Source organism: Pandoraea horticolens (assembly GCF_902459555.1).
Taxonomy (GTDB): domain Bacteria; phylum Pseudomonadota; class Gammaproteobacteria; order Burkholderiales; family Burkholderiaceae; genus Pandoraea; species Pandoraea horticolens.
Genome location: NZ_CABPSM010000005.1, coordinates 286,102 through 341,577, shown reverse-complemented (window position 1 = coordinate 341,577; position 55,476 = coordinate 286,102). Strand labels below are relative to the sequence as shown.

Below are 55,476 nucleotides of genomic sequence, written 5' to 3'. Positions count from 1 at the left end.
ATACCCCGTCCGAAATCGAGTGGCTGAGCGACAACGGCTCGGGCTACACGGCCGACGACACGCGCCGGTTCGCAGTGGCCATCGGCCTGAAGCCATTGACCACGCCGGTGTGCAGCCCGCAAAGTAACGGGATGGCCGAGAGCTTCGTGAAGACGATGAAACGCGACTACGTCGCCTTCATGCCGAAGCCGGACGCAGCGACTGCTGCACGCAACTTGGCCATCGCGTTCGAGCATTACAACGAGAAGCATCCCCATAGCGCGCTGAAATACCGCTCGCCTCGCGAGTTCCGGCGCTCGATGGATTCAGCAACCTTAGTGTGACGCTGTGTCCGGTATTACAGGGGCAACTCCACCTCCAACCAGTTCAACACTTGGCTCGGAGGGCGTGTGCAATGGGGATTTAGTTCCGTGTTCGGGCGTTTGGGATACGCGGAGCCGGATGGGACGGAAATTCACGTGACTAGTCACCAATTTCGTCACTATCTCAATACCCTTGCGCAAGCGGGAGGGCTAAGTCAATTGGAGATCGCCAAGTGGTCAGGCAGGAGGGACGTGTCGCAGAACGCCGCTTATGATCACACCTCAGCAGAAGACATGCTGCAGAGATTCCGAGCTACGGTGGGCGATCCTCAGAAAATGTTTGGCCCACTCGCCACAGCGCCAATGCGGGCACTGATTGCGCGGGACGAATTTGCGATCTTGTCAGTGCCGACAGCACATACAACGGACGTCGGATATTGCATTCACGATTACACCATGTCGCCATGTACATTGCATCGTGACTGCTTCCATTGCTCTGAGTTGGTTTGTGTAAAAGGAGACGCTGTTCGGACCGAACTCCTGCGGCAGCGTCTGCATGAAGCGAGAACACTTCGCGACAAGGCGCTTGTTGATAGCTCGGGCGGTAGTCTCGGCGCCGACAGATGGCTCGTGCATCACATGTCGACGGTTGAGCGCATGGAGCAACTATGCGCAATTCTCTCGGACCCGAACACGCCGAATGGGGCGTTGGTGCAACTGTCTCCTCCAAAGGAGCCGGTGAACGAAGATGAATCGCGCCAGATATCCGCGCAGAAGATGAAGTTGGCCAGCAGTCGTCGAGTTGGTGGCAAATGAGCGAACGTGCTGCGCGACGTGGAAAAAATCTCGATGACGCTGATATTGCGACTATCGTGGGGATTCTCGACGGGTGGCATGGCCCCCTGAGCTGGGACAGCTTGATAAGCGAGGTGAAGAAGCGGCTATTTAGTCGATATACCCGTCAAGCGTTGCATCGGCATGCACGGATCCGTGCCGCGTTCTCGGCGGGAAAGGCCAGGGCTGAGCGTCCGAAAGCCTCGTCAGCGAAAACCGCTTCACCTGCAATTGTTGCACTTTCTCAGAAGCTCGAGCGAATAGAGGAGGAAAACCGGCGCCTTGTTCGCGAGAACGACGCACTGCTCGAGCAGTTTGCCCGTTGGGCTTACAACAGCTATGCGTCAGGACTCAGCCGGGAGGTGCTGGATCGCCCCTTACCTTTGATCAGTAGAGGGCAAACTCGGAAGCCGAAATCGAAGTAAGCGCGTCGAGGTGTTTCAGCGCTTCACTCATGAGCGGGAATCCTGCGATGTGGGCAGCTTAAAGCCCGCTGGCAATCAATATATCGGATGGCTTGCAATCGATCGCTTGCGCTATCCGAATCAAATTCAAGAGCGTGAGGTTTCGTTCGCCGCGCTCAATTCTACCCATGTGGCTTCGATCAATTCCGGTCGCGAGGGCTAGGGCCTCTTGAGAGTAACCGCGCGAAGTCCTGAGAGCGCGTATTGCACTCCCCAAGGCCGATAGATGGCCTTCGACATCGATTTTCGCGGACACTCTTTGCATCCGCAGATGGTCAAGGTATCATCGATAATTGACCACGGCATTTACGACCCAATCTGTCGCTGGGGAAGCATTCGTTCAAACGATTTGGGGTTGATGTTCCGAGGTAAGACAGTTGTTCATTACTTATGACGTAGCGGAAAAATCGCTGCAACGGCTGGTTCCTCCATTCACTAGCCGAGGGTGGGCGTCTGTGACGCTTGCGAAGATTGAGCCGATGTTGCTCGTAAATTTCCTAGCAGAAATCTGCGGGGAAAAGGTGCAGCGCTGCACGCTCTCCCAAGCGACTGACCCCGTTTGGGGATCCATGCGCAACATCGTGAGCTTGACACTACTAACGCCCGGACATGGCGAGGCGTCAGAGGCTTGGCAAGCCGCATCGGTGAGTCAGGTTTTTGTAAGTGGTACGTCAGACCACATCAAATACGTCACGTGTGCAGGGAAGGGATATGTTGTCCCGAGTCGCAGTGATCTGGATGTTGCCGAAGGTGATTGGGCACCAAACTACGAGCGTGGTGACGTCTATGTGGTGCCGAGTGAGACTCAGCCATGCTGTCAAGATGCTGACTGGCTAAAGGTCTATGGGGTATAGGCAGTAAAGTTATCGCGGCATCGACCGAATCTACGCGATGCCTCATTTTCGGTGATTTGACGCCGCCCGGTCTTCATCCGGAGAGCTTACCGCCACAGTCACCGGCGGAGCTTACGACGATCGTGCTGATCGCTTTCCTCCGAAGGAATTGCCGTCCTTGCAGACGAGCATGTCGCTCATACGCCATGTCGGCTGCCGGAGCCACTGGGCCGGTGTCTGGTTGTGTCGAGAACGCCCGGTGGATAACGCAGCGTAGGAGGTTCAGGAGCAGCTAAGCGGTTCCATCGGCCCTGATGCCCAGATGTACGATATGTCACCGCACCAGACCCGATTGGGAGGGACACATCTTCCAATGATACTCAGGTCGTAGAGCATTCGAGGAGGTGAGGTATGCCACAAGAACACGAAATTGACCTATCCATGGCACTTAACAAGTTTCATGAGCTTGGGCTCGCAGAAGGTGACTTGGGCTACGCGCACTGGCATCAAGTGGCTCGGTTACTTGAGCGAGCAGTGACCATGCAAACAGAGATCGACGCGCTGTCGAAGCAGTTCGAGATATGCCGCACCAAGCTCGCTAGGATCAAAGTAAGCGGATGATTGCCTGGTAACGATACCGTGACGGGCTAGGATTGCGTCCGGCAGTTGGAATCCCGTTGTGAGTATTTGAGGCTGACGTGCTGAACGTCTTCAATGCCATCCTGACATGATCTGTCCGAAAAACTACGTCAAATTTCGGACAAACCTGTCTGGAGTTCTGTTTCGAACCCATTGCAATCGCTGCTGGACTACTGCTGGAATCAAGACACTTTCCAGCCTCTCGCCAAGGCGCGTTCGAGGGCCTCGGGATGGGTATGACGACGGGTTCGATTGTAAAAGACTTCGATGTAATCGAAGATGTCGGCGCGCGCCAGATCGCGGGTCTTGTAGACACGTTTTCGCACGCGCTCCTTTTTCAAACTGCTGGATAATCCGGACCGAGGTACTCAAACTGTAGCTTGTCGTTTTCTCCAGTTGCAATCGCGCGACTTATGCCGACGGCTTCAGGATTCGGGGTCCATCCTAGCGTGCCGACCTCGCTGAAATCTGCCTTATACACCGCCCGCTCCTTTCCTGGTCCCCCGCCAAGCCGGAGTGGGGTGCCCGGGGGCAATGGCACGCTATGCCAAGCAACAGGCCCTTCATATGTTATCGCTGACCAAGGCTTGGATGCCTGAATGGCGTTTGGCTCGATGAACGTAAGCCAGAGCTCATGGGAGTCCGTCGTGGGCCAGGCTGGATTCGCCGATTGAGCTTGGACTTCGCTGGAATTCAGCCAAGACATCATTCCGGAAAAGGAGTCGAATAATGCGCCGGTTACCTCAACCGCACGAATCGCAGCGAGCCGCGACGCAAATCCGGCTTGTATGAGTGTAGTGGCTGCGACCAACAGAGTGCCTGTCTCTACTGCGGCCACGGCATGCGCGCGCGGATAGTCGGACAGCTTGGGTTCGTCCGAGAAAATGTTTTCGTGCGCCGTCGCACGTACGCGAACTGCCTCCATAGCCCAAGGTAAGTTATAGACGAAAGCGTGCTCAATTAGTGAGACAGCTGCTTCGCAATCGCCACCAATTTCTGTAACGGGGCGACCAAGTAGCCACAGGCGGAGGACCTGCTCCCAGTTGACGAGAAGCTTATTTGGTCCGAATGGGGCAATCGTAAATGCCACCCTTGCAAAGGCAACGATTGCCTCGATTGCAGTCTCACCATCGCCAGTACCAATTGCAAAGTTAGCTGAAAGAAGCAATGCTTCCAGTTCCTGAGATCGCTTATCCAGTTCCTTGCCAGCAGCAAGACCCACTCCAGACAAAAAGTAGCCGCGACGCTGCTGCGCGGTAGAATTTGCCCAGACGAACTTTGCTCTTGCAGTCAAGCTTGCAGACAGAATTTTTCGCGATCCCTCCTGCAGGCGAGCCAATCTACGATTAAATAGAGACGACGCTAGAACCTCGTCAAGCTTCGCCTCGACTTGTTCGTCGCTAACTTGAGCGTCGCCTAGCAGGCTAAAGATGGCGGTATCGAGACTGGCAAGGTGACTTTCCCACTGGGCGACAGCTTGGGCATTTGCCTCTGGGGACTCGTCGCTAACTTCGGGGAATTCCCACGCCCCTTGGCCCGCCACATAATTCAACAGCAGAGTGATGTCCTTGGAGCCAAGCTTCTTAATCATCCGCAGGAGCAGTGAAACTATAAGTCGGACCAGTCCACTCTCCATCTCGCGACCTTTGTCGCTGTCGATAAGGCTACGCCATGCTGCTCGCCGCTTGAGGTGGTCGTCGAACATTGGATAGAGTACTAGCCCCTCGATGTCGACATACGCACGCCCAGCTCGTCCAACAACGTTACGAAACTCTGAAATGTCCAAGATTTTTCGGTCCCGGGTAGTTCCATGAAAGACTAGGCTTGTCGCAGCGAGATTAAGTCCTTGGGCAAGAGTGGGTGACGAAACAGTTAGCCTAAGTGTGCCGTCGCGCAGGAGTCGCTCAATCTCCTTCCGGTACGGGGTAGGTAGCTCGCCATGATGTACCGCGACGCCAAGACGCAGGCACTGAAGAATCTCGTGGTCAGCGCCAAACCACTCCGCGCCGACCGAGAGTGCTGCTGACAGTGCGGTAACGGGGTGCTCCAAGACGGAATCGATATGCCCACGCTTGTGCATCTCGATGATCCGTTTGGCGAATGGGATAACGGACACGCGAAGAGGGCAGAACACAAGGACTGTCTGACCATCGTCCATGAGACGCCAAGCAGTAGCGATACACAATTCGGTCTGGTCTGACGGGAACACCTTTGTACCCTTGCCTTTTGTCGGCTTTTTTCCAACGATGAATTTGGGTACAAATGGGGTCTCGTCACCCACAGTGATGCTGAGTTGCGCGTACTGGCCCTGAGGCTTCCAATCAACCTCCCCGAACCGCAGTCGTGTCGGCCTCCAACTGTCTTTGATGAGCCCGTCCACCTTGTCTCCGGTCAACCAAGCTGCGAAGTCATCAAGTTGCTCGCCATCTGGCAAGATGGCCGACAAGCAAATGATTCGCCGTGAGGCCGCGTCTGCCCGGCGAAGCAATCGCTGTATCTGCGCTTCGTAGCGAACCTCCCGTTCACCAAGGCCAATCATGTGACCCTCATCAAGAACCACGAGGCCGACGTCGTCGAGTAAATCTGGATCACTTCTCAAGGCGAAATCGAGCTTCTCCGGCGTTGCGACAACGACGTCCCTTGCGCGTAAAGCATCTACGTCGGTACCGCTAGCACCGATGCTGCCGTAGAGACTTGAAACCGTTTTACCGAGGGGAGAGAACGTTCGCCGAAGGCCTACCTCAGTCTGCGCAGAAAGGGCGCGAAGTGGGGTCACAAAGACCACGCGCTTACGGCGGGCTAAGCAGGCCAAGATGCATAGCTCGGCTATTCGCGTTTTGCCAGCGCTCGTTGGCAGTGAGAGAACCAAGTTGGCGTCGAAATCCAGCACGCGATTTGCCGCTGGCAATTGGGACGGCCATAGTTCTATCTCAGCGCGTCGCCGTCGATGCAACGAAGCAATGAAGAGTTTTCTCAACGTCTGCCAGTCATTCACCTCTGCTCCGGCCGGGCCGATAAGGGGCAGAACTGCATGAAAGCTGGTACTCCAAAGTCCGGCCACGAGATGGATGGCTAAGCGGTGGACCCACCATTGCGCAACTAAGTTGAGCTGCCCCGCAACCTCAAGCCCCTCTCGAAACCTTTCGAGTGCGCTTTGGGCCAAGGCTTGCTCTCCCCTTTCTAATGCCAGCAAAGCCTGCGACATGGCCGCCATAAAGTTGCCCTCGAGCGCAAGCGTCATTGCCTCCAAGACCTGGTCTTCTCTCTGCTCGTCGCCGTCGCCCGCATCATGCTGCTTGTCGGGCAAGGTAATGAACTGAATGATCGCCTCATCGGTGCCAACGCCCGACGCAAACCAAGCAGAGACATCAGTCGCAAGGCCATCAAGGTCGCGGAGCATCAATTTGGCCAAGGCGCGCTCCACAACGGAGAGATTTGACTCCGCGAGCCCCTCGTGCAGCAATGAGTAGGCGCGGGCCGAGAACCGCCCGAGGTGATAGGAGGCAGCGGCTATTAAGCGGTGAAAGTCGCGTTCTGGGCTGCTGATGCCCCTTGCAACAACAGCTTCGAGCGATTCCGCAGCGACCTCGAAGGCCTTCCCGGCTATACCACGTTCGCCGTCGAGGTCTATGAATCGCAGTCCATGCAAAAGCAGTGAGTATCCGAACGAAAGCAAATTATCGGACAGGTCTGGGCTGAATTTGGGGGCGTTCTCAGGCAGGACGCCCTTTCGCCAAATCATCCCGCGGGACTGCCCCCTTGCCAGCAATCGCTGCCTATATCCTGGCGCAATCGCCGCTTCAATGTTTGCCTGCAGTGCCTCTAGCGTGGACGCCATTTAGACCCCCGCAGCGGCTTGAAAGACTGCCTTGATGAATGCTTGGTGGGACTTGACCCGCAGCGCGACGTAGTGCTGCGGCACGACGCCAGCGTACGTTTCCAGGTTCGCGCGAAGCAAATTGGTTGGGTCATTTCCGGAAAAGGTGAATAGCATGTGAGTTACTTGACGCAACTTAAATCCATCCTTTAATAGGACGTCGTCCAGAGCGTTCATCAGTTCCATGTCTCCAGCTTCTCCAAGTCGGTCAGCGACGAACGCGACCGCGTGAGCTGACGGTAACTCTCCATCACCAGATAGAGCCTTCCGGGCTTCCTGAATGACTGCGGTGGGGAGAGCGGCGCGGCTTTTGACTTCAGCCTTTAGCACCTTGAGGCCCTTTCCATTTGTCCCAAGGCTGAATGCGAGCACGTCGTCCCCGCGCATTGCCATGTTACGGTGGTCCTTCCAGCGCAGTCGCTTGATACCAAGCTTAAAGGGCGTGGCTTCACGGAGGTAGGCCGTGCACAAGATCTCCCCTAGGTCACCAGATTTGATTGCAATCTTGGTGGGCAGCTTTTGCTCGATATGGCGTGCAACCTCGATGCGCCCGAGTCGCGCGAGTAGACTGGCTACCCGATCTGGGGAGGTATAGTGGTCGGGGACGGACTTTGCTACCACCTTGACCGCATGTGCCTCTTTGGCCGGGTCAACCGTTAGCAATCGCAGCCTGTGGTCCGTCGCCGGAGTCTCCTTCTCGATGCACCATTCATTGAACTTAGTCATCCGTTGCCTTGTATATGAGTATCAATCGCTTTCTAAAGCATGGGCCGAGCGCATCACGAACTCCGGTTCGCGTCGACGTAGGTTTGATGTGCGCCGCTCGCTCGACGCACCCAAGGTTAGGCGGCAACAATGCCTCATGAATGCAAGAAAAAAGCACTTCGCTGGGAAGCTCGCCGCCAACGACTAATCAGAGATCAAGACACCCTATTGCGATGCTTTACACGGGTAAATCAAACCAATCCGGCGGTACTAAATAGTCGTCGCCGCGCCACTCTTCTGCAAGCTTGACGCCCTCAAGCTTGTCCCAGACGTCTGGGCCGGCGTGGTCCAGTACAATGATTTGAAGTTTCCCATTACAGTGGGTTGCAAGTTTTCCCATGGCCGCGAAAAAGCCCCGGATTGACTGAACGTCCTCATCCAGCAGTTCGTTTTCGTCGAATTCCTGTCGAGCGAGTCGACGAGGAAAATACACTTGGCTGGGCTGGTCGAAAATGACCAATGCCGGTACGGGAGAGTTGGCCTGCCTCAGGAAAAATGCCTGAAGGGCCAATATTGCAGCTACGTGATACGAGAGCCAGTTGGCCCCACTTCCGAGCTGCCATAGGAAGTCCTCGCGCCCGGCATAATTTGATACGCCGACGGTGAGCTCCTTGATATCAAGGCGCGCAGGCGCATCTTTGCGCTCGACGTCCAATTGAGCTGCTATTTTTGTGAGGTTATTCGATACCCGACCTACCGAAGTTTGTAGTTGTCGCGCATATTCCGCCTCGGAGAGCGCATCGTATATTTCGCTGATACGTGTATTCAGTTTATCGATTTCGTCGTCTAATCCATTCGGCTCCGAGCGTGCAGAGAAAAGCTTGAGCGCCTCCTCGACTCGGCCCAAAAATCGCGCTACACGTGCCGTAGCCAGTTCGCGGTCTCGGATGTTTTTTGAGCGTTCTTCAATGGCGCGTTTCCGGACGCGAACGGCTTTCAACTGGTCATCCAGTAATTGAAGTTTTTTCGTAACTTCCACGAGGTCTCGGTCTAGTACAGGAGGGGCTTTGGAGACCGAGTAAGTTTCGTCTTCGATAACCGACAGCGCGTCGCATAACTGGTCGAGTTCATTGTGCGATGAATCCATAGATCCATCACAAATCGGACAACGTGTTCCGTCGTTCGGAAGAGACCTGAGCCACCGTGAAATACCGAGTCGGGTTGACTGGTCCGAAAGACTACCCTTGTAGTCGGTGACAGTATTTCGAACTGCAGTTATCTGAGTAAGTCGATGGCGCGCAACGCTGAGTTCGCGCGTGACAGTGGACTCCTCATACTGTAATGCGGCGTACTCTGATGCGGACGCGTGGGCACCGGCAAGCGAGAAACCATAACCGCCTTCACTCAGCGATACGATGGATTCAAGCGTGCCAATTAGCGTTTGCTCCGTAGCATCAGGAAGTTCACCGGTAAACAAGCCGAGCTCGCGAGCTTCGGTGACCCACACTTGCAAGTTGGCGAGCCACGTTTGGGAAACTTGGACGTACGCTGCCTGTTCGCGCTGCTTTCGGCGCAATTCTCGCAATAGGTTTTCCAACTCCCACTTGAGCGCCAGGCGTTCGCCGGTTGCGGCACCCAACACATAGGGGAAAATGGTTCTGACCTTTTCGCGATGCTCTACCGTGTCTGCTCTGAAGAACAGGACATCGGGGTTGGCAACGATGTTCTGGGGCTGAAAACAAAAGGCCAGTGTGTCCCGGAAGCTCGGACGTCCTTGGAAGCCGTTCGCGGTATCTTCTGAGTCGAAGCCGAGATTGGACAGTCCGGCCACCCTGTCGAGCATTCGTTTGACGGCCTGACGGGTTGTGTTCTTCTTCGGCTGTTCAAAAGGTATTTCTACCGTTGTGTCCTCAAGCAGCATCATTTCATCGGTACTCTGCTGATTGCCTGGCTCCCTGCGCGCCAGAAGTTTCTCACCTTCAGTAGTCCGAACGAGAATGCCAAACCAGGAACACGACTCACGGATTGTGCCTGCGGGAATGCTGCAGAGACGTGACCCGAGGCAGTAGTCGACAATGGGAATAACGGAGGACTTGCCGCGCTTCGACGCACCGCTAATGACATTGACTACACCTGGTGCAAATGGGACACGTCGCGGGGTGAGCCCAGAATTCTTCGGCCAGAGAATGACTTCAAGTATCTGCAGTTGCACGGTTACAGCTCCAGTCGAAGCGAATAGCAAAGTTCACGGATAGATGTCTGCTGAGCCCAAACTCCGAGTTTCTCCGCTGCAGAAGCGAGCGTGAGTACTTCAGATGGCAATGCACGTGTGAAAGTCATGCTGCGCGGCCATAGAAGCGCTGACTCCGTCGACAAAGTCAGAAGGCCAGTGGACAGACTTAATGCGAGTGAGCGTCGCGAAAGGTCAAGCATCGCCTGCGCACGCTCTTGAATGGAGAAGAGAAGGTCAATCTGTTTATCAAATTTGCTTTCAAATTTTCGAATTCCAGACGACTTGTACGTGCTCGTAACGACCTCGCGCAGGTCCTCATTGAGAATGACAGGGAGTACAACGAACGAAAGAATCGTGGGGCATCCGTCGGCATTGCCACTTGATCTGTAGTACCCGCAAACAGACCGCCAGATGAGAGTTGCGCCCAATCCGGAGTTCTGGATGGCATCGATTTCGTCAAGCAGCATCCGCAATACCTCCCGGCCGCTCAAGAAGGGTCGCAAAGTCCGGGTGCCACCCTATAGTCAACGCATTTGCCAGCTTATGGAAACTACCGGGAGTGAAGTGTGTCGAGACGGTCTTTCCTTGGAGCGGGACGGACGCTTCCAAGCAGGACGCTAGAAGGACCGCTCCAAAGTCCTCTGGGGGCTTCCCTCGCATCTGGACCTTCACCGCCATCTTCTTTGCGGTCCATGCGCGTTTTAGCGCAGCTTCATACTCCACTAGGCTGTCTCGATGGATGTATCCACGCTTAGCCCATTCTGTCCGGTCTGTGGCCGCCATCAGAAACGTGTTGATTGCATCGTAAAGCACGTCCTGCTCGGCGCCGATTATGTGCAATTGTCGAAGATACATCTGCTCAAGGAGAAACTCGGCTTGGACCGCTTCCGGTGTCGGAGGTGTTGCGCGGGAGGGGAGTGTTGTGTCGCTGCGGTCAACTTTTCTAACCACCGCGAGATATTCCTCATGAAACTCGTCGCGACTGACTACTGCCGGATTACGCTTCTCAATTCGGTCAAAAACAGTGGTTCGAATCCACCCAGTTAGTTGATGCAGAATCTGTTCGACGTTCTCTGCCCCAACGGGAGCACAGGCGATTTCTTGCCTAATCTCATCGTATGGGGCACCGATACCTTGCTCAAGAGTGAACGCTTGGATGATGTCTACAAGGGCGTTTTCACGAGCAGAGAGGACAATGTCTACGTGTTTGGCAAGCGTTTCGGGAACTGAAGCGCGTTTATCAAAATTAGGAGCATCCCCCCAGAATTCCTTTCGAATTGCCGCGATTGCCGCATGTGCGTCCTGTCTTGTGACGGAGTCACTAAGCTGTTGAGCAATTTTCCCCTGATACGGCTGCGCTACGTAGAGGACGAATTGAGTCCCGGCCGGGATCTTTCCGGATCGGCGTCCGTTGAGCCAATTTGCGAGGGTCTTCCACAAGTCGACCGAGCGGTCACTAATTGGGTTATGTGCGAGTCCGCTTTTGACCTGCTCTGCAAATTTGCTACCGTTCTGCCCCCCGGAAACGTCATCAAGACACTCAAGGGCGACGGTGTCGCCTGGTCGTGAGCGGAGCAGGTGGTGAAGGAATCGAGCTTCCTGTATGCCATATCCGTAGAATTGGCCTAAGGCGCCATTTGCGCCATCTTGTGATTTTCGCGCCACGATGTCCCCGGATTGTCTGCGCTAGCTCCAGGCCCAAAATAAGCAGACTGGATCGGAGTTCTTATTGTAAATTGCAGAAAATTTTCCTGATTTTAGGCGAATATTAAGTAGGAAGGAAGTCTGCGGCGTTAGTCTAAGCTGGGTTCTCCTTAATTTTTCGTCTAACGACTTGGCGTTTTCTCAAGGAAATTGTTGATGTTTTGTCGCAGAGGGAGCGCCGTTGCAATATTCTTGCGCACGAAGTCTAAAACTCATGGAATGAGCTGACTGAACAAAATTTCTAATGGCATCTCGAAAATTCCGAGACGTTAGAGAATGGTCTATACGAAATCTCTCAAAGAGAAGGCTAGTCGGGTTGGCCATGTAATGGTGTCCGCAAGTTATTTGAAGCGGCTCCGGAGATTCCCCGATTGCATGAACTGTCTTGCTGAGGCGTGAGGCCCATGGGTGATTGCTGGACAACAAAAGGTAACTTGGTATGACGAAAAGGAAAAAATCTGGTGACTCTGGCCCGAGTTTTAAGGTCATGTTTGGACTGTCTGGGTCTGCAGAATTTCCGATTCCCGAATTTTCTGCGCTGGTAGTCCCAAATCATGACGGTTGGATTGATTCCGGTTTCCGCACGAGAGTACGAATTCTTGTTCGTCTGACCGACGAGCGGTTTGAGTTTAGCGGGCACCTCGGATTTGTCGAGTCGTCAAGGGGGCAGCTGAGCGATGTTCGTAGGCTCGAAAATATTTTAGATGACTCAAGCTCCCTAACACTCGCTGCGAGTGACTCGCAGCATTTCTTCACGATGCTACCGAGTCTTGACTCATACAGAAAAATCGTCATCTTAATCGGCGTCGAGCAAGCGGGGAGATTGCTCGTCGCTCTCAGGGATGTTGTGGCGTTATCCGAGTTGCAACCGACGTCGAATATCCCCGATGCTGCAGCTGATACTGCGGTATTCCAGAAGTCGTTTGTTCGAACTGCTGAAGCTTTCTTCGCGTACAAGAATGCGGGGAGCATCTTGCATGGACTGGACCGCGAGAAGTTTCATCGGATGTCGAAGGATATTTGCGTAAATTTTCAACTGGCAGGGTGCAGGAATCGGCACGAACTAAAATTTGAATTTGACCATGCAGCGAATCTTCCGAAGCGCATTGCGGTCGTCATCGGAAAAAATGGTGTCGGGAAGAGTCAGGCGCTAAGTACGATAGTTCGCGCAGCACTAAATGGTAGCGTGAGCGCTTTGAACGACGGTGGTAAGAATAGACGCGTCTTGATGAACCGATTGCTTGCATTCGCGCCAACGAATGAGTCTGCATCGGTGTTCCCTGGAGAAAGACGTAAGAATGCGAAGGTCTGGTACAAGCGATTTTCTCTCAATCGCGGTGGCCGGCCGCGTAGACGAGACGGTGTTGCCGATACAGTGATACAGATAGCTCGGTCTCCCGAGTACATCGGAGATAGCCCTCGGTGGAGGCTTTTTCTCAACGCGATTGAGGTCATCTCGAATTGGCGGGAGATTGCTCTATTGAGACGAGACGCGCAGGAAGCCCCTGTTTATATTCATTTGCTTCGCAGCGGTTTGAATCAGGATGCGCTTCTAGATGCATTTTGGTCAATTGACCTGCGTGCAGACCCGGTGCGATTTACTGAGGGGCGTGCGTATCCGTTGAGCAGCGGCGAAATTTCATTCTTGAAGTTTGCTGCACATGCCAGCCTTCATATAGAAAACGGGTCACTCCTGCTGTTAGACGAGCCCGAGACCCATTTGCACCCGAATTTCATTAGTAGTTTTGTGGCAATACTTGATGGCTTGCTCGCCCTGACAGGTTCTGCTGCCGTGATAGCTACACACTCGGCATACTTCGTTCGTGAGGTGTTTAGTGAGCAAGTGACGGTGTTGCGGACCAATGGCGGTATTGTCTCGACCGCACCGCTACGTCTGCAAACGTTTGGGGCGGATGTTGGGGCAATTTCGTATTTCGTGTTTGAAGAAGACGAACCGTCGAAGCTAGTGACCGAGGTCGAACAGCGATTGCTTAAGCGCTTCAACTCGTGGTCGGAACTGTATGAGGTGTACGGCGATGAACTCTCACCGAAACTGCTAGGTTCGTTGAGACTGGCTTTGGAGTCGGGACAGCGATGAACAGGCTGCCTCATCCTGCAGTTGACGACGCATGGGCGCTGGAGAGCCTTGCGAATAACGATGCTCTTGGAAGCTACCCGCACTTGCTGATGTGGGTCGATGCCATAGCCGAGGGATATGAGCAATACCGTGCATCCGGTGGCGACGCACTCCATGTCGTCAAGGTGCCAATCTCCCAGGAGGTTGGCGATTTTCTGAAGGGACACTACGGCAGCCCACCACAAGACCTAGCGCACATTCCCCTGATTCGAGAGCAATCCCGTCATCGGCTCTGTCCGATGTGTGGCTCCATGCGCTGCGGTACGTTAGACCATATTCTGCCCAAAGCGGATTTCAGTGAGTTTTCGATTTTTTCGCTGAACTTGGTCCCCGCATGCGATTGTAATAACAAGCGCGGCCGGAGCACTACCGGGGCTACCCCAGGCGCGCGTATTCTTCATCCGTATTTCGATGACTGCCTGAGCGAGCGCCTTATCTCCGCGTCCTTTGAAGACTTAGGTGTTGTCCCAAGAATTGGACTCACGATTCTTATTGATACTACCCATCCACTATTTCGCGCCGTCGAATTTCACGTCAAGGAGATTGTTGGTAAGAGCGGTATCTTGGACTACTTGTTAGTCCGCTGGTCAAGCTTTTTTGAAATGCCCGAACAGGTTGTTCGGGCTCTTGGCGAGATACCGTTTTCGATAATAGCGCTTCGGGAAACGTTGCGTCGAGAGCTCGAAATGCTGGATAGGCATCACAAGGGACGAAACAACTGGGACTCAGTCTTTATCCACGGTCTCATGCAAGATGATGTACTTGATTGGCTGTTTGCGTGTCTGACCCGTCCTGGTCGTGCGCAGAATGACCCTCTTCTATGAGGTCGGTATGCGGCGGGGAGACGTCGAATGCTTGGCGATGGAATAGTTTCGCAACTGCATCGAGGCAAAGCTCGTGATCGAGGACCGGCGGGCGCGCTACTACGTAGTGCGCCCGCATTCAAGTTTGCCGTACCTAAGCCGGACTCAAACAGTCAGTACTACCGCCTTCGCCATAACACTTATACAGATCGAGTATTATGGAGTTCTAAGTAGAAAACCGTAAATCCGGGGGTATTGATGTGGCATGACAATGAGACCACGGTCGATTACGTCAACTTCAAGCTAGTAGCGAAAGTCTGTGCGGATCTGGTCAGGGATTCCGGCGGGGAGCCAATCTCGATTGGTGTCTCCGGGGGGTGGGGAACCGGAAAGTCCTCACTCGTACGAATGATTGAAACTGAACTGGTTTCTGGAGGTTTCTCAGCCACGTCATGCAAAAACAACCGAGAGCCTTATGTGGTAGTGACCTTCAATCCTTGGTTGTACCAGGGATTTGAAGACGCCCGCACTGCATTATTGCAGACAGTCGGTGACGCAGTTCTCAAACAGGCAGAGGGCTCGCAGACGCTGACCGATAAGGCAAAGGCATTCGTGAAGCGAATCAACCTACTGCGGTTAGCTCAGCTTGGTGGCGAGGTGGCTGCGACGGTGGTCACGGGTGTGCCCGTTGGCTTGCTAAGCAAAACCTTTGACCTCGGCCTCGGTGCATTTCAAAAGGGTTCTGCGTCGGACGTTATCGACGCAGTAAAAGGCGTGCCTGAGGCGACGAAGGGCCTGATTGATGACGCAAAGCCACGGTCGCTTCCCAAGGAAATTCAAGGGTTCCGGGACGACCTTGAAGAACTGCTGCGTGGGTTGGGAGTGACCCTTGTCGTGTTCGTAGATGATTTGGACCGATGTTTGCCGCAAACTGCAATCGCGACCTTGGAAGCAATCCGTTTGCTTCTGTTTCTTAAGGGTAGTGCGTTCGTGGTGGCCGCAGACGACGTCTTTATTCGAGGTGCGGTGCGAGTACATTTCACCGGTACAGGCCTTGCGGACGAAGTGGTCACCAACTATTTCGATAAGCTTATCCAGGTCCCGTTGCGGGTGCCGCGCTTGGGTCCAAACGAAACTAAAGCATACACCGCACTACTATTCCTCGAGCGTGCCCATCGGGGGAAGAATATTGACGACAATCAGTTCGCGCTGGCCAAGGAACGCGTAGAGGAGCGCCTTCGCGAAACCTGGAAGGGAAAGCGGGTAGACCTCAGCTTCCTGGAAAGCCTCGCACCTCAAGGGGATGCTGAACTGCAGTCGCTCATGGGGCTAGCCGAACGTCTTTCGCCCCTGCTATTTGCCTCAAGGGCGGTTCAGTCGAATCCCCGCCTGGTCAAGCGATTTTTGAACACCGTCTTTCTCCGTCAAGCGATGGCCAAACCTCAGGGCATCGAAGTCAATCTCCCAGTGCTGGCAAAGTGGCACCTGCTCGAGCGTTGTGATGAGGGACTCGCAAATGCGCTAGCTGAACTCGTCTCCGCCGATAGCGATGGGAAGGTCGCAGTAATTGGTCAGGGGGAAGAAGCGGCAAAGGATGCCGAGGGGGGGCTTCCCGACGTGTTCGGCGATAAACCCTTCGCTCGCGAATGGCTGCTCCTGCCGCCATCGTTTGCGCATATGGACCTGCGACCGGTGTTGCATCTGAGTCGAGACAGCACCGTACGTGACTTTGGCCACGACGCGCTCACCAGTGAAGGGAAAATACTGCAGGAGGCCCTGGTTGCCGCTCGCGTCAAGAGCAAGCAACTCTCCGACGACATCCGTGCGGCCGGGGAAATACAGGCCATTCTCGCCATGACCCGCTCATGGGAAGCCCGCCGTGCCTCGCGTGACTGGAGCAAGTCCGAGGAAGTGTTGATGCTGACGGAAATCTGCGAAGTCTTCCCTGCGGCAGGTCCGCGCGCCGCAGCGCTACTGGTAGAGGCACCCGCCGCTCAGATTAGCCCTGGCCTGGTCCAGCGGATTGTGTCGGCGCCCTGGGCCCTCGAGGTGGTCAATGGTTGGGAATCCGATAGCCAGACTAGCGAAGTGGTCAAACGCGCGATACGCGCTGCAAGGAAGACGTAATGGGGACTTCAACTTCAAGTGCTGGGGCACCAGGTGGTAGCCCGTTTGACCCGCCTTGGCTGACAGATGTCGAACAAGGCATCGACACTTCGCAAACAGATGCACCGCTGGCGCCCGTTCGGCCTGCCCCACAGCCCGACGGTGGGACCGACGATACCGAAACTGATGACGCAGGTGCGGATGCAGTGCAAACCGTTGGGCTCAATATCGCACCTCCTGGGCGATACGGTGAGGCACGGCGAGCGCTGTCATCGTTTGTAAAAAGTGGGGGTAGCGCTGATTTGCGAAAGGGCATCAGCCGCTTGGTGAACAAGGGTATGGGTGGTTCGAGGCGGGCGGCCTCGCGCATGCAGTCAACGGTGACAGCAGCGTCTGCACTGGGGGGGCTACTTTCGGCTGCGCGAGCGGGTGGAGACCCTGACATTGACGCCTGGGTGCTTTCGGTCAAACAACGTAGTCTTGCCGCGGCAGACATCGCCCTTGAGGTCGCAGAGCGCCTTCTGCCACATGGCGGCAGCATAGACGAGGAATCGGCAAAGCACGCTATGGACCAAGCCATCATCAAGCTTTACGACACGGACCCAAACGCGGACATATTCAATCTGACAGACGACCAGATTGCTGATGTGATGACCTACACAATTGCCTATGACGTGTACAACCGGGTTCAGCTTGAACTGGGGCGGGTATTTGAAAAGCTCAAGTACTCCGCAAAGGTGGTCCATGAACGTCTGGGACAAGTTCTCGACTATGTTACCGGTGTGGTCGCAGCTGCGATGAAGGGTTCCCGGGAGGGTAAGAAGCCACGGTCGATGCGCGAGGTATCGGCCAAGGCAATGGAGGACGCAATGTTCGTATTTGGGACCGCAGAATGAAGGTCATTTGCACAAGCTTCGACGCAAGACCTCGAGCCATCCCAGCTGGGGCTCGCGCTTTCACATTCTTCCAGAGTTCAGACGTTGCAGGCAGCGAGCGAATCGCGAACGGCTGGCCGCAAGAGCTGGAGCGTGCCGGCTATGCGCCTTCGATTCCGATTTGGGATTTCGTGTTATTTGGATTCGCCGTATGCGCTGCAGACCTTGCGGTTCCGCGCAGCAAGAGTGCCGATGGATGGACCCGGAAGCTCGAGCTATCGGTCACCGTCGTCGACCCGGCTCCGTGGAACGCCCAGCGGCCAATGGTCGAGAGGATGCTTCGCATACTGACAGGTGATTTCTGGTCGGTGACCTTTTTGCCCGACGGGCCGCCGCCGCCGAAAGGACAACGGAGAATTTGCGACCGCGATTGCGTCGCCTTGCTCTCCGGCGGCCTGGACAGTCTGATTGGCGGCATAGATGCGATTGCGAAAAAACGACGACCCATCTTCGTATCGCAGCTTGCTTACGAGGACTCCGAGCGTCAACGGCAGTATGCGATGGCGCTCGGTGGCGGCGAATGGCACCAGCAATGGAGCCACCGAATTGACCCGTCCGCGCCGAGGGAGCCTTCGACGAGAGCGCGGTCCATGGGATTCTATGCGTTGGCTGTGTTGGCAACTTCTTTTTTGCCGACCATTGGTCCCGTGGAGATTCTGGTTCCCGAAAATGGATTCATTAGTGTGAATCCACCGCTACTTCCTGGGCGAATGGCAAGCCTCAGTACACGGACGACGCATCCGCTCTTCATGGACCAGCTGCAAGGCCTTTTCAATGCAGTGGGGATTCCAGCTGTACTAACTATGCCCTATCGGTTCAAGACGAAGGGCGAGATGATGATGGAGTGTCTTGACCAGAAGCTGCTAGCGCGCTTCGCATCGGACTCCACAAGCTGTGGTCGATACCGGACCTATAATCGGACTCACTGTGGTCGGTGTGTGCCCTGCATGGTCCGGCGAGCCGCATTCCTACGCTGGGGGCAGGCCGACGGAACGCGGTACAAGTTCCCCAACCTTCAGTTTTCTGAAAAATCAGCGGCCGATGACCCGATGGCGGTAGCGTGCGCAGTTCTCGCGACGGAAGCCAACGGTATTGATGCATTCCTTGGCGCGACCCTTTCGTTTGCGAGGCAAAATGACAGGGCTGACTATCGAGACGTCGCAGAGCGCGCACTGTTTGAACTTTCGACGTTGCTAAAGCAGGACGGCGTTCTATGATGGATTTTCACTGCCACCTCGACCTGTATCCATCAGCTCGCACCGTCTACACCGAGTCCGCCCGTCGCTGTGAATTCGTGTGGTTAGTCACCACCAGCCCGAAAGCCTTCATTGCCACATCGCGCGTACTCCAACCTGTGCCGACCATTGTTATCTCGCCTGGCCTACATCCCGAGATTGCACACCAGCGGCACAATGAATTACCTCTACTGCTTGAGGAGATTGGGCGCGCGTCGGCGGTTGGCGAAATTGGCTTAGACGGCTCAGCTCGCTATCGCGAGCACTTTCCGGTTCAGAAAGCAATTTTCGAGGCAACTGTAGCGCGATGCAGCGAGTTAGGCGGCAGAGTCCTAAGTATTCATTCTCGTTCTGCCGCCAAAGAGGTTCTCGACACGCTCGAGCGACACAGTGCACATGGCACGGCCGTCTTGCACTGGTTTAGCGACTCGTCGATACAACTGAAACGTGCCATTGAGCTTGGCTGCTGGTTTAGCATCGGCCCTGCTATGTTGCGCAGTGCCAATGGGCTTCGTCTGGCAGCGTTGCTGCCTTCGGAGCGCGTCGTACCAGAGAGCGATGGACCCTTCGCCAAGCTGGCCGGCCAACCCATCATGCCGTGGGAAGCTATGGGAGTGGTGGGGTCTTTGGCCAGCCTCTGGAATCTGACCGAAGAAGAGGTGCTGGCACAGTTGACCGAAAATGGGCGCGAGCTACGCCATTTAATGACGGCAATTTCCCGGCAAATTGCTCACTGACGCCGAAAACAGCGCCCCGTTCGATTTCGAGCGCCATGCCTTGGCAGAGTGACTGCCTTGGTCCGAGTGATGCAGTAGTTCTTTCGATCGTCCCCGTCGCCAGACTGCCATCATCAATGCGTCGGCAACCAATTGCGAAGTCATGCTGCTCTGTATCGACCAACTGACGATACGCCGAGAGTACCGTGCTGACCACCCTGGCGAGAGGTTGAGGCGGAGTACGCAATGTTCGAGTGCAAGTCCGAGGTAAATAAAGGCTACATCGCGTATGCCGAAAAAAAGGTCGCGTCGGTTCGTGGCATGACTCGAACCTCAGTGGCAATTTCCCATGTCGGGGGTACGTTCCAACCTAAGCCACACTTCCGCATCCTTGCGGGGTTGCTCGCACCGCGCTCGAGTTGGGGCAATGGTCTCGACGACGCGTTTCTTGGTAACCTTAGCAGCGACGATACCCTAGCCCTTGGCTGTGTATGCGCGCTCGACCATGTGTGCTACGACAGGTATGACGGTGATCCCCTCCGTGTGTCTGAACAGGGAGCGATGATGTTCTTCCTGTTTCGCCTAATCGCGGGGCTAAAAAGCTGGGAACGGTGCCGGCAATTGATTGGGCTGCGTACAGCCGCATTATCAAAGCATGAAAACGATCCGGTGCGATGCGAATGTCGCAGCGCAGTCGTATGCACCAACTGTTCGTCGGGAGCCGTATAGCCGCTCGTCATCTCCACCCCTCTTAATAGCAGGCATTCTCGTCTAGACGGATGCGCCGCCGGGATCAGATCGCTACCGCTTGAGGCGGACCACCGCGGCCAATCTGCCTAACGAGATTGGCCGCTTCGCGCTTTCCAAACTCTGTCTCTTGTTTGTTTCGAGTAAGGCTTCGCTGCATGCCGTGTCGTCGCTCACGAATCCGCTCAACGTAAAACGTTGCATTTCATGCTGTATTGAATTCGGGCGCGATGCTCAGTCGATCAACCTTTTGCCGAGCCGACGGGTTTGTGCGCCGATGTTTGCGAGCCGAGTCATGGCGAGCGTGGCAATCAGCAGAATTCCCGTCAGAATTCCTGCGGCCCATCGTTGGAATTTTAGTGGTCCCTCCAGCTTGCTCTTCATGGAGCCGTCGAGAAGCGCACTGCAGATAGCGTCAACCTCCACGGGGTTAAGGCCTGTCTGAGCTTTGATCTTCTCTTGGGACTGCAGGCAGTTGGCGGGAGTGATGGTCCAGTTAGCGGAGTGGTCTCTGACGTTTGACTGGAAGTAGCTGAGAAATACCGATCGGGCCTGCTCCGGGGTGGCAATAAAATTGATTTTTGTCGCCTTTGTCACCAGTAGTGTCTCGCGCGAGACGGTTGCCTGAAGCGAGAATCCAAGCAATGCAAAGGAGACGACGAAGAAAACGAAGTAGCCGACTATGTTGCGTTTGGTTGGAATCTTCAGAAATGTTGGCTGCGTCACGTCGATGTACGGTGACACTCGAGCGAATGCTGAAATGGGTACCCCCTTGTCCTTGGCGAACGATAGGAGCCGCTGCGCGTCGGCAAGTCGCTCGAGCTTTACCCCAGAACGAAAGCGAAATGCATCAAGATCGTGCATATCCTGAAGATAGCTCCCGATCGTTGGGTCTTTAACATCTTGTTCACCAATGACTGTGCGCCATACCTTCGCGCGAACGACGTTCAACGACCGAATTCGCCAACTTACGTAGAGTAGGGCAACCACGAACAAAGCGGGGGTTATCGCCATCGTCATCAGGGGCGACTTAAAGAACGGAATAATGCTATCGATCATGACCGGTCTCGTTTCCTATGCGAAGTTTTCTGGATGAAGGCTGGTGTTCAAATCAAACGTCCATCGCAGGCGCTATAAATTTTCTTGCTTTACGACGGGTTTCAATTGACGGCACGTCTCAAGTGGACACTTATTGAACGTCGCAAGCGTAATTTTGGATGACTGCGAGTGACGCTATTGGATGACTTTCGCAGCTGTTACGTAGCTGTAACGTAGCTGTTCGAGATCGAGTTGAGCAATGGGGGCAGACATGTTAGATCCATAGAGACTCTCATGATCACGTGTCCGTTCCCAGCACAACTGACATTAATCGAAATTTACTGATTTTAGGAGCGCAGACCCAGATAGAAAATCACATTTTCGACGGCGTACTTCTCAGAGCGATGAGTTCTCGACACTTCCGAAAAATTTCACGTTATAACGACCAATGCGAAAGCTAATTTCCTCAATGGTACGAGCGCTAACGGGCACGCATCGCGTGTCGACAGGTATCGACGAACGTCAGGAACGCCCACAAGTCAGTAATACGAGGGATCCTTCCGGTACGGCACCCGCATCTGCTGATGCTCTTCCGCCACTTCATGCCCCGTTGCTTGCTGCATTATCGAAGTTCGAGCGTACGTCATTGGAGCGAGGAGAAATCTTGTTCCATGGATGCCGAGACAGCGCTCCCCACATAGACCTTCAGTCAATGCGTCTACTCGGCACAAGAAAATGGCTATCTGCGGATGCCTCCTACGCGTGCGACTACGGTCGCGCGTATGGCGGAGACTCGGGAAAAGGTTTCATTTGGATCTGTCGTCTACGCGAGTCGGTTCCTGCGCTCGCAGGAAGCCAGTATGGCTTGATAGAGTCGGCTCCTTGGCAGCTACATGAATTTCCATGGAAGTTACCGAACGAGTTCGCGCGCTATGCACAACACATTCTGAAAACCGACTCGACAGTTGCACTGCTCGATCACCCTCATGAAAATGGATATCATGAAGTGCTGCTCACGTTGCCAGAAAGCTCTGTTGAGGTCATTCGAATATTCGAATTGCCAAGCGATACTGCGGAGGCTAGGGAGTTTGGCGCCAGGCTTAATGATGAGTACCGCGTAGCTCCTGAATGATCAGTCGCTGGAGGGGGGCTAGGGAGGTGGTTGCACCTTTGCGGCAATTGAAATGCGACGTCTCTGCGGACATCGGCCTTCCATCGGAGCTTAACCTCGTAAGCTCTGATGCGTCTTACCATTTATCCCATCTCTTTATGAACGAAGCAGGCAATCAGTCGGCGATTTCGGTGGAATCAGTTCAATCAAGTCCTACGGTTGGTCGTGTGGTCGATTTTCGCCAAACCGTCCTCGATCTCAGGCGAAGGGCTAAATCGGCCAGACGTGTGCGAACGCTTATTGCGTCTGTCGTCGTAGCTTTGATCGTAGCGGCGGCCACGACAGTATTCTTTCGATATACAAGTGAAAGGCGCAGCTCATTCTCATTCGGGAAGCTAGCGAACGCAATGGTGCAAGGTGTAGCGTACACACCGGAGACAGTATTACTTAGACGTGTCGATTACGTACTCTCTCCTGCGTATCCCGATCCGATGCAATTGATAGCTATGCAACTGGACGCTGGAAAGAAGATCGAGTTTCCCAAGGTCGACACCGCTGAAACGACGCAACGCATGGATGCTGCAAGCAAGTTGCTAACCCTTTACGAACGTGCGCAGAAATCGGGCGGAACCTCGAAGGCTGAAACGAACCGGGTAGACTACTCGGACATTGCTGCCACGCTCGCGTTCTCGGCGGGTGCAGTTGCGTTGCTTCTGCTAGCGATTCAGATCGCCATAGTGTTCGTTCGCTACTACGTACAGCTTTCGGAGCTATATGAGGATCGCGCTAGCGCGTTAGACGCCGCTAATGGTGATATCGACGTCGCCGTGCGCCTGATGGACGCATTTTCCAAGAATGCGATTACTCTGGGGAAATCCCCCGTTACCCTCTATGAACGCTCCCTAGACGCTGCGACAGAAGTCGTGAAGGCACGAATCAAATAGGCATCCTTCAACAGGATTTTGGAGCATTGTGGAGGTATCGCGTCTGCCGATGCCTACCTAATCTGTGCTACATTGCGGTTGTCGTCCTTGCGGCAACCATTCTCAAAGCCCACACGTTCATGTGGCGCGTCAATAAGTCGATTTTTGCATCAGTCTCGATCGAAATTTCACCGAGTTCAGTGTTTTTTCAGTCCCCGGGCGAAACGTAAACAAGCTAGCGTTCTCCGTTGACTTGTTGCTACTTTGTATCTGCTGATCTTGCGGGATAGCCGCTAGTGTGGCGTTCTCACGAGTTGTTTACGTCAATTAGTGAACACAACCGTTCTAAGGTGGGACGATAGATGATCTGCCGCTTTTTTTGCGGCGGCTTATCTCTGTAATTTATTGATTTGTAATTGTTTTATGCGCGAGAGCGAAACGAAAGTTTCCTCTCGCGTTTTTGTTGGTCGGCCCGAGAAAAGCGCACCGCTGAGAAACGAAAGATTGGGTGGCCGGCGGAGACTCTGGCCTAACCGGCGGCGGCATTGGGATGCACCTGGTCCCGCATCCTCGCATGCCCACGCTCCAGAAGAGAATTGGCTGGTGCGTCAATGGAAGGCAGTTCGCTACGCACAAGCGCCTGAGCTTCCGACCGGCTGACTCCCAGGCCTCGAAGAATGGCCGCAACCACCTGTTCTGGTGGCGCACAGGTTTCCCGTTCGGTGGCAAAACGTTGCACCGTCGTCAGCGCTGTTCCAGCGATGACATCGAGCGCCAATTCCACCGTGACGTCGCGAAAACGCCCGCTCGCCAATCCCTCTTCGATGTGAACAGGCAGGTACACGTAGATCAGGCTGCTTGGTCCCGCAGCATGCAAGCCAGCAGCGGAAATGAAGCGTGCAAGCAGCGGATAAGTGTGCGCTGCATGCAAGAACATTCGAACGCCACAAGCGATTCGCCGTGCCGGATCGCTATACGAACCCACTTCCAGCTCGATGAGGCGAAGCAACTCATCGTTCAACTCCTGCGTCACCGCAGAGAGTAATTCTTCGTTCGTACGAAAGTAGTTGTAGAAGGTACCTTGGGAGACGCCGGCAGCCGCGATGACTTCTTGAATCACGCTGGCCCCAGCGCCTTTCTCTGCAAAAACCAGCATCGCGCTCTCAATCAATCTCGCGCGCATCCGCTCGCGGCGTTCTGCCGCGACGCGGGTCCGATGATCAATGGTCATGGTTTCACTCATGTCGCAATTATATGGCGTGAGGTGCTCCTCGCGGCCGGCTTCATAGGTAAAAACGAGAGTATTGTCATAATGACACATATCTCATTACAATGAGTCCATACCTCGCACAACTCGGAGCAACCGACGCCATGGATGTCCCATCTATCACTCACTTGATGAGTCAACGCACCGTCCAAGTCGGTGCGCGGCAGATTTTTCTGAAGGAAGCCGGTGATGGCCCTGTGGTGCTGATGCTCCACGGTGGTGGTCCAGGCGCATCGGGCGTTTCCAACTACTCGAGAAACATCGAAGCGTTGGCGCGTCACTTTCGAGTTCTCGTGCCGGACATGCCGGGCTATGGGAACTCCACCAAGGGGGTGGATCGTGGCGATCCGTTCGGTGACTTGGCCAGCGGCATGCTGGGAATGCTCAATGCATTGGACATCGAGTGCGCCCACGTGATCGGCAACTCCCTTGGAGGTGCGTGCGCGCTGAGGATGGCGCTGGATCGCCCCAAGGCGGTTGGCCGTTTGGTATTGATGGGGCCCGGTGGTGTGAACACGACGCGCCAATTGCCTACCCCTGGCCTCAAGCGGCTGCTGAACTACTACAAGGGCGAGGGCCCAACTCTGCAGAAACTCGCCACGTTCATCCGTGGCGACCTGACCTATGACGGCAGTCTGGTACCTGAAGAGGTGATCCAAGAGCGCTTTCTGTCCAGTATCGATCCAGAGGTCGTTGCCAGTCCGCCTCTGCTCGGACCCAAAGGCATTCCGCAGTTCCGCAAGATCGACTTCACGCGCGATCCGCGTCTGACGTCGCTGCGCAACCCCACGCTGGTGCTGTGGGGTACAGAGGACAAGGTCAATCGTCCTAGTGGCGCGCGGTCGCTGCAGCGTCGCCTGCCGAACTGCGACGTATACCTTTTCAGCAAAACCGGTCACTGGGTGCAGTGGGAGCGAGCCAATGAATTCAATGCAGTTGTGCTCGCGTTTTTGGCACAGGACGGCAGCGAAGCGCGCGCCTCCCAAACGCGATAACGCCGGGGCTTGCTGCTATGTCAACCACTACGACTACAGAAGCTGCGCCGAAAAGCCTGTTCGGCTGCGTTCGCATGGGCTATTTGCTGGCCGAATCCAATCGCCTGGATGAATGGGCGACGTTCGCCGCCCAGGGGCTGGGCCTGCACGTTGATGTTCCGCGACGCGACGTAGTCGCGTGCCGCATCGATGCGCATCAACGACGTCTCATCGTCCGTGAGGGGCCTGCCGAAGATGTCATCGCCATCGGCTGGCAGCTCAGCGATGCGGCAGCGCTCCAACTGGCTATCGCGCGTTTGTCTGCGCGCGGCATACGCGTTCAGGAAGGGAATACAGCGGAAGCGGCTTTGCGCGGTGTCGACAGGTTCTGGTTTTTTGCGGGCCCCAAGAAGCTGCGCACCGAGATTTTCACAGCGCCAGTCATCAGCAATCTGCCGTTGGAGATGAAAGCGAGCGGCTTCGTGACCGACGCAGCAGGCATGGGGCACGTTGCAGTGACGACACGGCACCCAGAAGCCATGCAAGCGTTCTGGAAAGAGATATTCGACGCACGGTTGTCGGACGAGATTGAAGACAAGATCGACGGTCTGGATCTCGACTTCGCTTTCCTTCGCTTCAACGAACGTCACCATTCGTTTGCCACTGCGTCGACGCGAGGCATTCGTCTGAATCCGCTGCGCACCCAGATTCATCACATGAATCTTCAATGCGCATCGCTGGATGACTTGACCCAGGCATATCTGCGGTGCCGCGTATTGGGCTATCCGATCGCCAATGCGATCGGTCAGCACCCGAATGATCGCGAGCTTTCGTTCTACGTCCAAACACCATCCGGGTTCGAGATCGAGTTGGGTTGGAACCCACTCGTGGTGGATGAGCAAACGTGGTGCCCCACGACCTACCGGGGAATCAGCCTGTGGGGCCACCGCCCCGAAAACCTGAGTCTACGAGTCAGATTGGGGCGTTTTCGCCGCTGCCTCATCTCGTTGATGCAGCCCGAATTCACTATAAGAGGAGACCAGTCATGAACGCAGTGCCTCAGGACGATGCTTGCGATGTCGCAATCGTAGGGCTTGGTCCCACCGGCCTGGTACTGGCGCATATGCTCGGACAGGCTGGTCATCAGGTCGTTGTGCTTGAGCGGGAGCCGGTCTTCTACGGTAACGCTCGCGCCGTGTACACCGACGACGAATGCATGCGCATCTTCCAGCACCTTGGCGTGGTGGATGAACTGCAAGCCAGAATGATGATGGAGACGCCGGTTCAGCTCGTACGTCCGGACGGCACGCCAATCACTCAGTACATGCCGCGCAAGCGTCCTTTCGGTTGGCCGATCATTAACTTCTTCTATCAGCCGTATCTTGAAACAACGCTCTCTGAAACCCTGTCGCGCTATCCAAACGTAGACGTGCGCCGGGGGCGAGAAGTCATCGATTTCTCGCAAGACGCGGACGGCGTGAGCATCGCACACCAGGCAACGCGGGAAGCGCGATTCAGCGATAGCACGGATGCGCGCACGAGCGTGCAAGGCGAAGCGGACGCTCGAACCATCCGGGCGCGGTTTATGGTTGGGGCGGACGGCGGGCGTAGCGTCGTGCGTACGAAGCTCGGCATCGAAATGGCAGGCAAGAGCTTTCCGGAACCATGGTTGGTGGTTGACCTCGAACGCAAAACGGGAACAGATGCGCTGCGCCATTTGCCGTACTTCAATTTTGTCGTTGACCCCAAGCTGCCAGTGGTGAGCTGCGTTCAACCGGACAAGTTCCACCGGTTCGAGTTCATGCTGATGCCGGGGGAAACGAAAGAGAACATGGAGCGGCCCGAGACGGTGCGGAGATACTTGTCCATGTTTGTTGATCCAGACCAGTTTTTCGTCAAACGCAAGCTCGTCTACACATTCAATGCGCTGATTGCAGCGAAATGGCGAGACGGCCGCGTCCTCCTGGCTGGAGATGCCGCGCATATGACGCCGCAGTTTATGGGGCAAGGTGCCAGCTCTGGCGTCCGCGACGCATACAACCTCGGCTGGAAGCTCGACCTTGTGTTGCGTGATCAGGCGGCCCAAGCGCTGCTGGACACGTACCAGTCGGAGCGCCACGTTCACGCGAAGGCGATGATCGACGTATCCGTGCTGCTCAAGAACGTCGTGTCAGCAAGGAATCCGTTCGCGACGCTCCTGCGTGACGCTTCGCTCGGCTTGATTCGTACGATTCCGCCACTTCGGCGCTGGTTCCAGGAGGGTGGGTTCAAGCCGATGCCTGTCTACAAGAAAGGTACCTATCTTGGCCTGCCGCGCAGCCACCGGAACGGCCCTGAGGGCGCATTGGCTCCTCAGCCTGAGGTACGTCTGTTCAATGGCGCCAGGCAGCGGATTGACGATCTGCTTGGGCCTGGATTTTCTCTGATCGGGCTGAACGTCGATCCGTCTCGATATCTCGATAAAGCCTCTGCAGAGACGTTGAAAGCGTTGTCGACGCGAAGCATCACGCTGTACCCATACGGTGGACGTCCACAGGGACTGAACGGCGTCGATCGCGACAACACGAATGGCACAACGGAAGTCGAAGACATCGGCGGCGAAATGATCGCTTGGTTTGGCAAGGCGGGTTTCAGCGAAAAAGCCGTCGCGATTCTCAGGCCCGATCGCTTCGCTTTCGCCGTCGTGCCGGTAGTCGAACTCAATCGCACCGTAGCACGGCTTCGCAGCCAGTTGGGCATGCAGCGACTGGGCCGGCAATCCGACCTCGCGCGCGACTCGGTGAGCACGCTCTCCGTAGCTAAGGCTGCCTGATTACAGCATTTCACTCCCATTTGCCATGTCTCAATCGCTCGATCAAGAAGCCACTCAAGCCTCGGCCGAAGCCTTGCGCAACGCGCGTGCCACACGGACCTCGATCGCCTCGATTTCCAAGCAGTTTGGTATTTCCGGTCTGGAGGCAGCCTACGCCGTCGCTGAGGTGAATACGGTGGCACGAATTGCCGCTGGCCGGCGTGTTGTCGGCAAGAAAGTTGGACTGACCTCTATCGCAGTACAACAGCAACTGGGGGTCGATCAGCCCGACTTCGGCGTGCTCTTCGACGACATGGAGTATCTCGACGGCGATGAAATTCCAATGAGTCTCCTGATGCAGCCAAAGATTGAAGCAGAAGTGGCGTTTGTCGTCGGGCGAGATATCGATGACGAGGCACCGAGCTATGGTCATGTGCTGTCATCGCTGGCTTACGCAGTTCCCGCACTCGAGATCGTGGACAGTGCAATCACCGATTGGCGGATCACGCTTGAAGACACCGTTGCGGACAACGCATCGTGCGGTCTATACGTGCTCGGCCATCAGCCAATGGCAGTCGGCCAGTTGTCGCTTGGCGAACTCGGCATGTCGATGACTCGTCATGGAAAGACTGTCTCGACCGGAAGCGGTGCTGCATGCCTGGGTCACCCATTGCGTGCGGTCTACTGGCTGGCACGCACGATGGCGCGCAGAGGGCAGATGCTGCGTGCTGGCGACGTGATCCTCTCCGGAGCGCTCGGTCCGATGGTACCGGTTGCCGTGAGCGACGCAATTCATGCGCAGATCGGTGCGCTTGGCAGTGTGAGCTGCCGAATCGGCTGAGGGTGAGATCGATGAGCGGGAAACTGAAGGTGGCGATTATCGATAGCGGCAATATTGGCACTGACCGAAAGCCCTGATCGCAATCAAGATGCTCTCCGCAGAAGCCGTCGGCATGACAAGTGAAGAACGCGGCTTCGGTTCGTGTGTGCTGGAATGAATCTCCAACATTCATTCGTTCATAATAAAGCCCCGCAGGCATTGAGTCTGCGGGGCTTTGTTTCATGCGTGGAAGTCTCTGTTTGTCGCAGTGAGGCGAGGTGATCGCCAAAGGCCAGACAGGCACAATGGAAATCGGATTGTCATGAATTCATCGACTACGCAACTGGCGCAAGCCTTCTCTCCCTATGGCGAGGTCATTGTCGCCGTGCTCGACACATTGGACGCGCCATCGGCAAAGGCGGATGCGCGCGAGGGTAACGACGTTCGTGAAGACGGATCGCATGACTGGTCGCATTTGATTCGTGTGTGGCGGCTTGTGACGGAGATCGCGGCCGACGAGTCTTTCGTCGATCTGGAGATGCTGGCCGTGGCGACGCTGCTGCACGATTGCGTTCCGGTCGAAAAGACGGACCCGCGCCGTGCTCAGGCATCGCGGCTCTCGGCGCAGAGGGCGAGCGGCGTTCTGCGCACGCTTGGATGGACTGCCGAGCGGATCGCCGCAACGGCGCACGTCATCGAAGCGCATAGCTTTTCGGCAGGTGTCGCGCCTCAGTCGCGCGAGGCCTGCGTGCTGCGCGACGCGGATCGCCTCGACGCGATCGGCGCCATCGGCATCGCGCGGACGTTCTATGTCGCCGGTCGCACCGGCTCGCGGCTATACGATCCGTTTGATCCGTTTGCGGCAAACCGCAGCCTCGACGACCGCCGCTTCGCACTCGACCATTTCGAAACCAAGCTGCTTCGTCTGACCGACGGCCTGGCGACATCGAAGGCCCAACGTATCGGTGAGCAACGCATCGCGACGATGCGCGCGTACCTCGATCTGCTGCGAGACGAAATATCTCCGAGCGCTCGCGAGTGATTCGTCAGAACAGCACAATCCGACCGATAGGGGCGAGGAATCGACACATTCAACATAGCCTGCGTAATCGCAGGCGTCACGCCACGGCGGCGTCCAGCGGTACCTCCAACCCCACCTTCACGTTGCTCATCGAGACGAGTGTCTTGAAGCGCTTGACGTTGTTGCTCTCGAAGAAGAGGGCGCGCGTGAGTGCGGTGTACTGGGCCATGTTCTGCACGACCATGATGACGACGAAGTCGCATTCCCCCGCGACGTAATAGCACTGCTGCACTTGCGGACACGCCAGAAAGCTGCGCTTCATGGCGTCGAGCAGGTCGAGCCGCTCGTTCTCGACTTCGACTTCGGTGACGATCGTGAGCGGGTAGCCGACGCTCGCCGGATCGACCAGCGCGATGGTCTTGCGCGTCACACCTTCGTCGGCGAGCTTCTTCAGCCGCCGGTTCACCGCGGCAGACGACAGATTGACCTGCGCTCCGAGCGCATGCTGGGGTGTCGTCGCGTCTTGCTGAATCGCCGCGAGCAGGGCGATGTCGTAACTGTCGAGGCTCATCGTGCGCAATAAAAGTTCGATTCGGACGCAAAAAATGCGCTAATCCTACGCGCGCTCCGGAATATTATTCAGGCTGTCCGACGATACTCCGCTAGCGGCAACCCTCGAAGGTGGCGACATTTGACGCCCGCCCGGATATCCCTGCCAACACGACTGACTCATGTCCGAAACGAAAGCCTCTGCTGTCCTCCATCTGAATGGCCCGGTTCTGCTGCGACAACTGCGCGAACTGGGCGAGATCGGCGCCGACCCCGTCGCTGGCGGACGCACCCGCGTCGCCCTCACCGATGCCGAGAAGGCCGGTCGCGATCAGGTCGTTGCATGGATGCGAGAACTCGATCTCGATGTGCAGATCGATCGCATCGGCAATATCTTCGGCACGCTTCCGTCGCGCCCGATCACCGTGGCGGCGTTCACCAACGAGGAAGGCGCCCGCTTTCATCCCGACATGATGGGATCGCTGGTTCACGCCGGTGGTCTTCAACGCGGAGTTGGCAGACGTCATCGAGGCGAGCGCGAAGCGTCGTGGTCTCTCGTACAAGCGTATGACATCGGGCGCGGGTCACGACGCGCAGATGATCGCGCGCATCGCCCCTGCGGCGATGATCTTCGTGCCTAGCCGTGGCGGGATCAGCCATAACCCGCGCGAGCACACCGACGACGACCAACTGGTGCGGGGGACCGAAGTGTTGCTCGATGTCATTGCACAGCGTTTTGGCATGTATCGGTAAGCCAGTTCCCCGAACAACGCAATACCGGAGCCCCCCAAATGCTGTATGCCAATCCTCATGCCGTGCGCGCGCCGTACCCGGCAGAGCTTCAGGACATCATGAGCATCGCTCGTGCGCAGGAGAGCCGCGATTGTCTCGCGCACTGGAACGGGCTGACACCCGGCAGCACGCCGCTGCGCACGTTACCCGATCTCGCCGCATCGCTGGGTGTGCGCAGTGTGCTCGTGAAGGACGAAGCGCTGCGTTCCTCGCTTGGCAGCTTCAAGGCGCTCGGTGCACCGATTGCGCTCGTGCGCCTGCTGCTGCGCAAGTTCGTGGGGCGAGGCTTCACGGCGCGGACGCTGCTGGGCGGTGAACATCGCGAGGCGCTCGACGGTTTCACGGCCATCAGCGCGACCGATGGCAATCACGGCCGCGCGCTGGCCGCTGCCGCGCAGCGTATCGGCTGCCGTTGCGTGATCGTGCTGCATGCGAACGTGAGCGACGAGCGCGAGCGAGCGATCGCCGCCTACGGTGCCGAGATCGTGCGTATCGCAGGAACCTACGACGCTTCGGTGGAAGAAGCGGCGGCGCTGGCGGCGCGTCATGGCTGGTATGTGGTTTCGGATACGTCCTACCATGGGTACGAAGTCATCCCGCGCGATGTGATGCAGGGTTACGGAACCATCGCTGCCGAAGTCGATGAGGTGTTCAGCGGCAATGGCGCCCACACCGAGGACGTCTGCCCCGTGACACACGTCTTCCTGCAAGGCGGCGTGGGCGGGCTGGCTGCCGGCGTCGCGAGCTACCTGTGGGAGCGTTGGGGCGCACGGCGTCCGACGTTCGTCGTGGTGGAGCCGGTGCAGGCCGATTGTCTGTACCAAAGCGCCATCGCGGGGCGGGCGGCGTCGGCCTCGGGGCTGGTCGACTCGCTGATGGCCGGGTTGGCGTGCGGCGAGACGTCGCCCCTTGCGTGGCGATTTCTGCAACCGTCGATTGACGCGTTCATGACTGTCACCGATGCTCAGGCTGTCGAGGCGATGCAACGTCTGGCGCGCGGCAGCGGCAATGACGTGCCGTTCGTGGCGGGTGAATCGGGGGTGGCCGGTCTGGCGGGGCTGATGCAGGCCGCGGCAACACCTGCGATGGCGTCGGCTATCGGCCTGACGGCAGACTCGCGCGTGTTGCTCGTCAGCACCGAAGGCGCAACGGCGCCATCGGTGTATGCGGAACTCGTCGGCGAACCGGCGGCGTCGGTCACAGCGCGCCAGCAGGCGTGGCTGGCGCGCTGACATCATCATCGAACACAACGGGCAAGGGGGCTTCGTATGACGCAGGACATCTATTTCGCCAAGGCGCTCACGGGCTGGCGGCACGCGTTCCACCGTCAACCGGAGACCGGCTTCGAGGAAGTCGGCACGTCGCAGACGGTCGCGACGATTCTGGAGAGCCTCGGACTCGACGTGCATCGCGGCATCGGCGGCACAGGACTTGTTGCGAACCTGCGTGTCGGAGATGGCGGCGGCGCTATCGGCATTCGGGCGGACATGGACGCGCTGATGATCGCCGAACAAGCACCGGAACGCGACCACGCGTCGCAGGTGCCGGGCAAGATGCACGCGTGCGGGCACGACGGCCATATGTCGATGGTGCTTGGCGCGGCGAAGTTGCTTGCGGAGTCGCGCGACTTCAACGGCACGGTTCGCTTCATCTTCCAGCCCGCCGAGGAACATGGCCGCGGTGCGAAGGCGATGATTGCCGACGGGCTGCTGGAGCGTTTCCCCATCGATGCGATTTATGGCGTTCACAACATGCCGGGCATTCCGGTGGGACGCATCGCAACACGCCCCGGCGGCATCATGGCGAGCGAGGACAACTTCGTCGTCCGCATTCGTGGCAAGGGCACGCATGCGGCGCGTCCGCACATGGGGGTCGATCCGCTGGTGATCGGCGCGCAAATCGTGGTGGCGCTTCAGACCGTGGTGTCGCGTAACGTCGATCCGGGCCTGTCGGCGGTGGTGTCGTGCACAGAATTCATCACAGACGGGATTCGCAACGCCATTCCGACGAACGTTGTCATCAAGGGCGACACGCGCAGCTATACGCCGGACGTTCAACAACTGCTCGAGACACGCATGCGAGATATCTGCGTGGGCCTGTGCGCGATGCACGGCGCGCATTGCGAATTCGAGTACACGCATGAATTCGCGCCCACGGTGAACCGGGCAGACAACACGGCGCTCGCGGTTTGCGCGGCGCAGGCGGTTGCCGGTGACGCGATGGTCGATGCGGAGGTGGCGCCGGTGATGGCGTCGGAGGACTTCGGCGTTTTTCTTCAGCACGTGCCGGGCAACTTCGCGTTCATTGGCAACGGCAGCGGCGACGAGCCCGGGGCTATCCCGTTGCACAACGCCGGCTACGACTTCAACGACGCGATTCTGCCGCTCGGCGCACGCTACTTCGCGCAGATCGTGCGCGACAGTCTGCCGCGTTGACCGTCGCGCCGGCCGCTCACCGAACCGGCGTGAGCGGTACGGTTCCGGCGTTGACGATAGCCTCTGGCAGTTCGCGCACGGCTTCGAGTGTCTTGCGAATGTGCGCCGCGAGCAGTGCCGACGCCTTGTCGGCATCGCGGGCGAGGCAGGCGTCGAAGATGGCCTGATGTTCTTCGTGGACGTCGCGCGGCACCGGCCGGTGCGTGATCGACAAACGCCGGTAGCGTTCGGACTGACGATAGAGAATCGCCAGAAAGTGATGCAGCCAGCGCGAGGGGCACGCCCGGATCAGCACTTCATGAAAGGCGCGATTGCGCGCTTCCCATTGGGCGAACTGGCTGCCGTCGCCGTGCTGCCCCTGCCCGTTCCCCAGCCGTTCTTCGGCGAGCGAGAGCAGGTGAAATGCGCTCGTGAGATCGGCTTCCCAGGTGTCGTCCCCCAGCGCCACGGACTGGCGTAACGCTTCGGTCTCCAACTGCACGCGCGTCTCGGTAATGTCGATGAAGTCGGCCAGTGAGATGGGCGTCACCCGAAATCCCCGGTGACCATGCTGCACGACGAGGGCGTCGGCCACCAGCAGTGCCAGCGCTTCACGCAGCGTTCCCGCACCGACCTCGTAACGATCCTTCAAATGCTCGACGCGCAGCTTCTCGCCCGGCGCGAGCCGTCCCTCGACGATGTCGCTGCGCAGACGCATGTACGCGCTTTGCGCCAGCGTGGTGTCGGCAGTCTGGAGGGCGGAAGGGGTTGGGCTATGCATACGCGCGGCGGCTCGGTAGAGGTGCCGAGATTATAAGCAGCTTTGCATCGATTTTCGCAAAGTCGACTAAAAATCGAGATAAATAAAAATTCTCGAGAAAAAGTTGACGAAGACCCGGCAGCGGATTTATCGTGTGCTGCATACCGCCGCCCTCGGCGCCGAGGGCATGCCAAGAGACGCCGTGCGCGCCCCGGCAGGGTGATCCGTTCCACAGCAACCGACACAACGAGAGTGAGACATGAAGGATTTCCAGAACTTCATCAATGGTGAGTGGGTGTCAAGCCCCCGCACCTTCGAGAACCGCAACCCGGTCGACAACAGCGTGATCGGCCACGTGCACGAAGCCGGGCGCACCGAGGTGGATGCTGCCGTTCGCGCCGCACGCGCCGCGTTGCAAGGCCCGTGGGGCACGATGACGGTCGAGCAACGCGTGACGTTGCTGCACGCCGTGGCCGACGGCATCAACCGCCGCTTCGACGACTTCCTTGCCGCAGAGATCGCGGATACCGGCAAGCCGCATGGTCTGGCGAGCCATCTGGACATTCCGCGCGGCGCGGCGAACTTCAAGGTGTTCGCGGACATGATCAAGAACGTGCCCACGGAGTCGTTTGCGATGACGACACCCGACGGCGGCAACGCGTTGAACTACGGTGTGCGCACCCCGCGTGGCGTGATAGCCGTGGTGTGCCCGTGGAACCTGCCGCTGCTACTGATGACGTGGAAGGTCGGCCCGGCGCTGGCGTTCGGCAACACGGTGGTGGTGAAGCCGTCGGAAGAGACCCCCGCCACGGCCACGTTGCTTGGCGAGGTGATGAACGAAGTCGGCGTGCCGCCGGGCGTCTACAACGTGGTGCACGGCTTCGGCCCGGCATCTGCGGGCGCGTTCCTGACCGAGCATCCGGGGGTGAACGGCATCACGTTCACGGGCGAGACGCGCACCGGCGAAGCGATCATGAAGGCGGCTGCGAGCGGTGTGCGTCCGGTGTCGTTCGAGCTGGGCGGCAAGAATCCCGGCATCGTGTTCGCGGATGCGGATTTCGACAAGGCGGTGGCAGGCATTACGCGTTCGAGCTTCGACAACAGCGGTCAGGTGTGTCTGGGCACGGAGCGCGTGTACGTGCAACGGCCGATCTTCGAGCGCTTCGTGGCGGCGCTCAAGGAACGCGCCGAATCGCTGAAGCTGGGCGATCCGTACGCGCAAGGCACGAATTTCGGCCCGCTCGTCTCGCAGGTGCATCGCGAGAAGGTGCTGTCGTACTACGCCAAGGCGCGCGAGGAAGGGGCGACGGTCGTTACGGGCGGCGGTGTGCCCGACATGCCGGCGTCGATGAAAGACGGTGCCTGGGTGCAGCCGACCATCTGGACCGGCTTGCCGGAGACGGCCTCGGTCATCCGCGAGGAGATCTTCGGGCCGTGCTGCCATATCGCGCCGTTCGATACGGAAGAAGAAGTCATCGCGATGGCGAACGCCACGCCTTACGGCCTTGCCGCGACCGTCTGGACGTCGGATGTCAGCCGTGCCCACCGCATGGGCGCGGCGCTTGAAGTCGGCGTCTGCTGGATCAACGCTTGGTTTCTGCGCGATCTGCGTACGGCGTTCGGTGGCGCAAAGCAATCGGGCATCGGCCGCGAAGGCGGCGTGCACTCGCTCGAGTTCTACACTGAACTGCGCAACGTTTGCGTGAAGCTCTGAGCATAAACGTCAAGGACCTCGCTGACCCGCCCTTCTCGGACGGCCAGCGAGGCCCTCGTCATTGCATTGGCATCGTGAGCGTCAGGTGTTGACTGGGCACACGCGTCTTTACCCTATCTTCTTGCCGGTTGCATCCATCGCACGCGCCAATCGCGCTACGCCATCTTCAATCGCCGTGACCGCAGGCGCAGCGAACGATAACCGCAGCGACGCCTCATCGGCGTGCTCGGCAAAGAACGCGGTTCCCGGCACGAACAGTACCTTCTGCGCAATCGCATGCGGCAGCAACTCGCTCGTCTTCACCGCTGCGAGACGCGCCCACACGAACATTCCGCCCTGCGGTGCGTGGAACTGGATGGCATCGCCCAGCTTGTCACGCAACGCGCCGCACATGGCGTCGCATTTGCGTCGATAAGCCTCGGTGATCTTGGGCAGATGCCGCGTCAACGCGCCGTCCGCCAGATACTCGGCCGCGATGGCTTGCGTCCACGGCACGCTGCACAGATCGACGGTTTGCTTGGCAACCACGCAGCGACGCGCAATCTCCGGCGGCGCAACCGTCCAGCCCACTCGCAACCCCGGCGCGACGACCTTCGACAGGCTCGAGAAATGCACCACCCAATCGCGCGATCCCGGCACCTCGGCCGTCAGCCCCAACAACGTCGGCACCGTCTCGCCCGCGAATCGCAGGTCGCCATACGGATCGTCTTCCACGATCAAGAACCGGTACTCCACCGCCAGCTTCAGCAGGGCGATGCGACGCTCGCGCGAGAGCGTCGCCCCCGTCGGATTGGCAAATGTGGGCACGGTGTACAGCAGCTTCGGCACGGCAATCTTGCCCTCGCGCAGCAGTGCGCTCAGGTGGTCGACGTTCAGGCCGTCGGCGTCGACCGGCACCGTGACGATCTTCGCCTGTTGCAGTCGCAACGCCTGCAACGTCGCGGGATATGCCGGCTGCTCGGTCACAACGACATCGCCCGGCGCGACCATCACACGCAACAGCAGATCGAGCCCTTGCTGCGACCCAGTCGTCACCAACAGTTCTTCGGCAGCGCACGGTGCGCCGCGCGAGGCCATCAGCAAGATGAGCTGGGCCTTGAGTTCGGCGAGCCCGTCGGTCGGGCCGTACTGGAGGCAGCGCGTGGGTTGGGCGAAGGCGCGGGTCTGTGCGGCTGCGAGACCGTCGACATCGAACAGATCGCTTGCCGGATACCCGCCCGCGAACGAGATCATGCCCGGCTCGGACAGGTATTTGAACAGTTCTCGAATCGGCGAGCCCGCCGGATTGGCGAACGGAGAAGTGAATGCGTACATGGGGGCCTCGCTGCAAAAAGCGTGACGGAATTCGGCGGCTTGGGGAAGGGCGCCGGAGGCATCCGCCATGTTGGCAAGAGGCGTCCGGCGCTGACAGAACTTGCGGCAGCGCCCACGGCGCGGCCCATTGGGATGGGCCACGCCGGCGGCAGCTAGCGCGACTTCACTCGACCGAGAAGTCGATGCCTTGCGCGAGCGGCAGGGCGGAAGAGTAGTTGACGGTGTTGGTGGCGCGACGCATGTAGCCCTTCCACGCGTCGGAACCCGACTCGCGGCCGCCGCCGGTTTCCTTCTCGCCGCCGAATGCGCCGCCGATTTCCGCGCCGCTCGGGCCGATGTTGACATTGGCGATACCGCAGTCGCTACCGGCCGACGACGTGAAGCGCTCGGCTTCGCGCAGGTCGGTCGTGAACACGCACGACGACAGACCGTGCGATGCGGCATTGTTGCCGTCGATGGCTTCCGAGAAGTCGCTGTACTTGAGCACGTACAGAATCGGGGCGAACGTTTCGGTCAGCACGACTTCCGTTTGCGACGGCATTTCGACGATGGCCGGCTTCACGTAGAAGCCGTTCTCTGCGCCGGCGACCGTGTGACGCTCGCCACCCGTGACCTTGCCGCCTTGTGCGCGTGCCTGATCTAGAGCGCCCTGCATGCGCTTGAACGCGCCTTCGTCGATCAGCGGGCCCATCAGGGTGCCGCGCTCGAGCGGATTGCCGATGGAGACCTTGCCATACAGCGTCTTCAGACGGTCGACGGTCTTGTCGTACACGCTTTCGTGCACGAACAGGCGGCGCAGCGTGGTGCAACGCTGACCGGCCGTGCCGACGGCCGAGAACAGAATGCCGCGCGGGGCCAGTTCCATGTCGGCGCTGGCGGTTACGATACCGGCGTTGTTGCCGCCCAGTTCCAGAATCGAACGGCCAAAGCGGCGTGCGACTTCCACGCCGACCTTGCGGCCCATTTCCGTGCTGCCCGTGGCGCTCACGATGGCTGAGCGCGGGTCGGCAACCAGTGCCTCACCCACGTCGCGGCCGCCGATGATGAGGGCGGTCAGGCCTTCCGGTGCGTCGCCGAATTCGGCGATGACTTCTTCCATCAGCTTGTTGACGGCCAAGGCGGTCAGCGGCGTCTTCTCCGAAGGCTTCCACACCACGGCGTTGCCGCAGACGAGCGCGAGCGCTGCGTTCCATGACCACACAGCGACCGGGAAGTTGAAGGCGGAGATGACCGTGCACACGCCCATCGGATGCCACGTCTCGGCCATGCGGTGGCCCGGACGCTCCGACGCGATGGTCAGGCCGTACAGTTGACGCGACAGGCCGACGGCGAAGTCGCAAATGTCGATCATTTCCTGCACTTCGCCCAGACCTTCTTGCAGGATCTTGCCGGCTTCGAGCGTGACGAGCGCGCCCAGTGCCTGCTTGCGCTCACGCAGCTTTTCGCCGAGCAGGCGCACCAGTTCGCCACGACGCGGCGCCGGCACATTGCGCCATGCGGTGAACGCGGCGTGCGCGCGGGTGAGCGCGGCTTGCGCGTCGACTACCGAGGCGCTGGCCACGCGGCCGATCAATGCGCCGTCGATCGGCGAGTGCACGGCGATGTCGCCGGCTTCGGCCAGTTTGGCAATGCCCAGTTCGTTGAGGATGGAAGTCGCGTTCACGTTGATACCCCTATGGAATTCAGTATTGGCCGCCGGTGCCGTTCACCGGAGTCGGCAGGTGAGGAGGCGGCACAGGCGCACAAGACGTATTGTGCACCGAAGGCCACCCGGCCTCGCTTGGCTCAGTTACTTGGCGTTGGCCGTCATCTTGAAGATACCTTGTGCATTGCCGGCGTCGAACCGCAGGTCGGTCTTCCAGCAACGCTTGGCGGTGTCGTACTCGCGATGACGCGTGATGAACTCGTAGAACGAACCCGGCACCTCGCGTGTGACGATCTCGCCGTCCTTGCCGCGGAACTCGCGACGCACGGTGTCGGCACGATAAGCCGTCTGGAACACGCGACCGGAGCGTGAGCGCTCGACCTCGGGCTTCATCGGGCGGCCCTTGGCCTTCTCGGCGTCGGACAGCGCGAACACGTCTTCGACGCGGTCGGTCGCATGGTTGAACGCATTGCCTTCGGTCGCGATCCAGGCCATTTCGGCGGACTCGGCCAGCAGCAGCTCGTAATCGGCTTCGCCCGGCACGTCGTGCTGACGGGCGAACGCGCCGACGATCACCGGCAGCAGCGCCTGCGCGCTGTCGAGCGGCAGGGTGCCGTCGCGTTCCAGCTCCCAGAGCTGACCGGCGGCCGCGGGTGTGAGCGGGTCTTTCGACGTACCGACGACACGCGACACGGCTTGCTGAAACGTCTCGGAGAATCGCTCAGGGTGCAACTCGCTCACGAAGAACTGCGAAATCTCTTCGGGGGCGTCTTCATGGGCATAGGCGCGACCGGTCATGCCGAGGCGATCAAGCGGATACCGACCATTCAGACGGAAGCCCAGCGGACGCAGAATGCGCGTGAAGGCGGCTTCGCCCGGCGGCAGGGCGCCGTTCTGTGCCCAGCGCACCGTGCGCAGCGCGCCGTGATCGAAGTAGACGCTGCCACCCCCGGCAATCGCTTCTTCCGTATAGGTGCGGCCGTTCGGCGAACGCGCCAGAAGTCCCTCGAACAGGGCCATGTTCATGGCCTGCGCCAGTTCGGCGCGGGTCACGCGGCCCGGCTCGCAATCGGCCAGAATCGATGGCGAATTGAGCGTGGCGAAGAGCGCGTCGGTTCGCGCTTCCCCAATCAGGGAAACCAGCAAGGACTGCACATTGGCATTGCGCATCGGATTGTCTCGCAGGGGAGGGGCGCCGTCTCGTGTGGCGCCGCAGGGTGTCAGGACATGGCATGGGGCGCGTCACCCCATGCCATCTTGCAGTAACAGCATTATTGGAACGGATGCCGCGCCCGTAAAGCGAGATAAAATTGCCACTTGATGCGTTTTAGGAATCAATATGCGCAAATTCAAGACCCCCGGCACGGCGGCGCTGCTGGCCTTCGAGGCAGCCGCTCGCCATGAGAGCTTCACTCACGCGGCGCGCGAGCTGTTCCTGACGGAAAGCGCAGTGTCGCGCCAGATCGCCACGCTTGAGACGCAGCTTGGCGTGCGTTTGTTCGTTCGTGCGAAACAGCGGGTGGTGCTCACGCGCGCCGGACGCCTGTACGGCACGCAAGTGCGCCGCACGCTGGAACAACTGGACCGCGACACGCTCGCGATCATGGCCCACGGCAGTGGTGGCGGCTATCTCGAGCTGGCGGTGCTGCCGACGTTCGCGTCGGAGTGGTTGATTCCGAGAATGAAAGACTTCGACGAACGGCACCCGGACGTTCGCGTGAACATGGGGGTGCACACCGACCTCTTCACGTTTGACGAGACGCACTTCGAAGCGGCCATTCACTTCGGACAGCCGACGTGGCCGGGCACCTCGTCGGACTATCTTTTCGGTGAGGAAGTGGTGCCGGTGTGCCACCCGTCGTTGCTGAAAGGGCCGGTGCGCAACGCAGCGGATTTGCTCACCTACGCGCTGCTGCATTCGACGACCCGTCCCAGCGCCTGGACACAGTGGTTTGCGGAACAGCGCATCGAAGACAACCGGACACTGCAAGGCGTGCGCTACGAACTCCACACGATGCTGATCGCCGGGGCGGCCGCGGGGCTCGGCATCGCGCTGGTGCCGAAGTTCTTCGTCGAAGGGCAGTTGGCGAGCCTCGGCCTGACGATTCCGTTCGACGTGAAGAGCGTGGCCGGGTCGGCCTACTACCTCGTCTACCCGACGGAGCTCACGCACGGGCAGCCACTGAGTGTGTTCCGCGAGTGGCTGCTGACTCAGGCGAGCGCGTACCGGCCCAAAGAAACGGAAGGACGTGCCGGGTCGGCCAGCGCGGCCTAATGTGGCTTAATGTGGCCTAACGTGACTTAACGTCCGGTGTAGCGCCCCGGCCGGTGCCACGCCACGACCATAGCGCTCATGGCCACGGCAGACAGTGCGGACCAGGCGACGCGCGCGGCCGGTATGGTGGTGAGCGAGACGAGCAGAATCGTCGCGTCGATACACACCTGAGAGATGCCGGCGTTGATACCGCGCTCGCGTTGCAGCCAGAGCGTGACGATGCCGGTGCCGCCTACGCCTGCGCCGTGACGGGCGAGGGCCAGAATGCCCATGCCGCACAGCGTGCCACCGACGAACGCCGCGAACAGCGGGTTGACGAAGGCGACGTTGAACGTCTGCGGCATGGCAGCGAGGGCGAATGTGATGCCGAAGCTCGCGATGGTGGACTTGAGCGCGAAGCGCAAACCCATCGTGAAGTATGCGAACAGGAAGAACGGAATGTTCACCAACGTGAAGATGGTGCCCACCGGTAGGGGAAAGACGTAGGAGGCGAGCAGTGCGATGCCGGCCACGCCGCCGGTGACCAACCCGGCAGCCTTGAGCAGCACCAAACCGACCACCACAAATGCCATGCCGATGACCATCGCGTAGATGTCTTCGAGCACAGAGTGCGGAACGCCGATTGTGTCGGTTGCCGCAATGGCGCCGGATACCGCGCCCGAGTCGTGTTTCATGATCTGTCAGTCAAGGACAACAAGACGGCGCGCCCGACTCTCCTGATGTCGTAGCGCGCCGCCGGCGATTTCCCGCGTCGCTGTCTCGGGCGACGCGCAGCTTCACAGCTTGTTATGTCGAAAAACCAGACGTTACAACGTGCGATTACGCGACGTGGCGCACCCAGCCGAACGGATCGGCAACCTTGCCACGTTGAATGCCCGTGAGTTGATCGCGGATGCGCTTCGTGACCGGGCCTTCGCCACCGTCGGCGATGTTGAATTCGCCCTTGGCGTGGCGCACCTGACCGATGGCCGTGACGACCGCTGCCGTACCGCAAGCGAACGTTTCCTTCACGCGGCCGCTGGCGGCGTCGGCTTGCCATTGGGCAAACTCGTAAGGCGTTTCGTTGACGCTCAGGCCTTCGCGCTTGGCCAGTTCGATGATCGAGGCGCGCGTGATGCCCGGCAGGATCGTGCCGGACAGCGGCGGCGTCTGGAGCGAGCCGTCGTCCATCACGAAGAACACGTTCATGCCGCCGAGTTCTTCGATCCAGCGATGTTGCGCGGCGTCGAGGAACACGACCTGATCGCAGCCCTTCGCGCTGGCTTCGGTCTGCGCAATCAGGCTTGCGGCGTAGTTGCCGCCGCACTTGGCCGCACCGGTGCCACCGGGCGCCGCGCGCGTGTATTGGTCAGACACCCACACGGTCACGGCCGCCTTGCCCGGCTTGAAATACGGGCCGACCGGACAGGCGATCACGCAGAAGATGTACTCGTGTGCCGCGCGCACACCGAGGAAGCTCTCCGAGGCGAACATGAACGGACGGATGTAGAGGCTGCTGCCCTCGGTGCCCGGGATCCATGCGCGGTCGATGTCGACGAGCTTTTCCACGGCTTCGAGGAACACGGCTTCCGGCAGTTCGGCCATCGACATGCGCTTGGCGGATTCACGGAAGCGCTTGGCATTGGCTTGCGGGCGGAACAGCGAAATCTTGCCGTCTTCGCTGCGGTAGGCCTTCATGCCTTCGAAGATCTCCTGCGCGTAGTGCAGCACGGCGCATGCCGGGTCGATCTCGAACGGACGGCGGGCCTCTACCTTCGCATCGTGCCAGCCCGTACCCTCGGTCCAGCGGATCGTGACCATATGGTCCGTGAATACGCGGCCGAACACCGGGTTCGCCAGCTTGGCGGCGATCTGGTCGGCGGGCGTGGGGTTGGCGTGCGGCTCCACGACAAAACGCAATTGATTATCGGCGCTCATGTTTCTTCAATGTCTCGGCAGAGGTGGCTTCAGTCGTCAGTACCGTTAACGTAAACGGCAAGGTGGCGATATTTTCCTCCTTTCGGCCCCTGCCTGTCGACTGAATTCACCGCACAAGCCGTCATACGATGGTTTTCGCGAAAATAACGCCGAAAAACATTGAAATTTGGCCTGTTTTTGGAAGAAAAGTGCGAGATTCCGCAAAGATGCAGCTTGCCGATTCCTGCCGCCAGTCCATCGTACGCAGAGGTAACCGTGTGTCAAAAAGCATTTCGGCACACCATGCCGAAGGTGCTCGACATTTAAGATCAGAAGCGGATGATGTCGGGAACGCGGCAGCGTTGTCGACGGCCCGCTTTTGGCGGGCGGTCACACACTGGGGACGTACCTGCGCAACGAGAGCAAAGGGAGAGGGGGACAGATGAAATCGTCAACGATTCGGATGTTGCGCGCGTATCTGGTGGTGGCCTCGTTGGGGGCCGCTTGCATCGATGCCTGCGTCGTGACGGCCATGCTGGTGTTCGATGTGCCCGAGCGAATCTTCACCTCGGCCGACTTCCGGATCGCGATGACTGCGTCATTGTTCCTGCTGGTATTCGCGGCACGCGCGCTCGCGGCATCGGCGTATCAGGCGGCGCTCGCATCCCGTCACGCCATCGAGCATGGCGCGCGCGGCCGGGCCAGCGTCGCATTGCGCAACGACTGCCCGAACCGTCTGCTTGTCTTGCTTTACATCCGCCTTCACCGCCAGCGCCTGGCGTTGGTGGCGGCCTGACAGGGAAGACCGCTCAGGCGGCCTTGCCGTCGACCCGATCGCCCGGACGCGGCGGGCGCGTCATCGCTCCCCACTCCTGCACCGCCGGTCGCGTGAATTGACGGCGGGCGTAGTCGGCCAGCGCGGGCGGCACCACGTCGTTGTTGTACACGAGGCGGTTGAGCATCAGTGCGAGATCGACGTCCGCGATGCACCACTTGTCGAATAGCGACATGCGGCCATCGGGCAACAGACTCTGAGCAATAGCGATCAGTTTGCTTGCGGCGGCGTAGCCCGCGTCGGAGAGCGGCTTGTCCGTCGGACCATAGAAGATCACTTCCGTCGAGCGCTCCTCACGCAAGGCCCCCAGATCGCTGCGCAACCAGGCCTGAACCTGACGCGCCCGCGCACGCTCGTGCACACTCGGCGGATAGACCGGCACTTCGGGCGAAATCGTCTCGAGATACTCGGTAATGGCCGACGATTCGGACAGCGCGAAGTCGCCGTGCACGAGCGTGGGAACGCGGCGCGTGAGCGACATATCCGCGAAGGCGATTTCGTGATGTGCGCCCTGCTCGAGATCGACGGTGCGCAGATCGAACGGCAGACCTTTCTCGCGTAGCGTGACGAAGGCCGACAGTGCGTAGGGGCTCGTGAACTGAGCGTCCACATAGAGGGTGAACGAGGCGGGGGCAGCGGCTGACACGACGGACTCCTGTAAAGGGGCGCGCGGGCAACGGCGACGCACGCCGCAGCGGCATGCGATGTTGGCGCAACGGCCCGCAAGCGTTAATCTTGCCGCACGCGCGCGGTGATAAGCTACTGCACAAATCGCCAGTGAGGTGTGAGCTGGCTTCACACCTTGCCGGCTTTCTCAGCGCCTGTTCCTTCGCCCCCCGTCTCATGAACACTTCTCACCGCGCCCGCCCGCCGCTGGCGAATCTGGAGACTGTCTGCCTCGTCGCGCGTCACGGCTCGTTCACGGCGGCGGCCGACGCGAGCGGCCTCACGCATGGTGCGATCAGCCGCCGCGTCGGGGCAGTGGAAAACTGGCTAGGATGCGCGCTGTTCGAGCGGCACGGCCGGGGTGTCAGTCTGACCTGCGACGGCCAGCGATTCCTGGGGCGTATCGAGCATGCGTTCGACGTGATCGATGCGGCGGCCGACCAGTGGCATCAGGCACGCAAGGCGCCTGCCGTGCGTCTGAGCGTGGTGCCTTCCTTCGCTAAACTCTGGCTGCTCGAAAGGCTGCGTTCGCTCGAAGCGGGGCAGCCGTTCATCGACATTCACGTCACCACCGAACATCGCAATGCCGACGTGGGCGCGGGAGAAGTCGACATCGCGCTGCGCTATGGCCGCGGCGGCTGGACCAATGTCGATGCCGAACCGTTGATGGACGAGACGCTGTACCCGATCGCCTCACCGGAAATTGCGCAGCGTCTCGAAGGCGCGAGCGCGGCCGACATGCTCGCGATGCCGTTGCTGCACGACTCCGACCTGACGGGCTGGCGCGCGTGGTGCAGTGCGCAAGGCGTTTCGCTGCGCCCGCGTGCCCGGGACCGGCGCTTTGAGGATTACACCGTCGTACTTGCGGCCGCGGAAGCGGGACTTGGCATTGCAATGGCCCGTGCGCCGCTGGCCGGCGACTGGATCGCGCGCAGCCGCCTCAAGCGCTTGTCGAGCGTTGAAGTGGCGTGTCCGTTGAAGTACCACATCGTGACGGCCAAGCGCGAAAAGCGTCCCGAGGTGCTGGAAGTCATGGCGCGCCTGCATGAGGCGGCGCGTGCGAGCACGCGCACGTAAATACCATGATTGCGACAGGGCGAACGGGCGGGGTTTCCCGCACTGCCTACGTTGCCGGACGTTGCCTAAAATGCGGGACCGCCCCGCTTGGGGCGACCCGACCCTGACGCTCTTAATGCTTCTTGCAGGACTGCACGGCTGGGCATGAACTTACGCTCGCTCGACCTGAATCTGCTGCTCGTGTTCGAGTCGCTGCTGCGCACGCGCAGCACGACCGTCACCGCAGAGGAACTTAACCTCACGCAATCGGCCGTGAGCAACGCGCTCAAACGTCTGCGCCTCGCGTTTGGCGACCCGTTGTTCGTCAAGACGCCGCAAGGCATGTGGCCGACCGATCTCGCCCTCACGCTCGCGCCACCCGTCACCGAAGGTCTCGGTCTGATCCGTGGTGCCGTGGAGGCACCGCAGGACTTCGTGCCGGCAAACGCGCAACGCACGTTCCGTCTTTACCTGAGCGATATCGGTCAGTTGATCTTCATGCCGAAGCTGATGGCCACGCTCGCGGTGGAGGCGCCGGGCGTGCGCATCGTCACCGTCGACACCACGCCGCGTGAGGCGCAGAACGCCATGGCGATGGGCGATATCGATCTCACGCTGGGACTCTTCACCCGCTTTTCGTCGGGCTTCCACCAGCAGCGTCTGTTTCGCGAGCACTACGTCGCACTCGTGCGCGACGGGCATCCCACGATTCGCGGACAACTGACCGTCGAAGCGTTTCTGAGCGCAGCGCACGCGGTGTATCGGCCGACAGCCGGTCATCACGATGTCTTCGAGACGGCCGTCGAGCATTGGTTTGCACAGGCGGGGCGCCAGCGCCATGTCGCGTTGCGTATGGCGCACTCGATGGGACTCTCGGCGCTCATTGCCGCGAGCGACCTCGTGGTCTGTGTGCCGACGCGGCTCGGACGCGCGCTCAAGGCCGCCGCCGATCTACGCACCTACGCGTTGCCGTTCGAGGGCCCCGAGTTCGACATCTCGCAACTCTGGCACGAACGCTTTCACACCGACGCCGGCCATCGCTGGTTGCGCAGCACCATCTTTCGCCTGTTCCACGGCGAAGACTGATCCGCCATTCTCCCTGGTTCGCATGACACGTCGCCCTGCGGGACGGCGGCACGGCGCCGCTCGCATGCTGCACCCCCAATTCACGTTGTAAATACCGCGCATTTACGCAATTTGTTGGCGTCATGCGGCGCCGATCCTTATCGTATCCCCACGACATTGCAGTCATCGGGCGTTCGCCCGGAACACGAACAATATCCGCAGGAGACAAGCGGTGATCAATCTGCACGACATTCGTTACGTGCGGCTGGGCACACGCGACATCGAGGGTGCCACGCGCTATGCGCGCACCATTCTCGGGTTGCAGGAAGTGCGCCGGGAGGCCGGTTACGTATTCCTTCGCAGCGACAGCCGCGACCATTCGGTGTGCTACTTCGAAGGCGATCCCGCCGACCATACGGTCGCGTTCGACGTCGCGAGCGACGCGCATTTCGATGCCGCCGCCGCGCAGCTCGAAGGCATGCGCATCGAGTTTCGACGGGGCACGCGCGACGAAGCCGACATGCGTCGCGTGGGCGATTTTCTGACGTTTCTCGACCCGAGCGGCAATCGGATCGAACTGGTGTTGCGCGCCGCGCAGACCGGCCGCCGGTATCACGGCGAGCGCGATGCGGGCATCGATTCGTTCAGTCACGTTGGGCTGTGCACGACCGACGCGCGCCGCGACGAAGCCTTCTGGACGAGCGTGTGCAACGCCCGTGTGTCGGATCGCATCGGCGACGCACCGCTGCTGCGCATCGACGACGTGCATCACAAGATCGCACTGTTCCCGGCCAAGCGCGCGGGCATCCAGCATGTGAATTTTCAGGTGAACGGCATCGACGACCTCATGCGCTCCTGGTACTTCCTGCGCGAACAAGGCGTGCCGATTCGCTTCGGTCCGGGACGTCACCCCACGTCGCACGCGATGTTCCTGTACTTCGCGGGGCCGGACGGCATGGTCTACGAGTACTCCACGGGCGTGCGCAAGATCGCGCCCGAAGACGAGGCGACCTACGTGCCGCGTCAGTTCCCCTTCGATCCGACGGGGTTCTGCATGTGGGGCGCGAAGCCCGAGATCCCCGAGTTTTCGGCCTGACGCGATGCTTCGATTTGCTTGCGGTCATGACGCCTGATAACGCCGAATAACACCGAATAGCGCCGGATTCCCCATGACACAACACACGTTCGATGCCGGCCGCATCGCCGAGCTGGATCGCGCGGTGCGCGTAGCGGCGCGCACGCTGGCCCGCGCAGGGCTGGCCCACGCGTACGGTCATTGCAGCGCGCGTCTCGACGCCGATCACTTCCTCGTATGCGCGGCCCGCCCGATGGGACTCATCGGCGTGGGCGAAGCGGGCACGGTGGTGCCCGTCGATGGCCCGCTGCCCGATGGCGTGCTCGGCGAAGTCCGTCTGCATCAGAAGATCTATCGCTCACGTCCCGATATCGGCGCTGTAGCGCGCTCGATGCCGCCCAAGACCATGTCGCTCTCGACACTGCGCAGAACGCCACGCGCGTTGCACGGCCCGGGCACTTACTTCGCTCCCGGCGTGCCGCTGTGGGACGACCCGCAACTGATTCGCGACGACGCGCAGGCCGAGGCGGTCATCGCCCGGATGGGTGCGAACGCCGCCGTGGTGATGCGTGGCAACGGCGCAGTTGTCGCCGCCGACACGCTCGACGCGATGGTGGCGCTCACGTGGTACCTCGAAGATGCGGCCCGCGTCGATCTCGACGTGCTCGCGCTCGAAGCCGCTCACCCCGCTGCTTACCCCGCCGCCGTACTCGATCCCGACGCCTGCCGCGCGCGCGCCACCCGCTCGGGCCGGATCATCGAGCGCATGTGGGAATACCTCTCGGCGGGCGATCCGGAATTGCCGGACGCAAGCGCATCGCCCGCCGCGTGATTGCGACTCGGCAATCCGGCGCGTCATGCCCGATTTTTTGACGTAATCGCCCCCAACCGGCGGTATGGCCTTCACAGAGCGTCGTCGACAGACGCCACGGCCCGCCGCTCAGTCAGCGGACACCACCGCACAGGAGACAGACATGGAAATTTCCGCCTTGATGAACCGCAGGGGCATCACGCCGTTTCAATGGCGCGTGATTGCCCTGTGCTTTCTGATCGTCACATTGGACGGATTCGATACTGCCGCCATCGGCTACCTCGCACCGGCCATCCGTAGCGAATGGACGATGGCGACGACCAGCCTCGGCACGGTCTTCGGTGCTGGGCTTGGCGGCCTGATGCTCGGCTGCTTCATCTTCGGCCCGCTGGCCGATCGCATCGGCCGCAAACGCGTGCTGATTCTCTCGGTCATCCTGTTCTCTCTGGGCAGCATTGCGTCGGCGTTCGTTCACAGCCCGACCGAGCTTGCCGTCATGCGCTTCCTTACCGGCATCGGCCTGGGCGGCGCCATGCCCAACGCCATCACCCTCAGCTCGGAATATTGCGCCGAGCGCATGCGTTCGCTGCTCGTGACGGCCACGTTCTGCGGCTTCACGCTGGGCTTCGCCATCGGCGGCGAGATCGTTGCGCAGACGCTCCCGCACATTGGCTGGCGCGGCGTGTTGATCGCCGGTGGTGTTGTGCCGCTCGCCGTCGTGCCGGTGCTCATGCGCTGGTTGCCGGAGTCGATGCGCTACCTCGCCGCTCGTGCAGACAGTGCCGACCGGTTGCTGGCCATCGCACGGCACATCGATCCGCAGGTCACGCGCATCGATCGGGAAGTGACGCCGGCCGGAGCAGCGAGTTCTGCGGTGGGCGGGTTATTCACGCGTCAGTACGTCGTGGGCACGCTGCTGCTTTGGGCGACGTACTTCTGCACGCTGTGCGCGTTCTATCTGCTCACGAGCTGGCTGCCGCTGGTCGTCAAGGATTCGGGTTACACGTTGGCGGAAGCGGCTCGCATCGGTGCGATGTTGCCGCTCGGCGGCACCGTCGGCGCAGTGCTGATCGGCTTCGCGATGGACCGCACGAGCCCGTATCGGGTGCTGGCCGCGTCGTATGTCATGGCCGGTATTGCACTGTGTGTGCTCGGGTCGGTCACGCATCAGGCCGGCTGGCTGATGACGGTTGTCTTCCTCGCGGGCTTCGGTGTCGCCGGGTCGCAAACCGGGGCCAATGCGCTGACGGCGGCGTACTACCCGACGGCGTCGCGTGCGACCGGCGTGGCGTGGGCGCTGGGTGTCGGACGTCTCGGTTCGATCCTGGGCTCCAGCCTCGGCGGTGTGCTGATTGCCACGGCGTCGAGCACGGCGCAGGCCTTCCAGATCGTTGCGATTCCTGCGTTTCTTGCGGCGGCGCTGATGCTCGTCATGCGCCGTCGCGTGGGGCGCACGGGGTCTCTCGCCGCGGCCGTCACCCAGCCTGCCACGGGCGCGGTCTGAGCGGTGTTCGGGGCGAGCGCCCAGACACGCTCGCCTTTGCCGTACCCGCGGCTTGAACGTTCCCCGACGCGCAAGCCGTGGCGTCTGCCCCCGCAGGCATTTGCCAGCTACCGGTCGACACAGGCCGGACTACCACATGAATCAATGGAGACATCATCGTGACCTTCAAGGGACTGCCCGCGCTCGCGCTGGCCGCCGGCCTCGCGTTGGCCCACACTTCCGCCTCGGCCCAGAGCGTGACGCTCTACGGCATGCTCGACACCGGTATCGAATACCTCTCGCACGCCGGCGCCAACAACAGCTCGCTCGTGCGCGTGCCGGCCAACACCGGGTCGCTGCCGTCGCGTTGGGGCCTGCGTGGCGATGAGGATCTCGGCGGTAGTTTGCACGCGGTGTTCGCGCTCGAGAGCGGATTCAATGTTCGCGCGGGCGACCTCAATCAGGGCGGGCGGCTGTTTGGCCGTCAGGCGTGGGTGGGGCTGTCGAATCCCTACGGCACGCTGTCGTTCGGCCGGCAGTACTCGATGACGTTCTGGGTCATGAACGATGCCGACATTCTCGGCCCGGATCTCTTCGGCAGCGGATCGCTCGACAGCTACATCCCGAACGCGCGCAGCGATAACACCGTCGCCTACAAGGGCGTGTTTCAGGGCCTGACGGTGGGCGCCACCTACTCGTTCGGACGCGACGGCGGCGGCACCGGCAACTCGCCGGGTCAGGGCATGTGTGCCGGACAAACGCCTGGACAGATGACGTCCTGCCGCCAGATATCGACGATGCTCAAGTACGACACGGCATGGTTTGGCGTGGCGGGCGCGTGGGACGAACAGCGTGGCGGCGCCGGTGCTGCCGCGAACTTCTTCAACGGCGCCTCGACCGTGCCGCTCACGAGCTCATCCGACAAGGACACGCGCTGGCAGATGAACGGCTATGTAAAGGGGGGCAACTGGAAGGCGGGGGCGGGATGGCTCGGCCGTCGCGTGCAGACGGCGTCCGCGGCGGTGGCCGATGTGAACTCCGACATGTTCTACGTCGGCGCCGTGTATCAATTCACGCCAGCCTTTGCCGTGGATGGCGAAGTCTTCCGCATGCTCAACGCCCGTCAGAACACACGGGCGACCATGGCGACGCTGCGAGGTACGTACTTCCTGTCGAAGCGAACGGCCGTGTACACACAAGTGGCGTGGCTGGGGAATAGCGAGCACGCAGCGTATTCGGTGAGTTCGGGCGGCGCGGGCGGATCGCCGACGCCGGGTACGAGCCAATTGGGTGTGAACGTCGGCATGCGTCACACCTTCTGACGCACTGACGCTGCATGCCCCGCCTGCCCCGTAGGCGTTAGGGCCGTCGACAATGCAAACACGGCGCACCGCTCTTCTGCGGTGCGCCGTGTTTCGTGACTGCGTTTGAACGCTACCTACAAGGATAGGGCATCAAAGCAGGCCGGCTTCGGCGAGTTGCGCGCGGCGCGGGTCGCCCTGGCGAGAGAGCATCCAGCCCGGATATTCGCTCGGCAGTGCGCTGGCGGCATCGATGGCCGACAGCTCGCGCGCGTTCAGCGTGACGCGTGTGGCTGCGATGTTGTCGTCGAGCTGGTCGGTGCGTTTGGCACCGATGATGACTGCCGAGACAACCGGCTGGGCGAGCAACCAGGCAAGCGCGATCTGTGCTACCGACACGCCCTTCTCGGCGGCGATGCCACGCATGACGTCGATGACGTCGTAAGCGCGCTCCACGTTGACCGGCGGAAAGTCGAAGCTCTGGCGGCGGCTGCCGGCTTCGGTCTGACCGTCACGCGTGTACTTACCCGAGAGCAGGCCGCCGGCGAGCGGGCTCCACACCATCAGACCGACGTTTTCGCTGCGTAGCATCGGCACGATTTCGCGTTCGAGATCGCGGCCGGCAACGGTGTAGTACGCCTGGAGCGAGGCGAAGCTCGCGAGATTCAGACGCGCCGAAATGCCAAGCGCCTTGGCGATCTGCCATGCGGCCCAGTTCGAGACACCGATGTAGCGTACGTGCCCTTGACGCACCAGTGTGTCGAGCGCGCTGAGGGTTTCGTCGATGGGCGTGGCCGGATCGAAGCCGTGCACCTGATACAGGTCGATGTGATCGAGTTGCAGGCGTTTGAGGCTGGCCTTGATGCCATCCATGATGTGATAGCGCGACAGACCGCGCGAGTTGGTGCCTTGTGCGCCCGTCACACCGAAGACCTTGGTGGCGACCACGACGTTATCGCGCGGCACTTTGAGATTGCGCAGTGCCTGACCGGTGAGCACTTCCGATTGACCTTCCGAATAAACGTCGGCGGTATCGATGAAGTTGATGCCTGCGTCGAGTGCGCGGCCCACGAGCGTGTCGACATCGTGTTGCTGCAATTGGCCGATCTTGCTCCACATGTCGCCCTGTCCGCCGAAGGTCATCGTGCCGAGGCATAGTTCCGAGACGAAAAGGCCGGTGTTGCCAAGTTTCCTTTGTCGCATTGCGTCGCTCCGTTGAAATTGCCGCCCGTCGCAAGTGACCGTCAGGGGGCAGACGGTGTGCACGGGATGGGATGCATTATGCGTCGCGGGGCATCAGGCAAGCAGTACCTGTTCCTGCACATTTCCTGCCTGATTCTGCACGCGGCCGGCGTCATGCGCTGGAATGGGGCGATCGGCGGCTGGAAAGCGTTGCCGAACATGGCGGGAAGATGGCGGACCCACTTGGCTTGGCGGTGCGATAGCCCGGTCGGGACGTCTGGATTTTGCCGGATTCTCCGGGATTTGTGCCTGATCGTGCCTGTTCGGGATCGGAGGATCAGGCAAGTTCCTGTCGCAGGCGTATGCTGTGCAACATCGCCGCGCATGATGCGCATACCGGCCGATCCGAATTGAGGGCACTTTCATGCATCTGGTCAAGAATTCGCCACGTGAGGCGGCGCAGAGCGAGTTCGCCGACGATCCGTCGCTCACCGCACGCAACGAACTCGTCGGTCTGCTTGAGCGGGCCACGCGCGCACTGGAGGGCACCACGCCGACGGCAGTGGATGGCCTCTTCGTGCATCGCATCCTGCATCCTGGCGGCCCGAAGCCAGCGATGCAGCAACCGGCGTTTGCCGTCATCGCGCAAGGCGAAAAGCGCTTGCAGATCGGCGAAGCACATTACGCCTACGATCCGATGCATTACATGGTGTCGTCGGTGCATTTGCCGGTGGTGGCGCAGGTGTCGGGGGCGAGCGAGCAATCGCCGTATCTCGGGTTGCGGCTCAATCTGGCGGCTGAGGATGTGACGTCGCTCATTGGTGACGAACATCTGCCGCCGCCGGCCCCATCGGCGAGCGGCCGGGGCTTGTACGTGAACCGGCTGGACGCTGCGCTGCTCGACGCCGTGTTGCGTTTGCTGCGCCTGCTGGAGACGCCGCGCGACATTCCGATTCTTGCGCCGATGATCAAGCGCGAGATCGTGTACCGCTTGCTGATGAATGGGCAGGGCGTGCTGTTACGCCAGATGGCATTGCAGGATAGCCAGATGAATCGCATCGCGCGCGCGGTGCGCTGGTTACGCGAGCACTATGCGCAGCCGTTGCGAGTGGAGGCGTTGGCGCAGGAGGTGCACATGAGCGTGTCGTCGCTGCATCACCATTTCAAGTTGGTGACGGCGATGAGCCCGGTGCAGTATCAAAAGCAATTGCGTTTGCAGGAGGCACGCCGGCTGATCTTCGTGGCAGACATCGCCGTCGCGGCTGCGGCGCAGGCTGTCGGGTACGAAAGTGCGTCGCAGTTCAGCCGAGAATATGCGCGCGTGTTTGGCGAAGCCCCGCTGCGCGACAAGCGCCGCTGGTTGCAGGATGGGGATGTAGGGGTGACACGGAGCTAGTGGCGTGGCCTCGTACTCGAATTGTCGGGCCACGTTTGGGCATTGGAAAAGTGTGAAGCACCCGAACGCATGTTGGGACCACGCTAATCTCATGTCTCACCTTTTGTTGGAGATGCGTTTTCGTGTTGCTTCTCGACGCGCTGCGAAATGGGATTCGACGTCTTGGTTTGGAACGGCAGGACGCGTATCTTCGAGCGCTTCCAGCACCTTTTGTCTGACCCATGCATCGTGAGCGTCGGGATCGATGCGCGCTTGCACCAATGCGCTGCTGGCCATGGTCCGGTCGCGGATTCAATCCCCGAACCGATCCAGCACCGCCTTCGTCACCTGCTGCTGCGAGGCCTTCTCGTAGTCGGCCCAAGGGTCTTGTTTCAAGGTATTCAGCCGTTCGACGGCGTTGCGCACATTCCACGCGTCGGCGCCGGGTAAATCGGACAGTTCCTCCCAGCGCACCGGCATCGATACGGCCATGCCTTCACGGGCTCGGGCGGAGTATGCGCAGACCGTCGTCGCCCCCCGGTAATTGCGCAGATAGTCGACGAAACACTTCCCGATGCGATGCTTCGCCCCCATCGTTGCCGTGAAGCGCTCCGGAAACACGCGCGCCATATGCCTGGCCACCGCTTCTGCAAATCCCTTGGCGACGTCCCACTCGTGACGCCGCGCCAAGGGGGTTACGACATGCAGTCCCTTGCCGCCGCTCGTCTTCACGAATGCTGTCAGCCCAAGTTCCTTCAGCAAGTCGCGAATGAGTTGCGCGTCTTCGACGATGCGCGCGAACGTTACGCCCTTGCCGGGGTCAAGATCGAAGATCACCCGGTCGGGGCGTTCAATCAGATCGCTGCGTGCATTCCATGTGTGGAACTCCACCGCCCCCATCTGCACGGCGCCGGTGAGGCCGCGCGCGTCGTCGATCTGCATGAGCGGCTCATGATCCGGATCGAGCGACGCATCGAGCGCGCGTACGCCCTGTATCGTCTTCGCCGCGTGCTTTTGAAAGAACATCTCGCCACCGATGCCTTCGGGCGCGCG

47 protein-coding genes and 3 pseudogenes (1 of these 50 only partly in view) are annotated in these 55,476 nt (G+C 59.6%); 29 read left to right on the top strand and 21 right to left on the bottom strand.

Features of this window, described 5'->3' with window-relative positions; genetic code table 11:
- The 3 genes from PHO31112_RS11590 to PHO31112_RS11580 form a co-directional block, all read left to right on the top strand.
- Positions 1-323: integrase core domain-containing protein (locus PHO31112_RS11590; RefSeq protein WP_150620638.1), on the top strand; the 323-nt coding region annotated here is incomplete at its 5' end.
- 135 nt (positions 324-458) lie between these two features.
- A complete protein-coding gene (locus PHO31112_RS11585; protein WP_150620637.1) occupies positions 459-1,118 on the top strand; it encodes a hypothetical protein in 660 nt (219 codons plus the stop codon).
- Positions 1,115-1,561 (top strand): hypothetical protein, encoded by a 447-nt coding sequence (locus PHO31112_RS11580; protein WP_150620636.1) that lies wholly within the window; start codon positions 1,115-1,117, stop codon positions 1,559-1,561. Before PHO31112_RS11585 ends, PHO31112_RS11580 begins: the two co-directional genes overlap by 4 nt.
- A gap of 58 nt (positions 1,562-1,619) precedes the next feature.
- On the opposite strand, the gene PHO31112_RS11575 is transcribed toward PHO31112_RS11580, so the two are convergent.
- Positions 1,620-1,865 carry a helix-turn-helix domain-containing protein gene (locus tag PHO31112_RS11575; protein ID WP_150620635.1) on the bottom strand — a complete coding sequence of 82 codons (246 nt, stop codon included), beginning with the start codon at positions 1,863-1,865 and terminating at the stop codon, positions 1,620-1,622.
- Between the two features lie 979 nt (positions 1,866-2,844).
- Between PHO31112_RS11575 and PHO31112_RS11570 the strand changes: the two genes are divergently transcribed.
- Positions 2,845-3,054, top strand: coding sequence for a hypothetical protein (locus tag PHO31112_RS11570; protein WP_150620634.1), 210 nt, complete (start codon positions 2,845-2,847; stop codon positions 3,052-3,054).
- Positions 3,055-3,254: 200 nt separating this feature from the next.
- On the opposite strand, the pseudogene PHO31112_RS11565 reads toward PHO31112_RS11570, so the two are convergent.
- From PHO31112_RS11565 to PHO31112_RS11540, 6 genes and pseudogenes are all read right to left on the bottom strand, one after another.
- Positions 3,255-3,419 (bottom strand): annotated as a pseudogene (locus tag PHO31112_RS11565) (IS3 family transposase); the annotation flags it as partial.
- The gene (locus tag PHO31112_RS11560) at positions 3,410-6,910 is read right to left on the bottom strand and encodes a DEAD/DEAH box helicase (protein ID WP_150620633.1); all 3,501 of its coding nucleotides are present in this window, start codon (positions 6,908-6,910) and stop codon (positions 3,410-3,412) included. The gene PHO31112_RS11560 and the pseudogene PHO31112_RS11565, both read right to left, overlap by 10 nt.
- The gene (locus PHO31112_RS11555; RefSeq protein WP_150620632.1) at positions 6,911-7,675 is read right to left on the bottom strand and encodes a Hachiman antiphage defense system protein HamA; all 765 of its coding nucleotides are present in this window, start codon (positions 7,673-7,675) and stop codon (positions 6,911-6,913) included.
- Between the two features lie 217 nt (positions 7,676-7,892).
- On the bottom strand, positions 7,893-9,866 hold the full coding sequence (locus PHO31112_RS11550; RefSeq protein ID WP_150620631.1) for a DUF3732 domain-containing protein: 1,974 nt from the start codon (positions 9,864-9,866) through the stop codon (positions 7,893-7,895).
- Positions 9,867-9,868: 2 nt separating this feature from the next.
- Positions 9,869-10,354 carry a three component ABC system middle component gene (locus PHO31112_RS11545; RefSeq protein WP_150620630.1) on the bottom strand — a complete coding sequence of 162 codons (486 nt, stop codon included), beginning with the start codon at positions 10,352-10,354 and terminating at the stop codon, positions 9,869-9,871.
- On the bottom strand, positions 10,344-11,552 hold the full coding sequence (locus PHO31112_RS11540) for an ABC-three component system protein (RefSeq protein WP_150620629.1): 1,209 nt from the start codon (positions 11,550-11,552) through the stop codon (positions 10,344-10,346). The genes PHO31112_RS11545 and PHO31112_RS11540 overlap by 11 nt, the downstream gene beginning before the upstream one ends.
- 478 nt (positions 11,553-12,030) lie before the next feature.
- Here PHO31112_RS11540 and PHO31112_RS11535 point away from each other — a divergent pair, with 478 nt between their 5' ends.
- The 6 genes from PHO31112_RS11535 (at position 12,031) to qatD (ending at position 19,544) form a co-directional block, all read left to right on the top strand.
- A complete protein-coding gene (locus PHO31112_RS11535) occupies positions 12,031-13,689 on the top strand; it encodes an AAA family ATPase (RefSeq protein ID WP_150620628.1) in 1,659 nt (552 codons plus the stop codon).
- Entirely contained in the window at positions 13,686-14,552 is an 867-nt protein-coding gene (locus PHO31112_RS11530; protein ID WP_150620627.1) for an HNH endonuclease signature motif containing protein, read from the top strand. The genes PHO31112_RS11535 and PHO31112_RS11530 overlap by 4 nt, the downstream gene beginning before the upstream one ends.
- A 237-nt stretch (positions 14,553-14,789) precedes the next feature.
- Positions 14,790-16,658, top strand: a complete 1,869-nt coding sequence (locus tag PHO31112_RS11525; protein WP_150620626.1) for a KAP family P-loop NTPase fold protein — start codon at positions 14,790-14,792, stop codon at positions 16,656-16,658.
- A complete protein-coding gene (gene qatB, locus PHO31112_RS28020) occupies positions 16,658-17,533 on the top strand; it encodes a Qat anti-phage system associated protein QatB (protein WP_150620625.1) in 876 nt (291 codons plus the stop codon). The genes PHO31112_RS11525 and qatB overlap by 1 nt, the downstream gene beginning before the upstream one ends.
- The gene (gene qatC, locus PHO31112_RS11515; protein ID WP_150620624.1) at positions 17,530-18,789 is read left to right on the top strand and encodes a Qat anti-phage system QueC-like protein QatC; all 1,260 of its coding nucleotides are present in this window, start codon (positions 17,530-17,532) and stop codon (positions 18,787-18,789) included. Before qatB ends, qatC begins: the two co-directional genes overlap by 4 nt.
- On the top strand, positions 18,786-19,544 hold the full coding sequence (qatD, locus tag PHO31112_RS11510; protein WP_150620623.1) for a Qat anti-phage system TatD family nuclease QatD: 759 nt from the start codon (positions 18,786-18,788) through the stop codon (positions 19,542-19,544). Before qatC ends, qatD begins: the two co-directional genes overlap by 4 nt.
- Here the strand turns inward: qatD and PHO31112_RS27555 are convergent.
- Positions 19,509-19,727, bottom strand: a pseudogene (locus PHO31112_RS27555) (DDE-type integrase/transposase/recombinase); the annotation flags it as partial. The gene qatD and the pseudogene PHO31112_RS27555 overlap by 36 nt on opposite strands.
- Before the next feature lie 777 nt (positions 19,728-20,504).
- Positions 20,505-21,329 (bottom strand): DUF6216 family protein, encoded by an 825-nt coding sequence (locus PHO31112_RS11500; protein ID WP_150620621.1) that lies wholly within the window; start codon positions 21,327-21,329, stop codon positions 20,505-20,507.
- A 1,596-nt stretch (positions 21,330-22,925) separates the two neighbouring features.
- Between PHO31112_RS11500 and PHO31112_RS11495 the strand changes: the two genes are divergently transcribed.
- On the top strand, positions 22,926-23,363 hold the full coding sequence (locus PHO31112_RS11495) for a hypothetical protein (protein WP_150620620.1): 438 nt from the start codon (positions 22,926-22,928) through the stop codon (positions 23,361-23,363).
- Positions 23,364-23,871: 508 nt separating this feature from the next.
- Here the strand turns inward: PHO31112_RS11495 and PHO31112_RS11490 are convergent.
- Entirely contained in the window at positions 23,872-24,573 is a 702-nt protein-coding gene (locus PHO31112_RS11490) for a TetR/AcrR family transcriptional regulator (RefSeq protein ID WP_343042731.1), read from the bottom strand.
- A gap of 140 nt (positions 24,574-24,713) precedes the next feature.
- On the opposite strand from PHO31112_RS11490, the gene PHO31112_RS11485 reads away from it, so the two are divergent.
- The 5 genes from PHO31112_RS11485 (at position 24,714) to PHO31112_RS11465 (ending at position 30,236) form a co-directional block, all read left to right on the top strand.
- Positions 24,714-25,604, top strand: a complete 891-nt coding sequence (locus tag PHO31112_RS11485; protein WP_150620618.1) for an alpha/beta fold hydrolase — start codon at positions 24,714-24,716, stop codon at positions 25,602-25,604.
- 17 nt (positions 25,605-25,621) lie between these two features.
- Complete coding sequence (locus tag PHO31112_RS11480; protein ID WP_246178039.1) at positions 25,622-26,632, top strand: VOC family protein; 1,011 nt, start codon at positions 25,622-25,624, stop codon at positions 26,630-26,632.
- On the top strand, positions 26,629-28,395 hold the full coding sequence (gene mhpA / locus PHO31112_RS11475; RefSeq protein ID WP_150620617.1) for a bifunctional 3-(3-hydroxy-phenyl)propionate/3-hydroxycinnamic acid hydroxylase MhpA: 1,767 nt from the start codon (positions 26,629-26,631) through the stop codon (positions 28,393-28,395). The genes PHO31112_RS11480 and mhpA overlap by 4 nt, the downstream gene beginning before the upstream one ends.
- 25 nt (positions 28,396-28,420) lie before the next feature.
- The gene (locus tag PHO31112_RS11470; RefSeq protein ID WP_150620616.1) at positions 28,421-29,215 is read left to right on the top strand and encodes a 2-keto-4-pentenoate hydratase; all 795 of its coding nucleotides are present in this window, start codon (positions 28,421-28,423) and stop codon (positions 29,213-29,215) included.
- A 301-nt stretch (positions 29,216-29,516) separates the two neighbouring features.
- Entirely contained in the window at positions 29,517-30,236 is a 720-nt protein-coding gene (locus PHO31112_RS11465) for an HD domain-containing protein (RefSeq protein WP_150620615.1), read from the top strand.
- Between the two features lie 76 nt (positions 30,237-30,312).
- On the opposite strand, the gene PHO31112_RS11460 is transcribed toward PHO31112_RS11465, so the two are convergent.
- Complete coding sequence (locus PHO31112_RS11460) at positions 30,313-30,786, bottom strand: Lrp/AsnC family transcriptional regulator (protein ID WP_150620614.1); 474 nt, start codon at positions 30,784-30,786, stop codon at positions 30,313-30,315.
- Between the two features lie 160 nt (positions 30,787-30,946).
- On the opposite strand from PHO31112_RS11460, the pseudogene PHO31112_RS11455 reads away from it, so the two are divergent.
- The 3 genes and pseudogenes from PHO31112_RS11455 (at position 30,947) to PHO31112_RS11445 (ending at position 33,991) form a co-directional block, all read left to right on the top strand.
- Positions 30,947-31,517, top strand: a pseudogene (locus tag PHO31112_RS11455) (M20/M25/M40 family metallo-hydrolase).
- Positions 31,518-31,555: 38 nt separating this feature from the next.
- Positions 31,556-32,788 (top strand): diaminopropionate ammonia-lyase, encoded by a 1,233-nt coding sequence (locus PHO31112_RS11450; RefSeq protein WP_150620613.1) that lies wholly within the window; start codon positions 31,556-31,558, stop codon positions 32,786-32,788.
- Positions 32,789-32,824: 36 nt separating this feature from the next.
- Positions 32,825-33,991, top strand: a complete 1,167-nt coding sequence (locus PHO31112_RS11445; RefSeq protein WP_150620612.1) for a M20 aminoacylase family protein — start codon at positions 32,825-32,827, stop codon at positions 33,989-33,991.
- Between the two features lie 16 nt (positions 33,992-34,007).
- Here PHO31112_RS11445 and PHO31112_RS11440 read toward each other — a convergent pair whose 3' ends face one another.
- Positions 34,008-34,751: a GntR family transcriptional regulator gene (locus PHO31112_RS11440; RefSeq protein WP_150620611.1), complete on the bottom strand. Its 744-nt coding sequence runs from the start codon at positions 34,749-34,751 to the stop codon at positions 34,008-34,010.
- A 238-nt stretch (positions 34,752-34,989) separates the two neighbouring features.
- Between PHO31112_RS11440 and PHO31112_RS11435 the strand changes: the two genes are divergently transcribed.
- The gene (locus PHO31112_RS11435; protein WP_150620610.1) at positions 34,990-36,444 is read left to right on the top strand and encodes a 2-hydroxymuconic semialdehyde dehydrogenase; all 1,455 of its coding nucleotides are present in this window, start codon (positions 34,990-34,992) and stop codon (positions 36,442-36,444) included.
- Positions 36,445-36,552: 108 nt separating this feature from the next.
- Here PHO31112_RS11435 and PHO31112_RS11430 read toward each other — a convergent pair whose 3' ends face one another.
- From PHO31112_RS11430 to PHO31112_RS11420, 3 genes are all read right to left on the bottom strand, one after another.
- On the bottom strand, positions 36,553-37,758 hold the full coding sequence (locus tag PHO31112_RS11430; protein WP_150620609.1) for an aminotransferase-like domain-containing protein: 1,206 nt from the start codon (positions 37,756-37,758) through the stop codon (positions 36,553-36,555).
- A 163-nt stretch (positions 37,759-37,921) separates the two neighbouring features.
- Positions 37,922-39,421: an L-piperidine-6-carboxylate dehydrogenase gene (amaB, locus tag PHO31112_RS11425; RefSeq protein WP_150620608.1), complete on the bottom strand. Its 1,500-nt coding sequence runs from the start codon at positions 39,419-39,421 to the stop codon at positions 37,922-37,924.
- Positions 39,422-39,547: 126 nt separating this feature from the next.
- Positions 39,548-40,573, bottom strand: coding sequence for a DUF1338 domain-containing protein (locus tag PHO31112_RS11420; RefSeq protein WP_150620607.1), 1,026 nt, complete (start codon positions 40,571-40,573; stop codon positions 39,548-39,550).
- Positions 40,574-40,742: 169 nt separating this feature from the next.
- On the opposite strand from PHO31112_RS11420, the gene PHO31112_RS11415 reads away from it, so the two are divergent.
- The gene (locus PHO31112_RS11415) at positions 40,743-41,678 is read left to right on the top strand and encodes a LysR family transcriptional regulator (protein ID WP_150620606.1); all 936 of its coding nucleotides are present in this window, start codon (positions 40,743-40,745) and stop codon (positions 41,676-41,678) included.
- A gap of 26 nt (positions 41,679-41,704) precedes the next feature.
- On the opposite strand, the gene PHO31112_RS11410 is transcribed toward PHO31112_RS11415, so the two are convergent.
- Together PHO31112_RS11410 and PHO31112_RS11405 are read right to left on the bottom strand one after the other, a co-directional pair.
- On the bottom strand, positions 41,705-42,352 hold the full coding sequence (locus PHO31112_RS11410; RefSeq protein WP_150620605.1) for a YitT family protein: 648 nt from the start codon (positions 42,350-42,352) through the stop codon (positions 41,705-41,707).
- Positions 42,353-42,497: 145 nt separating this feature from the next.
- Positions 42,498-43,595 (bottom strand): branched-chain amino acid aminotransferase, encoded by a 1,098-nt coding sequence (locus PHO31112_RS11405; protein ID WP_150620604.1) that lies wholly within the window; start codon positions 43,593-43,595, stop codon positions 42,498-42,500.
- Between the two features lie 421 nt (positions 43,596-44,016).
- On the opposite strand from PHO31112_RS11405, the gene PHO31112_RS11400 reads away from it, so the two are divergent.
- Positions 44,017-44,370: a hypothetical protein gene (locus tag PHO31112_RS11400; RefSeq protein ID WP_150620603.1), complete on the top strand. Its 354-nt coding sequence runs from the start codon at positions 44,017-44,019 to the stop codon at positions 44,368-44,370.
- A gap of 13 nt (positions 44,371-44,383) precedes the next feature.
- Here PHO31112_RS11400 and yfcF read toward each other — a convergent pair whose 3' ends face one another.
- Positions 44,384-45,055 (bottom strand): glutathione transferase, encoded by a 672-nt coding sequence (yfcF, locus tag PHO31112_RS11395; RefSeq protein ID WP_150620602.1) that lies wholly within the window; start codon positions 45,053-45,055, stop codon positions 44,384-44,386.
- Positions 45,056-45,252: 197 nt separating this feature from the next.
- Here yfcF and PHO31112_RS11390 point away from each other — a divergent pair, with 197 nt between their 5' ends.
- The 6 genes from PHO31112_RS11390 to PHO31112_RS11365 all read left to right on the top strand — a co-directional run bounded on the left by PHO31112_RS11390 (position 45,253) and on the right by PHO31112_RS11365 (position 51,887).
- The gene (locus PHO31112_RS11390) at positions 45,253-46,152 is read left to right on the top strand and encodes a LysR substrate-binding domain-containing protein (protein ID WP_150620601.1); all 900 of its coding nucleotides are present in this window, start codon (positions 45,253-45,255) and stop codon (positions 46,150-46,152) included.
- A gap of 144 nt (positions 46,153-46,296) precedes the next feature.
- Positions 46,297-47,217, top strand: coding sequence for a LysR family transcriptional regulator (locus PHO31112_RS11385; RefSeq protein WP_150620600.1), 921 nt, complete (start codon positions 46,297-46,299; stop codon positions 47,215-47,217).
- Between the two features lie 211 nt (positions 47,218-47,428).
- Entirely contained in the window at positions 47,429-48,292 is an 864-nt protein-coding gene (locus PHO31112_RS11380) for a VOC family protein (protein WP_150620599.1), read from the top strand.
- 73 nt (positions 48,293-48,365) lie between these two features.
- Complete coding sequence (locus PHO31112_RS11375; protein WP_150620598.1) at positions 48,366-49,103, top strand: class II aldolase/adducin family protein; 738 nt, start codon at positions 48,366-48,368, stop codon at positions 49,101-49,103.
- A 142-nt stretch (positions 49,104-49,245) separates the two neighbouring features.
- On the top strand, positions 49,246-50,586 hold the full coding sequence (locus PHO31112_RS11370) for an MFS transporter (RefSeq protein ID WP_150620597.1): 1,341 nt from the start codon (positions 49,246-49,248) through the stop codon (positions 50,584-50,586).
- Positions 50,587-50,759: 173 nt separating this feature from the next.
- Positions 50,760-51,887, top strand: coding sequence for a porin (locus tag PHO31112_RS11365; protein WP_150620662.1), 1,128 nt, complete (start codon positions 50,760-50,762; stop codon positions 51,885-51,887).
- A 132-nt stretch (positions 51,888-52,019) separates the two neighbouring features.
- On the opposite strand, the gene PHO31112_RS11360 is transcribed toward PHO31112_RS11365, so the two are convergent.
- Positions 52,020-53,069, bottom strand: a complete 1,050-nt coding sequence (locus PHO31112_RS11360) for an aldo/keto reductase (RefSeq protein WP_150620596.1) — start codon at positions 53,067-53,069, stop codon at positions 52,020-52,022.
- 403 nt (positions 53,070-53,472) lie between these two features.
- Between PHO31112_RS11360 and PHO31112_RS11355 the strand changes: the two genes are divergently transcribed.
- On the top strand, positions 53,473-54,444 hold the full coding sequence (locus tag PHO31112_RS11355) for an AraC family transcriptional regulator (protein WP_246178037.1): 972 nt from the start codon (positions 53,473-53,475) through the stop codon (positions 54,442-54,444).
- 96 nt (positions 54,445-54,540) lie between these two features.
- Here the strand turns inward: PHO31112_RS11355 and PHO31112_RS11350 are convergent, their stop codons facing one another.
- The gene (locus tag PHO31112_RS11350; protein WP_150620595.1) at positions 54,541-54,720 is read right to left on the bottom strand and encodes a hypothetical protein; all 180 of its coding nucleotides are present in this window, start codon (positions 54,718-54,720) and stop codon (positions 54,541-54,543) included.
- 15 nt (positions 54,721-54,735) lie between these two features.
- A protein-coding gene (ligD, locus tag PHO31112_RS11345) for a DNA ligase D (RefSeq protein WP_150620594.1) crosses the window boundary here: on the bottom strand, positions 54,736-55,476 show its final stretch. 1,767 nt of this gene lie beyond the right edge of the window; the window shows 741 of its 2,508 coding nt (coding positions 1,768-2,508); its start codon lies beyond the right edge, outside the window; it ends in the stop codon at positions 54,736-54,738.

Bases quoted from the DNA above. Each gene is read 5' to 3' on its own strand.
- PHO31112_RS11580 (WP_150620636.1), top strand. From the start codon at position 1,115: ATGAGCGAACGTGCTGCGCGACGTGGAAAAAATCTCGATGACGCTGAT.
- PHO31112_RS11575 (WP_150620635.1), bottom strand. From the start codon at position 1,865: ATGCAAAGAGTGTCCGCGAAAATCGATGTCGAAGGCCATCTATCGGCC.
- PHO31112_RS11570 (WP_150620634.1), top strand. From the start codon at position 2,845: ATGCCACAAGAACACGAAATTGACCTATCCATGGCACTTAACAAGTTT.
- PHO31112_RS11560 (WP_150620633.1), bottom strand. From the start codon at position 6,910: ATGGCGTCCACGCTAGAGGCACTGCAGGCAAACATTGAAGCGGCGATT.
- PHO31112_RS11555 (WP_150620632.1), bottom strand. From the start codon at position 7,675: ATGACTAAGTTCAATGAATGGTGCATCGAGAAGGAGACTCCGGCGACG.
- PHO31112_RS11545 (WP_150620630.1), bottom strand. From the start codon at position 10,354: ATGCTGCTTGACGAAATCGATGCCATCCAGAACTCCGGATTGGGCGCA.
- PHO31112_RS11535 (WP_150620628.1), top strand. From the start codon at position 12,031: ATGACGAAAAGGAAAAAATCTGGTGACTCTGGCCCGAGTTTTAAGGTC.
- PHO31112_RS11530 (WP_150620627.1), top strand. From the start codon at position 13,686: ATGAACAGGCTGCCTCATCCTGCAGTTGACGACGCATGGGCGCTGGAG.
- PHO31112_RS11525 (WP_150620626.1), top strand. From the start codon at position 14,790: ATGTGGCATGACAATGAGACCACGGTCGATTACGTCAACTTCAAGCTA.
- qatB (WP_150620625.1), top strand. From the start codon at position 16,658: ATGGGGACTTCAACTTCAAGTGCTGGGGCACCAGGTGGTAGCCCGTTT.
- qatC (WP_150620624.1), top strand. From the start codon at position 17,530: ATGAAGGTCATTTGCACAAGCTTCGACGCAAGACCTCGAGCCATCCCA.
- qatD (WP_150620623.1), top strand. From the start codon at position 18,786: ATGATGGATTTTCACTGCCACCTCGACCTGTATCCATCAGCTCGCACC.
- PHO31112_RS11500 (WP_150620621.1), bottom strand. From the start codon at position 21,329: ATGATCGATAGCATTATTCCGTTCTTTAAGTCGCCCCTGATGACGATG.
- PHO31112_RS11495 (WP_150620620.1), top strand. From the start codon at position 22,926: ATGCAACTGGACGCTGGAAAGAAGATCGAGTTTCCCAAGGTCGACACC.
- PHO31112_RS11490 (WP_343042731.1), bottom strand. From the start codon at position 24,573: ATGACCATTGATCATCGGACCCGCGTCGCGGCAGAACGCCGCGAGCGG.
- PHO31112_RS11485 (WP_150620618.1), top strand. From the start codon at position 24,714: ATGGATGTCCCATCTATCACTCACTTGATGAGTCAACGCACCGTCCAA.
- PHO31112_RS11480 (WP_246178039.1), top strand. From the start codon at position 25,622: ATGTCAACCACTACGACTACAGAAGCTGCGCCGAAAAGCCTGTTCGGC.
- mhpA (WP_150620617.1), top strand. From the start codon at position 26,629: ATGAACGCAGTGCCTCAGGACGATGCTTGCGATGTCGCAATCGTAGGG.
- PHO31112_RS11470 (WP_150620616.1), top strand. From the start codon at position 28,421: ATGTCTCAATCGCTCGATCAAGAAGCCACTCAAGCCTCGGCCGAAGCC.
- PHO31112_RS11465 (WP_150620615.1), top strand. From the start codon at position 29,517: ATGAATTCATCGACTACGCAACTGGCGCAAGCCTTCTCTCCCTATGGC.
- PHO31112_RS11460 (WP_150620614.1), bottom strand. From the start codon at position 30,786: ATGAGCCTCGACAGTTACGACATCGCCCTGCTCGCGGCGATTCAGCAA.
- PHO31112_RS11450 (WP_150620613.1), top strand. From the start codon at position 31,556: ATGCTGTATGCCAATCCTCATGCCGTGCGCGCGCCGTACCCGGCAGAG.
- PHO31112_RS11445 (WP_150620612.1), top strand. From the start codon at position 32,825: ATGACGCAGGACATCTATTTCGCCAAGGCGCTCACGGGCTGGCGGCAC.
- PHO31112_RS11440 (WP_150620611.1), bottom strand. From the start codon at position 34,751: ATGCATAGCCCAACCCCTTCCGCCCTCCAGACTGCCGACACCACGCTG.
- PHO31112_RS11435 (WP_150620610.1), top strand. From the start codon at position 34,990: ATGAAGGATTTCCAGAACTTCATCAATGGTGAGTGGGTGTCAAGCCCC.
- PHO31112_RS11430 (WP_150620609.1), bottom strand. From the start codon at position 37,758: ATGTACGCATTCACTTCTCCGTTCGCCAATCCGGCGGGCTCGCCGATT.
- PHO31112_RS11420 (WP_150620607.1), bottom strand. From the start codon at position 40,573: ATGCGCAATGCCAATGTGCAGTCCTTGCTGGTTTCCCTGATTGGGGAA.
- PHO31112_RS11415 (WP_150620606.1), top strand. From the start codon at position 40,743: ATGCGCAAATTCAAGACCCCCGGCACGGCGGCGCTGCTGGCCTTCGAG.
- PHO31112_RS11410 (WP_150620605.1), bottom strand. From the start codon at position 42,352: ATGAAACACGACTCGGGCGCGGTATCCGGCGCCATTGCGGCAACCGAC.
- PHO31112_RS11405 (WP_150620604.1), bottom strand. From the start codon at position 43,595: ATGAGCGCCGATAATCAATTGCGTTTTGTCGTGGAGCCGCACGCCAAC.
- PHO31112_RS11400 (WP_150620603.1), top strand. From the start codon at position 44,017: ATGAAATCGTCAACGATTCGGATGTTGCGCGCGTATCTGGTGGTGGCC.
- PHO31112_RS11390 (WP_150620601.1), top strand. From the start codon at position 45,253: ATGAACACTTCTCACCGCGCCCGCCCGCCGCTGGCGAATCTGGAGACT.
- PHO31112_RS11385 (WP_150620600.1), top strand. From the start codon at position 46,297: ATGAACTTACGCTCGCTCGACCTGAATCTGCTGCTCGTGTTCGAGTCG.
- PHO31112_RS11375 (WP_150620598.1), top strand. From the start codon at position 48,366: ATGACACAACACACGTTCGATGCCGGCCGCATCGCCGAGCTGGATCGC.
- PHO31112_RS11370 (WP_150620597.1), top strand. From the start codon at position 49,246: ATGGAAATTTCCGCCTTGATGAACCGCAGGGGCATCACGCCGTTTCAA.
- PHO31112_RS11360 (WP_150620596.1), bottom strand. From the start codon at position 53,069: ATGCGACAAAGGAAACTTGGCAACACCGGCCTTTTCGTCTCGGAACTA.
- PHO31112_RS11355 (WP_246178037.1), top strand. From the start codon at position 53,473: ATGCATCTGGTCAAGAATTCGCCACGTGAGGCGGCGCAGAGCGAGTTC.
- PHO31112_RS11350 (WP_150620595.1), bottom strand. From the start codon at position 54,720: ATGGCCAGCAGCGCATTGGTGCAAGCGCGCATCGATCCCGACGCTCAC.